The organism is Paenibacillus sp. FSL R7-277, from assembly GCF_000517965.1.
GTDB lineage: Bacteria > Bacillota > Bacilli > Paenibacillales > Paenibacillaceae > Paenibacillus_AQ > Paenibacillus_AQ silagei.
In genome coordinates this window covers 115,343-159,744 of the sequence record NZ_ASPX01000054.1, presented here as the reverse complement: position 1 = coordinate 159,744, position 44,402 = coordinate 115,343, and the positions used below count along the sequence as shown (strand labels likewise).

Annotated in this window: 45 protein-coding genes and 2 riboswitches (1 of these 47 cut by a window edge); of the genes, 8 read left to right on the top strand and 37 right to left on the bottom strand. The window is 53.4% G+C overall.

Annotated features, from left to right (window positions below):
• Window positions 1-181 precede the first annotated feature (181 nt).
• The 7 genes from C173_RS16950 to C173_RS16920 all read right to left on the bottom strand — a co-directional run bounded on the left by C173_RS16950 (window position 182) and on the right by C173_RS16920 (window position 9,063).
• Window positions 182-1,801, bottom strand: coding sequence for a response regulator (locus C173_RS16950; RefSeq protein WP_036726623.1), 1,620 nt, complete (start codon window positions 1,799-1,801; stop codon window positions 182-184).
• Window positions 1,798-3,612, bottom strand: coding sequence for a sensor histidine kinase (locus tag C173_RS16945; RefSeq protein WP_036726622.1), 1,815 nt, complete (start codon window positions 3,610-3,612; stop codon window positions 1,798-1,800). The genes C173_RS16950 and C173_RS16945 overlap by 4 nt, the downstream gene beginning before the upstream one ends.
• 30 nt (window positions 3,613-3,642) lie before the next feature.
• A complete protein-coding gene (locus C173_RS16940) occupies window positions 3,643-4,491 on the bottom strand; it encodes a carbohydrate ABC transporter permease (protein WP_051478112.1) in 849 nt (282 codons plus the stop codon).
• A gap of 3 nt (window positions 4,492-4,494) precedes the next feature.
• Window positions 4,495-5,403: a carbohydrate ABC transporter permease gene (locus C173_RS16935; RefSeq protein ID WP_036726648.1), complete on the bottom strand. Its 909-nt coding sequence runs from the start codon at window positions 5,401-5,403 to the stop codon at window positions 4,495-4,497.
• Between the two features lie 61 nt (window positions 5,404-5,464).
• A complete protein-coding gene (locus C173_RS16930) occupies window positions 5,465-6,808 on the bottom strand; it encodes an ABC transporter substrate-binding protein (RefSeq protein ID WP_036726621.1) in 1,344 nt (447 codons plus the stop codon).
• Between the two features lie 187 nt (window positions 6,809-6,995).
• Window positions 6,996-8,213: an MFS transporter gene (locus C173_RS16925; RefSeq protein ID WP_036726620.1), complete on the bottom strand. Its 1,218-nt coding sequence runs from the start codon at window positions 8,211-8,213 to the stop codon at window positions 6,996-6,998.
• A gap of 82 nt (window positions 8,214-8,295) precedes the next feature.
• Window positions 8,296-9,063 (bottom strand): DUF1836 domain-containing protein, encoded by a 768-nt coding sequence (locus C173_RS16920; RefSeq protein WP_036726613.1) that lies wholly within the window; start codon window positions 9,061-9,063, stop codon window positions 8,296-8,298.
• Between the two features lie 115 nt (window positions 9,064-9,178).
• Here C173_RS16920 and C173_RS16915 point away from each other — a divergent pair, with 115 nt between their 5' ends.
• Window positions 9,179-10,501, top strand: coding sequence for a hemolysin family protein (locus tag C173_RS16915; RefSeq protein ID WP_036726611.1), 1,323 nt, complete (start codon window positions 9,179-9,181; stop codon window positions 10,499-10,501).
• 641 nt (window positions 10,502-11,142) lie between these two features.
• Here the strand turns inward: C173_RS16915 and C173_RS16910 are convergent.
• The 3 genes from C173_RS16910 to C173_RS16900 are packed head-to-tail and all read right to left on the bottom strand — an operon-like array spanning window position 11,143 to window position 12,527.
• Window positions 11,143-11,649 carry a GNAT family N-acetyltransferase gene (locus tag C173_RS16910; RefSeq protein WP_036726610.1) on the bottom strand — a complete coding sequence of 169 codons (507 nt, stop codon included), beginning with the start codon at window positions 11,647-11,649 and terminating at the stop codon, window positions 11,143-11,145.
• Window positions 11,646-12,107 (bottom strand): GNAT family N-acetyltransferase, encoded by a 462-nt coding sequence (locus C173_RS16905; protein ID WP_036726608.1) that lies wholly within the window; start codon window positions 12,105-12,107, stop codon window positions 11,646-11,648. The genes C173_RS16910 and C173_RS16905 overlap by 4 nt, the downstream gene beginning before the upstream one ends.
• A gap of 60 nt (window positions 12,108-12,167) precedes the next feature.
• A complete protein-coding gene (locus tag C173_RS16900; RefSeq protein WP_036726607.1) occupies window positions 12,168-12,527 on the bottom strand; it encodes a VOC family protein in 360 nt (119 codons plus the stop codon).
• Between the two features lie 148 nt (window positions 12,528-12,675).
• On the opposite strand from C173_RS16900, the gene C173_RS16895 reads away from it, so the two are divergent.
• Window positions 12,676-14,028, top strand: coding sequence for a TrkH family potassium uptake protein (locus C173_RS16895; protein WP_036726605.1), 1,353 nt, complete (start codon window positions 12,676-12,678; stop codon window positions 14,026-14,028).
• A 212-nt stretch (window positions 14,029-14,240) separates the two neighbouring features.
• Here the strand turns inward: C173_RS16895 and C173_RS16890 are convergent, their stop codons facing one another.
• Window positions 14,241-14,522, bottom strand: coding sequence for a hypothetical protein (locus tag C173_RS16890; RefSeq protein WP_036726604.1), 282 nt, complete (start codon window positions 14,520-14,522; stop codon window positions 14,241-14,243).
• 162 nt (window positions 14,523-14,684) lie between these two features.
• On the opposite strand from C173_RS16890, the gene C173_RS16885 reads away from it, so the two are divergent.
• The 3 genes from C173_RS16885 to C173_RS34255 all read left to right on the top strand — a co-directional run bounded on the left by C173_RS16885 (window position 14,685) and on the right by C173_RS34255 (window position 17,627).
• Window positions 14,685-15,929: an aminopeptidase gene (locus tag C173_RS16885; RefSeq protein ID WP_200869557.1), complete on the top strand. Its 1,245-nt coding sequence runs from the start codon at window positions 14,685-14,687 to the stop codon at window positions 15,927-15,929.
• Between the two features lie 51 nt (window positions 15,930-15,980).
• Window positions 15,981-17,210, top strand: coding sequence for an aminopeptidase (locus C173_RS16880; RefSeq protein ID WP_036726600.1), 1,230 nt, complete (start codon window positions 15,981-15,983; stop codon window positions 17,208-17,210).
• Window positions 17,211-17,450: 240 nt separating this feature from the next.
• The gene (locus C173_RS34255) at window positions 17,451-17,627 is read left to right on the top strand and encodes a hypothetical protein (RefSeq protein WP_155991496.1); all 177 of its coding nucleotides are present in this window, start codon (window positions 17,451-17,453) and stop codon (window positions 17,625-17,627) included.
• Window positions 17,628-17,786: 159 nt separating this feature from the next.
• On the opposite strand, the gene C173_RS16875 is transcribed toward C173_RS34255, so the two are convergent.
• The 4 genes from C173_RS16875 to C173_RS16860 form a co-directional block, all read right to left on the bottom strand.
• The gene (locus C173_RS16875; protein ID WP_235191919.1) at window positions 17,787-18,479 is read right to left on the bottom strand and encodes an AlkZ-related protein; all 693 of its coding nucleotides are present in this window, start codon (window positions 18,477-18,479) and stop codon (window positions 17,787-17,789) included.
• 82 nt (window positions 18,480-18,561) lie between these two features.
• On the bottom strand, window positions 18,562-18,921 hold the full coding sequence (locus C173_RS16870; protein WP_200869556.1) for a HesB/IscA family protein: 360 nt from the start codon (window positions 18,919-18,921) through the stop codon (window positions 18,562-18,564).
• Window positions 18,922-18,947: 26 nt separating this feature from the next.
• The gene (locus tag C173_RS35665; protein WP_081751207.1) at window positions 18,948-19,280 is read right to left on the bottom strand and encodes a winged helix-turn-helix transcriptional regulator; all 333 of its coding nucleotides are present in this window, start codon (window positions 19,278-19,280) and stop codon (window positions 18,948-18,950) included.
• Complete coding sequence (locus tag C173_RS16860) at window positions 19,237-20,643, bottom strand: MFS transporter (RefSeq protein WP_036726595.1); 1,407 nt, start codon at window positions 20,641-20,643, stop codon at window positions 19,237-19,239. The genes C173_RS35665 and C173_RS16860 overlap by 44 nt, the downstream gene beginning before the upstream one ends.
• 168 nt (window positions 20,644-20,811) lie before the next feature.
• On the opposite strand from C173_RS16860, the gene C173_RS16855 reads away from it, so the two are divergent.
• Window positions 20,812-21,471: a helix-turn-helix transcriptional regulator gene (locus C173_RS16855; protein WP_036726593.1), complete on the top strand. Its 660-nt coding sequence runs from the start codon at window positions 20,812-20,814 to the stop codon at window positions 21,469-21,471.
• Window positions 21,472-21,509: 38 nt separating this feature from the next.
• On the opposite strand, the gene C173_RS16850 is transcribed toward C173_RS16855, so the two are convergent.
• The 6 genes from C173_RS16850 to C173_RS16825 all read right to left on the bottom strand — a co-directional run bounded on the left by C173_RS16850 (window position 21,510) and on the right by C173_RS16825 (window position 26,729).
• Window positions 21,510-22,094, bottom strand: coding sequence for a TetR/AcrR family transcriptional regulator (locus C173_RS16850; RefSeq protein WP_036726590.1), 585 nt, complete (start codon window positions 22,092-22,094; stop codon window positions 21,510-21,512).
• Window positions 22,087-22,815 carry an MBL fold metallo-hydrolase gene (locus C173_RS16845; protein WP_036726588.1) on the bottom strand — a complete coding sequence of 243 codons (729 nt, stop codon included), beginning with the start codon at window positions 22,813-22,815 and terminating at the stop codon, window positions 22,087-22,089. Before C173_RS16845 ends, C173_RS16850 begins: the two co-directional genes overlap by 8 nt.
• Window positions 22,816-23,010: 195 nt before the next feature.
• Window positions 23,011-23,787: a phosphate ABC transporter ATP-binding protein PstB gene (gene pstB, locus C173_RS16840; protein ID WP_036695365.1), complete on the bottom strand. Its 777-nt coding sequence runs from the start codon at window positions 23,785-23,787 to the stop codon at window positions 23,011-23,013.
• Window positions 23,788-23,883: 96 nt separating this feature from the next.
• Window positions 23,884-24,780: a phosphate ABC transporter permease PstA gene (gene pstA, locus C173_RS16835; RefSeq protein ID WP_036726586.1), complete on the bottom strand. Its 897-nt coding sequence runs from the start codon at window positions 24,778-24,780 to the stop codon at window positions 23,884-23,886.
• Entirely contained in the window at window positions 24,777-25,610 is an 834-nt protein-coding gene (pstC, locus tag C173_RS16830; protein ID WP_442792645.1) for a phosphate ABC transporter permease subunit PstC, read from the bottom strand. Before pstC ends, pstA begins: the two co-directional genes overlap by 4 nt.
• Before the next feature lie 165 nt (window positions 25,611-25,775).
• Complete coding sequence (locus tag C173_RS16825; RefSeq protein ID WP_036726583.1) at window positions 25,776-26,729, bottom strand: phosphate ABC transporter substrate-binding protein PstS family protein; 954 nt, start codon at window positions 26,727-26,729, stop codon at window positions 25,776-25,778.
• A gap of 260 nt (window positions 26,730-26,989) precedes the next feature.
• Between C173_RS16825 and C173_RS16820 the strand changes: the two genes are divergently transcribed.
• Entirely contained in the window at window positions 26,990-27,907 is a 918-nt protein-coding gene (locus tag C173_RS16820; protein ID WP_051478110.1) for a LysR family transcriptional regulator, read from the top strand.
• Between the two features lie 37 nt (window positions 27,908-27,944).
• Here the strand turns inward: C173_RS16820 and C173_RS16815 are convergent, their stop codons facing one another.
• From C173_RS16815 to C173_RS16775, 9 genes are all read right to left on the bottom strand, one after another.
• Window positions 27,945-28,781, bottom strand: coding sequence for a class I SAM-dependent methyltransferase (locus C173_RS16815; protein WP_036726582.1), 837 nt, complete (start codon window positions 28,779-28,781; stop codon window positions 27,945-27,947).
• Between the two features lie 73 nt (window positions 28,782-28,854).
• Window positions 28,855-29,769, bottom strand: coding sequence for a DMT family transporter (locus tag C173_RS16810; RefSeq protein ID WP_036726580.1), 915 nt, complete (start codon window positions 29,767-29,769; stop codon window positions 28,855-28,857).
• Window positions 29,770-29,935: 166 nt separating this feature from the next.
• Window positions 29,936-31,072, bottom strand: a complete 1,137-nt coding sequence (locus tag C173_RS16805; RefSeq protein ID WP_036726578.1) for a zinc-dependent alcohol dehydrogenase — start codon at window positions 31,070-31,072, stop codon at window positions 29,936-29,938.
• A 73-nt stretch (window positions 31,073-31,145) separates the two neighbouring features.
• Window positions 31,146-31,964 (bottom strand): VanW family protein, encoded by an 819-nt coding sequence (locus C173_RS16800; RefSeq protein WP_036726576.1) that lies wholly within the window; start codon window positions 31,962-31,964, stop codon window positions 31,146-31,148.
• 168 nt (window positions 31,965-32,132) lie between these two features.
• On the bottom strand, window positions 32,133-32,855 hold the full coding sequence (gene queE, locus C173_RS16795; RefSeq protein ID WP_036726574.1) for a 7-carboxy-7-deazaguanine synthase QueE: 723 nt from the start codon (window positions 32,853-32,855) through the stop codon (window positions 32,133-32,135).
• Window positions 32,848-33,330 carry a 6-pyruvoyl trahydropterin synthase family protein gene (locus C173_RS16790; protein WP_036726573.1) on the bottom strand — a complete coding sequence of 161 codons (483 nt, stop codon included), beginning with the start codon at window positions 33,328-33,330 and terminating at the stop codon, window positions 32,848-32,850. Before C173_RS16790 ends, queE begins: the two co-directional genes overlap by 8 nt.
• Complete coding sequence (queC, locus tag C173_RS16785) at window positions 33,330-33,995, bottom strand: 7-cyano-7-deazaguanine synthase QueC (protein ID WP_036726571.1); 666 nt, start codon at window positions 33,993-33,995, stop codon at window positions 33,330-33,332. Before queC ends, C173_RS16790 begins: the two co-directional genes overlap by 1 nt.
• A 45-nt stretch (window positions 33,996-34,040) precedes the next feature.
• Window positions 34,041-34,541, bottom strand: coding sequence for a preQ(1) synthase (queF, locus tag C173_RS16780; RefSeq protein WP_036726570.1), 501 nt, complete (start codon window positions 34,539-34,541; stop codon window positions 34,041-34,043).
• 83 nt (window positions 34,542-34,624) lie between these two features.
• A riboswitch (PreQ1 riboswitch) is annotated at window positions 34,625-34,668 on the bottom strand.
• A gap of 72 nt (window positions 34,669-34,740) precedes the next feature.
• Entirely contained in the window at window positions 34,741-35,481 is a 741-nt protein-coding gene (locus tag C173_RS16775) for a ZIP family metal transporter (RefSeq protein WP_036726568.1), read from the bottom strand.
• 175 nt (window positions 35,482-35,656) lie between these two features.
• Here C173_RS16775 and C173_RS16770 point away from each other — a divergent pair, with 175 nt between their 5' ends.
• Complete coding sequence (locus C173_RS16770) at window positions 35,657-35,992, top strand: hypothetical protein (RefSeq protein ID WP_036726567.1); 336 nt, start codon at window positions 35,657-35,659, stop codon at window positions 35,990-35,992.
• Window positions 35,993-36,188: 196 nt separating this feature from the next.
• Here C173_RS16770 and murB read toward each other — a convergent pair whose 3' ends face one another.
• The 7 genes from murB to C173_RS16735 all read right to left on the bottom strand — a co-directional run bounded on the left by murB (window position 36,189) and on the right by C173_RS16735 (window position 44,212).
• On the bottom strand, window positions 36,189-37,103 hold the full coding sequence (gene murB, locus C173_RS16765; RefSeq protein ID WP_036726565.1) for a UDP-N-acetylmuramate dehydrogenase: 915 nt from the start codon (window positions 37,101-37,103) through the stop codon (window positions 36,189-36,191).
• Between the two features lie 167 nt (window positions 37,104-37,270).
• A complete protein-coding gene (locus C173_RS16760; RefSeq protein ID WP_036726563.1) occupies window positions 37,271-38,080 on the bottom strand; it encodes a (2Fe-2S)-binding protein in 810 nt (269 codons plus the stop codon).
• 9 nt (window positions 38,081-38,089) lie between these two features.
• Entirely contained in the window at window positions 38,090-38,896 is an 807-nt protein-coding gene (locus tag C173_RS16755) for an ABC transporter ATP-binding protein (protein ID WP_036726562.1), read from the bottom strand.
• Between the two features lie 41 nt (window positions 38,897-38,937).
• On the bottom strand, window positions 38,938-39,972 hold the full coding sequence (locus C173_RS16750) for a FecCD family ABC transporter permease (protein ID WP_036726560.1): 1,035 nt from the start codon (window positions 39,970-39,972) through the stop codon (window positions 38,938-38,940).
• The gene (locus tag C173_RS16745) at window positions 39,969-41,030 is read right to left on the bottom strand and encodes a FecCD family ABC transporter permease (RefSeq protein WP_036726558.1); all 1,062 of its coding nucleotides are present in this window, start codon (window positions 41,028-41,030) and stop codon (window positions 39,969-39,971) included. Before C173_RS16745 ends, C173_RS16750 begins: the two co-directional genes overlap by 4 nt.
• 152 nt (window positions 41,031-41,182) lie before the next feature.
• Window positions 41,183-42,220: an ABC transporter substrate-binding protein gene (locus C173_RS16740; protein ID WP_051478109.1), complete on the bottom strand. Its 1,038-nt coding sequence runs from the start codon at window positions 42,218-42,220 to the stop codon at window positions 41,183-41,185.
• A 174-nt stretch (window positions 42,221-42,394) separates the two neighbouring features.
• Window positions 42,395-44,212 (bottom strand): APC family permease, encoded by a 1,818-nt coding sequence (locus C173_RS16735; RefSeq protein ID WP_036726556.1) that lies wholly within the window; start codon window positions 44,210-44,212, stop codon window positions 42,395-42,397.
• 128 nt (window positions 44,213-44,340) lie between these two features.
• Window positions 44,341-44,402, bottom strand: a riboswitch (cyclic di-AMP (ydaO/yuaA leader); it runs 98 nt beyond the window's last position.

Sequence of the window (44,402 nt, the reverse complement as noted above, 5' to 3'; positions counted from 1 at the left end):
CCCTCCAGCATCCCGCCATAAATCAATAAAAAGACCTTGAGAGACTGACTCCTCAAGATCTTGGATGAGAGCGTCTGTCACCGCACCGCAACTTGATGTTACCTGCCGGGCAATGAGAACGTTCGTTTGTGTCTCCATAAGAATATACTATACTCACCCTGCGGGCTGCAATAGCGGAGAGTTACCCCTTCAGATAATCACTCGGGCTGCGCCCGGTAATCATCTTGAACACCTGACTGAAATAGGCGGGGTTGTTGAAGCCGACCATTTCACTGATCTCATACACCATATGCTGGCCGGATTGCAGGAATTCGATGGCCCGGTCCACCCGGTACTGATTCAGGTAGCTGACGAAATTCTCACCGCTGATCCGTTTGAACAGCTGGCTTAGATATTTCGGATGCACATGCAGCTCCTGCGCGAGGCCCATGAAGCTGATCTCCTGGGTGTAGTGGGCTTCCACATAGCTTTTGACGCTCTCTACCAGACGGTTCTTCTTGACATTCATCTCGGTGAACGCTGCGTTCAGGAATGCCGGAATAATCTGCCCCATCCACTCCGTCAAGCTTCTCCAGGTATAGTATCCCGTCACCGCCTGCAGGAATTCGGACATGCTCATAGGGGGAGTGCGGCCCGGGCAGCAGGCATTCCAGTAATACATCAGCGTAGTGAACAGCCCGACACACACCGTCTGTATATCCTGAATATTATTCTGATCCTCCTGCCGGAGCCTGCCGAAGATGATCTCCCAGGTCTCCCATACTTTTGAGGAATCCCTGCACAGCAGCACCTCATTCCACTCCTGGAGCAGCCGGGAATAGTCCTCCAGCGTCCACGGGTTGGTGCTTTTGCACGGCTCATAGGCGTAGATGGGACTGGTCTCCTGAAACTCCGCGGAAGCAAGCGCCTCTCTGCTCTCAAGATAAGAATCGATCAGTTCATGGATGGCAGATTTGACCGAACCAATACCGGCATAGGTCTGAAGCTGAATGTAATTTCGGATCTTATCCATCGTCTCCTGCACTACTTCCTTCAGAACCGGGATTGGTTCTCCCGCCTCACGGTCCAGCAGCAGCACCACCAGCAGATCGTCGGAATAGTCCAGCACATGACCTTGCACAGAGGGATGTCCGGCAAGCTTGTGCTGGAGTGTCTCCCGGCAGATATTGCCCGCTCCGAAGCGCAGCAGCTGCCATTCGCGCTCCTTCAGCTTATGCAGCGGCGAAGGCCGGTTCAGCTGGATGCTGGCCGCCGCCAGCCGCTGCGGACGGGTAATCTGCAGATATCCGAGCCGCTCCTCAGAGCACTCCTCCGCGCTGTAGCGGGTGGTCAGCAGCTCCATAAGCAGGCGTTCCCGCAGAAAAGGAAGCGTGCGGCCGATTTCCTGCTGATAGCGCTCCTCCAGCCGCTTCTTCTGCTCTCCGGCATCCAGATCCAGCAGCACAGCGCGGAGCACCGCTTCGATCTCGTCTACCCTGGCCGGCTTCAGCAGGAAATGGCTGACGCCCCAGCGCATCGCCTGCCGGGCATTCTCGAATTCCTCGTAGCCGCTCAGGATAATAACCGGCAGCTCCGGTGCCAGCTCCCTCAGCGCCTCTGTAAGCTCCAGTCCGCCCATGCCCGGCATATAGACATCGGTCATCACCAGATCGGGGGAGAATCTGCGGAACAGCTCCAGCGCTTCATGGCCGTTGACCGCTGTTCCAGCCAGAGTGAGGCCCAGCTTCTCCCAGCCTACATGTCTCGTAAGGGCTTTCAGAATATGCGGGTCGTCATCCACCAGCAGTATAGAGCGGCTCATAGCTGATCGCGCAGCAGCCGCTCCAGCTGCTCCTCCGTCTCAATGACTGGCAGCGTAATCATAGCCGCAACCCCTCTCTCCGGCCGGTTGGCCAAGTATAGTCCGTACGGTTCCCCGCAGTACAACTGAATCCGGCTCATCACATTCCGGGTGCCGATGCCGCTCACCTGCTCCATCGACCAGCCTTCCACCAAGCCCCGGCCGTTATCCAGCAGCGTGATTTGCAGGTAAGGCTGGCTTCCCGGCTCCTTAACCTCCCTGACCTCCAGATGAATCTGCAAAGGGCCGGAGCCAGGCTCCCGGCTGCCATGAATAATTGAATTCTCGATCAGCGGCTGGAGAATGACCTTCGGAATGAAATAACTCCGGACCGCCGGGTCCGCAATCGACTCCGTATACTCAATGGCAATCGGCAGCCGTTCCTGCTGAATGCTGACATAACACCGCGCATGCTCCAGCTCATCGCGCAGACGAATGAGCATTCTGCCGCCGCTGAGGCCAATGCGCAGCATTTTGCCAAGCTGGGTAATCATGTAGCTGATATCCTGGGCGTCGTAATCCATCGCCTTCCAGTGAATCATATCCAGGGTGTTGTACAGGAAATGCGGCTTGATCTGAGCCTCCAGCAGCCCTGCCTGAGCCTCCCGCTTCGCGGCGCTTGCTTCCCGCTCGCTCTGCACCAGCTCCTGCAGCCGGTTCACCATGTGGTTGAAGCCGTAAGACATCTGCGTGTATTCCTCCGTCAGCGACTCACTCATACTAGCCCGAAAATCTCCGCGCTCCAGCTTCCGCATCTCCTGAATCAGCCTGCGTACCGGACGGATCATATTGCGGATGAAGAAGTACGCCAGCAGCGCCGACAGGAGCAGGCAAAGCAGTCCGATCCCGATCACCTGCCTGTCCGCCTTCCGAACCTCCTGCAGCAGCTCACGCGTCGGGATGACCTGGACTAACCGCCAGGAGATGGTGCTCGGTCTGGAGAACAGGACGAGATAGGACTGTCCGTCCTTGTTCAGCAGCTCATAGCCTTCATTGCCCTCATACGTATGCTGGTAGAGCCAATCCGCATCCAGTACAGTTTTGCCGGCAGAGCCTTCCTCCTTGTTCACCAGCAGCAGAAGATTACCGCTTGTATCCACCAGATGAATCTGGCCGTCCAGCACAGCCGGAATATCCTTGAACTGCTTCAGGATATCGTCTGCGGACAGCCGGATATAGAGGTAGCCGATCGTTTTGCCTTCATTTCCGAACAGATGCTGGATATGGCCGATCAGATAAGGCTCGTCTTCGCCGCCGCTGCCCTCCAGAGGAACCCAGAGCGAATCCGCCTGCTTCAGCTGGGGATACCAGCTCTCGTTCCTAATCGAAGAGACCGGAAAAACAAGGTCCGTGGAGCTTTGCGGCACCCCGCTGAACAAATCACTGTAAATCTCAATCGAGCTTACCCCTTCGTTCAGCACCAGCGAATGCTGGAGAATCTCCGTAATCTCCCGCCTCCTGGAGATCATCTGATACTTGGAGCCAGGCGTAGTCTCCAGCCCCTCAATAACGTTCTTGTTCGCGGCAATAGAGTAGGCGGTGCCTGATACATTGGTCATGAAGTCGAAGCCGCGCTTCGTGCTCTCATTCAGCAGGGCAAGCCTGGTGGTGCTGATCTCGCTGAAGGTTACGTCCGAGAAGGTCCGGTACGCCAGCAGGACTATGAACCCGAGAAAGATCAGATTGAACGTAATAATACTGGCCGCCATCAGCGTGGAGAGCTTGCTCCGCCTGATCCGCAGCAGCCAGGTGCCGAGCATTCTTTTTTGCATTTGCCCCATCCCTATGCTTTTCCCAAGATTCTATCCTTTCAGGCCGGATGTCGCAATTCCTTCCACGAAATACTTTTGCAGCGTGATAAAGAGTATGAAGCACGGCACCAGCGACAGCACCGACATGGCGAACATCGGGCCCCAATCCGACTGCGAGCTGGAGTCCAGGAACAGCCGCAGCCCGAGCGGTACGGTGTATTTCCCGATATCGCTAAGGAAGATGAGCTGGCTGAAGAAATCATCCCAGGTCCACATAAAGGTGAAAATCATCGTCGTGATCAGCGCAGGCAGCGCCAGCGGAATAATAATCCGGCTGAAGATTTGCACCGGGCCGCAGCCGTCAATCGTTGCCGCTTCGTCCAACTCCTTCGGCAAGCCGCGGATGAACTGTACCGTCAGGAAGATAAAGAAGCCGTCCGTCGCCATCCACTTGGGCAGAATAAGCGGCGCGAAGGTGTTCACCCAGCCCAGGCTGTTGAAAAGGATATAACGCGGGATAAGGGTCACATGCAGCGGGAGCATAATCGTCATCAGCATCAGCGCGAAGCCCAGTGCCTTGAACCGGAAATTCAGCCGCGCGAACGCATAAGCCGCCATGGAGCAGGTGATCACATTACCGAGCACGGCCCCCAGAGAGACCAGAGCCGAGTTCTGCAGGAACTGGGCGAAGGAGCTGCCCTGGAACCCGAACCAGCCGCTGACATAATTATGGAAATTCCACTGCCGGGGCCAGAACCAGATTTCCGAGAAAATCATATTCGCCGGCTTGAACGAGCTGCCTACTAGCCACAGCACCGGGTACAGCATGACAAAGGCGATCAGACAGATGATGAAGTGCTTGAACCATATGGCACTTTTCGATGCGCTGCCTGTATTCATAGCTTATTTCCCCCCATCTTCATAATGCACCCACAGCTTGCTGCTGCCGAATAGCAGGAGTGTGAATATCCCGATCAGCAGCACCAGCACCCAGGCCATCGCCGAGGCGTAGCCCATCTGGAAGAAGGAAAAGCCCTTCTTGTACAGGTACAGGGAATACATCAGGGTGGAATTCACCGGTCCCCCGCTGCCGTTACTGATAATGAACGCTTGGGTGAACGACTGGAAGGCGGTGATCGTCTGCATGATGACATTGAAAAAGATAACTGGAGACAGCACCGGCAGCGTAATATGCAGGAATTGCCCTACCTTGCCTGCACCGTCCACCGAAGAGGCGTCATAATATTCCGGCGGCACCTGCTTCAGCCCGGACAGGAAGATGATCATCGACGAGCCGAATTGCCATACCGACAGCAGGATCAGCGAATACAGCGAGTATTTGGGATTCGATACCCAGTCAGGCGCCTGTATCCCCACCATGGCCAACAGCTGATTCAGCAGCCCGTCGCCGCCGAGCATCTTGCGCCACAGCATCGCAATAGCGACACTGCCTCCAAGCAGCGTAGGGATGTAGTAGACCGTCCGATAGATGCCGAGGCCCCGTATTCCTTTGTTAAGAAGCAGGGCGACCGCCAGGGCAAACATCAGCTTCAGCGGCACCGATACGAATACGAAGATAAACGTCACCTTAAGCGATTGGATAAATAACGGATCTGCAGTGAGCATCGTTGTGAAATTATCCAGTCCGATCCATCTGGAGCTCTCCAGAATACTGTAATCTGTAAAAGAAAAATAGAGTGAGGCCGCCATCGGCCCCAGGGTCAGGCACACCAGCCCCAGCAGCCAGGGCGACAGGAACAGGAGGGCAATCCCGTTCTGATTGTAGCGCAGCTTTGTTTTACGCCGCTTCATGCCTGCTGGTCTATCTACTGTCATCAGATCTGCACTCAATGGCTCTCTCGCTCCTCTGTATTTATTTGGCCTTGTCCAGTATGGCGTTAGCACCGGAGATGAACTGCTCGCTTACCTGCGGAATGCCGGCCTGGCCGAAGGAGATCTGCTCGCTGGCGCTCTTGAAGTTCTTATCAATCTCCGAGAAGCCCTGCGGGTAAGGCGGGTCAATATCACTGGAATGCTTTGAGACCACATCGATAAAATCAAAGATTAACTGCTCCTCGGCAGTAAGCGACGGCTTCAGCTGCTCCCGCACTGCGGAATTGACCGGTACTCCCCGTTCAGCCCCCAGAATAGCGGTGCCTTCCGGGTCATTGACCATGAAGTCAATCAGCTTCGCTACCTCCTTGGGATACTTGGTCTTGGCATTCCCGGAGATGAACTGGCCGGGCTTCAGATATTCGCCGATCTTCTGCTCCCCTTCCATATGCGGAATCACCTGCATCTTCAGCTTCTGGCTCTGATCCTTCAGCACATTCTGATAGGTAATCAGCTGGTTGGACCAGGCAAAATCAAGGGCAGACTGGCCAACGGACAGCGGCCGGGTCTCCAGAGCATTCGTCATCGCGGCAGTTACCTCTGCCGTTGTAGCGCCGCCGCTGTCCCGCAGCCCCTGCCAGTAATTGAACCATTCATCGATGACCTCCCGGGAGACACCCAGCTTATTCCCTTCGAACAGGCCGCTCCCGTTCTGGCGCACGAATACCTCGAAGATGTTCGTAGTGCCCGAAATATCCGGCGTCCCATAGTAGCCGTCGCCCTTCTTCTTAGCAATTGCATTCGCCATCTCCGCAAAATCCTTCCACGTCCATGACTCCTGCGGCTCCGCAATTCCCAACTCCTGAAACACGGAAGCATTATAGACAACGCCGGGAGCGTTCACTCCAAGCGTAACGGCGTACAATTTGCCGTCAATGCTTCCTGCCGAGAGCATGCTGCTGTCATGGTCCTCCGTCCGCAGCGTTCCATCCTGGGTATAAGGCGTCAGGTCAAGCAAGGTGCCGCGCTTGGCGTAATCGGACAGGAACGCATAGTCCATCTGAATGATATCCGGAGCATTCGAGCCTGCTACCTGAGTAGACAGCTTATCGAAATAGCCGTCCCAGCCGGAATATTCCGGCTTAATCGTGATGCCCGGATTCTTCTCCTCGAAGCGCTTGATCATCTTGGTGGTCAGATCGTGGCGTGTCTGCGAGCCCCACCAGGTCATACGCAGCTCGATTGCAGGTGCCGAACCCTCTGTCTTGGAAGAAGCCTTGGCTCCGTCCGGTGCATTCGATCCGCCGGATGAGCATGCAGCCGTAGTCATCAGCAGTATTGAGCTTAGAAGAAGTACAAGTCCTTTGGTCCCCTTGATTGTCATCTGTTGCCTCCTCAAATTTGTGAAGTAAGCGGTTACATTAATGATTATACGGAACGCCCTGCATAGGGTAAATCCAGAAAAGTAAGGGGTTATATCAAATAAGTAAGACAAAAGCCAGCCGGAATCTTCCGGCTGGCCTGTTAGCCCTGGTTAGTTCTTTTAAGTATAAATCTGTTCCGTAAGCAGTCTACTCTAGCTCCAGTCCCTTCGTTTCCTTTCCCAGGAACAGCACCGCCAGAGCGCCGATTACAATCGTGACGAAGAAGATCATGAAGATGGAGCCGATCCCAACCGCCTTGCCAACCAACAGGCCGACCAGCGTTGGGGCAATAATGCCTCCAATCCGTCCAAAGGAGGTGGCGAGTCCGGCACCTGTAGAACGGATCTTAGTCGGATACAACTCAGGTGTGTAGGCGTACATCCCGCCCCACGCTCCCAGGTTGAAGAACGACAGGCAAATCCCGGCAGCCATCAGCATCCCCTCGGTCGTTGAATTGCCGAACCAGGCAGCGCTAACGGCTGTCAACAGCAGGTAGATGACCAGTACGAACTTGCGGCCGTATTTCTCGATGAAATAAGCGGCGGTGAAGTACCCCGGCAACTGGGCGAGTGTCATGATCAGCACATACTCGAAGCTTTTGACCAGACTGAAGCCCTTCAGCACCATCACCGTCGGCAGCCACAGAAACATTCCATAATAAGAGAACACCACGGTGAACCACAGAATCCACAGCATGATGGTCGAACGCCGGTGCTCTGCTGACCAGACTGCCGCTATACGCTTCTTCAAAGGCACTGGAGGTGCTTTCTTGATCTCCGCGAACTTCGGGGAGTCATCGATCGCCCTGCGCAGATAGAGCGCATATAGCGCCGGTACCGCACCAATGGCGAAGGCGATCCGCCAGCCGTAATCCGGAATGACGAAGTAAGCAATCAGCGCCGACAGAATCCAGCCCACCGCCCAGAAGCTCTCCAGCAGCACAACAGCACGGCCTCTTTCCTTAACCGGCATGCTCTCGGATACCAGCGTAGAAGCCACCGGCAGCTCTCCGCCCAGCCCGAAGCCGGCAATGAAGCGCAGCACACATAATACGGCATAACCTGCGGCGAAGGCCGACAGTCCGCTTGCAATCGAGAAGATCAGCAGCGTCCAGAGCAGCACCGATTTGCGGCCGAAGCGGTCCGCCATAATTCCGGCTGCGGCTGCACCGACCGCCATCCCTACCGAGTTAATACTGGTTAAATAGCCGATCTTTTCCGGCCCCAGCGACCATTCCTTGGCTAGTGCAGCCACGACGAACGAGATCATCCCTACATCCATCGCGTCGAACATCCAGCTTAGACCTGCACTGAAGAGCAGCTTCCGCTGCTTCGGATTCTGCAGCAGCGACATTTGATTCCACATGACTTAAGGCCCCTCTCCCCTGATTCCCGCTAATCCAATAGTTCCTGACTAGTATCACTTACACATTCTAGAAGCGGATGATTCAAAAATCAAGGAATAACACGGCATTGAAATATTGCCGGGCCATCGCCTGAAAATAACAGGTCTGCACCGAAATCGCAGCGATCAGCAGCATATTCTGCACCGCATCCCGCTGCCCTCTGCTCAGGTGGCTGAGCCGCTTCATCATTTTGTCCATGGCCGACTTGATTCCGCTGTCCGATTTCCACAGGTATTCCTTGGGATTTCCGGTCAGAGCCTGCCCCTCAGCCGGCACCGGGGAACGGGTCTTGATCTCCTCGAACAGCTCAGCATACCCGTGATACAGCTGTGCCGGCTCTACCAGATCATCGTCATCGCGCTCAGGCGCCAGGAACAGCATACGAAAGAGCTGCCTGATGCTCTCGAAATCAAGCGCCGCCTTCAGATCATCTATTATAAATAGAATGGCCGCCTGATTAATGGAGTACTTCTTCCCTTCACGCGGGGACCCGAGATATTCCTTGAAATCGCGCTTCACCCAATTCTGCATAGCAGAGACGGATAAAGTGGAATACTCAATCAGACCGCCAAGCGAAGCAATTTCACCCAGGGACAGCCCTTTGACGCCGCCGCCTTTGATCAGCTTTTGCAGAATCGGGGGGATATCCGTAGACAGAAAAGCGGGCAGGCTTGTCCCCTCCCGCACCTCGTCGCGGTGGAACTTGGTCCAGGCTTCCTGCAGAATATGGAGCGGCTTCCGCTCCGAGTTGGGCCCTAGAGACAGTAATAGTCCGGACATCTCTATCCGGCTAAGTGTAAAAGCTTCCATAGCTGGCAACCCTCCACCATTTGATATTTCACTGAAAAGTTCGTACAATAGGTTCATATGAACTCATAATATGAGTATAACCTATTTTAGGGACGAAAGGGATGGTAAAGATTATATGGGTATAGGACTTAGTTTGACGCTCGTGGCAATTTTGATTATTTTAACCGCATTTTTTGTAGCGACGGAGTTTGCAGTAGTGAGATTACGGGGCAGCCAGGTCAGCCAAATGGTGCTGGACGGCAAGAAGAACGCACTGGCAGTACAGCGGGTAGCCGCTAACCTGGACGGATATCTGTCCGCCTGTCAGCTCGGTATAACGATTACTGCACTCGGGATCGGGGCATTGGCAGAGCCTGCCTTTGAGCAGCTGCTCATTCCACTGTTTGATCTGGCTGGTGTGAGTCACAACGTTAGTAAGCCCATTGCTTTTGCTTTGGCCTTCATTATCGCCACCTTCCTCCACGTCGTGGTCGGAGAGCTTGCACCGAAGACCGCCGCTATTAATATTCCGGAGAAAATTGGTCAGATTACCGCACCGCTGATTATTTGGTTCTACAGAATATTGTACCCTTTGATTTGGTTCATGAACGGTTCCGCCAACCTGCTCGTCCGTATGTTCGGCATGAAGCCTGCCAGTGAACACGGCGACGCGCACAGTGAAGACGAGATTCGCCTGATCTTGTCCGAGAGCTATGAGAGCGGCAAAATCAACAAAGCGGAATATGGTTATGTTAACCGGATTTTCACCTTTGATGAGATGCTCGCCAAGGAAATTATGGTTCCCCGGACAGATATGGTATGCCTGTTCACCGATCATTCGCTGCAGGAGAATTTTGAAATTATCCGCAAGGAGCAGTATACCCGCTTCCCTGTAGCTGACGGCAGCAAAGACAATATCATTGGCATGATTAATACCAAGCAGCTCTACCTGCAATACGACAATAATCCTGATTTCGATTTCAAAAGCCTGATCCTGCCTCTGGTGACAGTATCGGAGGTTACGCCAGTAAAGACCCTCCTGACCCGTATGCAGAAGGAGCGCGTGCATATCGCCCTGCTGCTGGATGAATACGGCGGCACCTCCGGTCTGATTACGATTGAGGATATTCTGGAGGAGATCGTTGGTGAGATCCGCGATGAGTTCGACGAGGATGAGCGCAGAAATGTGGAGAAGCTGAGCGACACTCATTATCTGTTCGACGGCAATGTCTCCCTGCTGGAGGTCAAGGATCTTACCGGACTTGATTTCCATGATGAAGAAGTCACCACAATCGGCGGATGGCTGTACAGCCATATGGAAGAGCCGGCTGTCGGCAAAAGCCTCACCTACGAGCATGTCACCCTGACGGTCCGCGAGATGAACCGCCACCGTATCCGCAAGGTGGAGATCCTGATCGATCTTCCGGTCACCGAAGAATCAGATGCACACCACGAGTAAGTCTTATAGATATGCTGTAAAGGAAAAGGCGCTTCCCGTGAGTTATCGGGGAGCGCCTTTGCTCTTATTTAGGAAATCATAGTTTCTTTCTTTTGTGGATAAGGGAGGCACAGAGATCGGGGGCGCCACGTAGGCCAAATGTAATCGAAAAACCGATTACATTTGGACCGGGGGCGCCACGTAGGCCGAATGTAATCGAAAAACCGATTACATTTGGATCGGGGGCGCCGCGTAAGCCGAATGTAATCGAAAAACCGATTACATTTGGATCGGGGGCGCCACGTAGGCCGAATGTAATCGAAAAACCGATTACAATTGGACCGGGGGCGCCACGTAAGCCAAATGTAATCGAAAAACCAAACACAATTGGACTGGGAGCGCCGCGTGGACCAAATGTAATCGAAAAACCAAATACAATGTGCTAACGCAAAGGTGCTTGGAACGGGTACATCTCATAGTAAGCAAATGAGGGGTACTCCTGCCCCTGAATTCACCGGATGCCTCTTGAAGTTGGCGGATGGGGAAGGACGGTCTGACCAGATGAGTTGTGTGGACCGCATAACTTCTTACATCATTCACCCGCAATTCACCCACAGGGTGATTTTGTTCGTGTAGGCTATCTATCCATATAGTTAATGCAATTAATTATAGATCTTACCCATATAATATTCGTCCACCCATTGTCCATCCACCAGCAGCGACTTTCTCTTCAAGCCCTCAATCTCAAAGCCCTGCTTCTTATACAGCGCAACCGCCTGTTCATTATGCTGCATCACGGTAAGCTCCAGTCGCATGATGCCGCTGCGTTTGACCCACAATTCCATCTCACGGAATAATCCGCTGCCGATTCCCATGCCCTGATAAGCCTTAAGAATGCCTATAACAATATAGGCACTGTGTTTGTTGCGGCTGAAGGTTCCGCCTTCGACAGAGAGATATCCTGCAAGCTCACCGTCTGCTTCGGCACCGATCAAGAGTGAGGTTTCCGCCTTAGTGTAGTCTGCAATTCTCTCCTCCACCTGAGGAATACCCGTCCGTCTCTCCCCTGGAGCAAACATCATGTAGGAGGTCTCCTGATCCAGCCTGTGTTGCAGGCACAAGAGCGCAGCGGCATCTTTCGGGATGAGCTCCCTTAGGGTTACGTTCATTTCCGTTCAGTTCCTCCTGTAGGTTGAAGCGATATGTATTTTTTGAAAAGCTTGCTTCCCTCTCCGTCGTACCCCAGACGCTCATAGAACCGGTGAGCATCCTTACGGATGCTCTTGCTTGACAGCATCACCTTAAGTGCACCTCTGGCTGCGGCAGCCTCTTCTGCGAACCGCAGCATGGAGGCTCCTATTCCCTTGCCTCGCAGCTCCTCGATGATGACAAAACGCTCTATCACTGCGAACGGACGGTCACCGCTAAGCGCATCCATACACAGATGCAGATGAACCGTGCCGGCAACTTCCCCGCCCTCTACATAGACAAACAGCAGACTGTCCGGATTATCGGCAATTTGACTTATTCTTTGGGGGGACACATGAATATCGCTGGAATCCGGCAGCAGAATCCGGTATAAGCCCTCTATGCCGGCAGCGTCCTCCGCCCGTGCTTCTCTTATCATCTATAATCCTCCTCTTGTACAATAATTAATGAGATTAACCTTTATAATTAATCTCATTAATTAACTGATATAACGGCAGATCATTAACACGTTTCCGTCCGGGTCCTTGAAGTTAAACCAATGGTCATTCTCTATATCGGTAAGGATCTCAGCTCCGCTGGCTTTGACATAATCATAAGCGGCATCAATGTCGTCGGTAAGCAGATGGAAGGACGGCACCTTCAGCACGGCTTCGGCTGTGAATATTTTGCTGTCCAGTACAATCCCCGGCCCCTGCATCGGCACCTCATACAGATGCCCGAATAATACTTCGCCTTCAAGCGGCAGTCCGAGCAGACTGCAATACCAGTTCTTGGACCTTTCGATATCACTAACCGGGATGAAGACAGCACCAATCTGATTGCGTATCGGACTTGTCACAGCAGTATAGCCTCCTCATAGAGTGCAAGTTGTTGAATCCTACAGCCTTTAATGATTTCGATAAAATATGTCAATTTCCTGCCTGTTTAGGGATGAGAATATAAGTTATGCTATAATCTTGTCAGATCCTATCCCTATTGTCAGGAGAATGAACTTGGCTAACCTTTTCTTTGGGCATTTGAAGCTAACGCCGCCCAAAATACTGTCCCTCGGCTTCGTGATCCTGATCGCTGCCGGAACCCTGCTGTTATCGCTGCCCGCTGCTTCCACCGGCGGAAGAATCTCATTCATTGATGCGCTGTTCATGGCAACCTCGGCGACCTGCGTAACCGGTCTTGCCGTTGTCGATACGGGAACACAGCTCTCGACGTTCGGACAGATCGTACTGCTGGTGCTGTTCCAGTTCGGCGGTCTCGGCTTCGTAACGATGGCTACGCTGATTACGCTGGTCCTGAACAAACGAATCTCATTGAAGGAACGCCTCTTGCTGCAGGAATCCATGAACCAGAATTCCATGCAGGGGATCGTGAAGCTGATCCGCCGGGTTCTGATCTATTCTCTGGTGATTCAATTGACCGGTGCCATTCTGCTGGCTGCCCGATTTGTAGTAGATATGCCGATAGGCAAAGCAGCTTATTATGGACTATTCCATAGCATCTCCATCTTCAACAACGCGGGCTTCGATTTGTTCGGCGATATTCACGAGCCGTTCAGCGGCTTAACCCGGTATGTAGAAGATCCTGTTGTGAATATTACCTCCATGCTGCTGATCTTCCTTGGCGGAATTGGCTTCATCGTCTTATCCGATGTGATCGACTATCCCAAGCGCAAGCGGCTGATGCTGCACTCGAAGGTCGTGCTGGCGACTTCAGCCGTACTGATTCTGGTCGGAGCCATTGTCTTCTTCTGGCTGGAGCTGAACGCTACACTGAAGCCGCTGCATGCCGGAGGCAAGATTATGGCCTCCTTCCTGCAAGCTATTACGCCCCGCTCCGGCGGGGTGACCACCATTGAGATTCCGCTGCTGCGGGAATCTACCCAATTCCTGATGATTCTGCTGATGTTCATCGGGGCGGCTCCCGGCTCTACGGGCGGCGGAATCAAGATTACCACCTTTGCCATTCTGGCCAGTACCGCCTACGCCAAGCTGCGGGGCAAAGAGGATATCGTCATGTTCCGCCACCGGATCTCGAAGGAGAATGTCTACAGAGCCATAACCATGACATTACTATCACTAATGCTGGTGGTTATCTCCACCATGCTGCTGTCCGTAACGGAGAGCGCCGATTTCCTGAGTGTATTGTTCGAGGCGGTGTCCGCCTTCGGTACCTCAGGCATCACCATGGGACTTACCACAGAGCTGACCACGATCGGCAAGGTGCTGGTGATCATTCTTATGTTCGTCGGCCGGACCGGACCGCTTACCCTGGCCTATGCCCTCAAGCCTAAGAACAGCAAGGAGTTATACCGTTACCCGGAAGGCAATATCACCATCGGTTAAGGGCCGGCGACTATTAAGAACAAACGGGTGAATGAGATTACCTGCGCGCCAGCAAATGTATGCTGTTTTCCGCATACATTCGAGCCACACGCCTGCACGCCACTTATACGTAACAGAAGAAAATCATAATCTCCTCTACAATTAAAAATGCGACCCTGCTCGTCCAAGGCAATCAGACGGGACGGGGTCGCATTGTTATATCCGGAATAAGCTTAAGCTTCCTCTTCCGGGATCTCCTGGGTATCCAGTGCTGCATCCAACAGCTGATTGTACAGATCATCGTCATTCTCCAGCAGCGCATCCACTTCCAGGAACTGCTCCTCACTCCCCGGTTCACCGGCGAAGCTCAGACTGTAATCCCATTCGGTTCCACGAGAGCTGAAGAATGTAATCTCATAAGGGGAACGGTGATTCTCTAATGTAAATACCGTTCTCCCCACAAAACTTCTATCCTCTACGCGTTTCATTTCTGCTTTGGTGATTTCCAGGTTCATCCTCTTTCCTTCCTTTCATCTGATCATGCCCACAATATTCAGTATAACATTGATATGTCAGCATTTCTCTTTCCTTTTGCGCTGTAATTGACTTTTTTCATCCGGCGGTTAATAATTTAGTACAATGCTTATACAGAGCTAAAAATTATGGTAATGGAGGAAATGTCAATGACTGAAACAGAGCTTCAGGACAAGCTAAGTAAATACGCTGATTTAGCAGTACAAATCGGTGTGAATGTTCAGCCGGGACAAATCCTGGTTGTGAACGCTCCGATCACTGCGGCTGAGTTCGTCCGCCTGATTACGGCCAAGGCTTATGCCATTGGCGCCAGCCAGGTGAAGGTGAACTGGAGTGACGAGTTCATTACCCGCCAGCAGTTCGAGCATGCCGCACCCGAAGTATTCACCAAGGCCCCAACCTGGTTTGCCGGTGAAATGACTGAGCTTGCAGAGAACGGTGCCGCCTTCCTGTCGGTCATTGCCGAGAACCCGGATGCCCTCAAAGGCATTGATCCTGAGCGGATTGCGAGCTTCCAGAAGACACGGGGCGCAGCGCTTACGAAATACCGTGAATTGCAGATGTCCGACAAAGTCAGCTGGAGCATTGTAGCGATCCCGTCCCAGCCTTGGGCAGACAAGGTGTTCCCTGAGGTCCCTGCTGACCAGCGCGTAGACAAGCTGTGGGAGGCCATCTTCCATACCGTCCGTCTGGACCGTGAGGACCCTGTTGCCGCCTGGCAGGAGCATCTGGACACGCTGGAGTCGAAGGCCAATGTTCTTAACGCGAAGAAGTACGCGAGTCTGCACTACATAGCACCCGGAACTGACCTTAGCATTGAGCTGCCTGAAGGCCATTTATGGGCGCAAGGGGACAGCATCAATGCCAAAGGTCATTCTTTTGTCGCCAACATGCCAACGGAAGAAGTGTTCACAGCTCCGCTGAAAACAGGCGTGAACGGTACGGTCCGCAGCACGAAGCCGCTCAGCTACGGCGGAAATGTAATTGACGGCTTCTCGATCACTTTTGAACAGGGCCGGATTACCAGTGTGAGCGCTGAGCAGGGCCAGGAAGCCCTCGAATATCTGATCAGCCTGGATGAAGGCGCCAAGTATCTCGGGGAAGTTGCACTTGTGCCGCATCAGTCGCCGATCTCGGAATCAGGGATTCTCTACTTCAATACCTTGTTCGACGAGAATGCCTCCAACCATCTGGCTATTGGCACTGCCTATGCCTTCTGTCTGGAAGGCGGCAAAGAAATGAACCAGGATGAACTGACCGACCGCGGCCTCAATAACAGTGTGACTCACGTTGACTTCATGATCGGCTCGGCCGAGATGGATATCTACGGAATTACCGCTGACGGTACGCGCGAGCCGGTCTTCCAGAAGGGCAACTGGGCCTTCTAACCCCTTTATAAGCTATTGCATTTCATTAGATAATGAATGGAGCTGAAGCTATTGCTGGATTTCAACCAAAAGCTGGAGAATTACGCACTGCTCGCTGTAAAGATCGGCGTTAATATTCAACCCGGCCAGACCCTTGTCGTGAATGCGGATATCGTATCGGCTGAGCTGGTCCGCCTGATTGTACGCCAGGCCTATGAAGCAGGTGCGAAGCTCGTCAAGGTTAACTATTCCGATGAATTCGTCACCCGCACCCGATATGATCTCGCACCGTCCGAGAGCTTCCTGGAACCGCCGAAGTGGCAGGCCGATGAGCTGGAGGATCTGGCAAGGGGCGGAGCGGCATTCCTGACAATCATCTCCGCGAATCCGGACTTGCTGAACGGAGTAGATGCAAGCCGCATTGCGGACCATCAGAAGACCGCCGGTCAAGCTATGGCTCCTTACCGCGAGATGCTGATGGCTAACCAGGTCAGCTGGACCGGCCTCGCCTTCCCATCTGCTTCTTGGGCCGCGAAGGTGTTCCCGGACGCTGCACCTGAGCAGCAGATTGAATTGCTCTGGGACGCCATCTTCAAGGCCGTGCGCGCAGACCAGGAGAATCCGGTGCAGGCCTGGAGTGTCCATCTGGCCGGCTTGAAGCAGCGCTGTGAGCTGCTGAACGCGAAGAAATACCGCAAGCTGCACTACACGGCTCCGGGCACCGATCTGACGATCGAATTGCCTGAAGGACATATCTGGTGTCAGGCGGGTGCGGTGAACAGCCGCGGCATGTCCTTCCTGGCGAACATTCCGACCGAGGAAGTATTCACCGCTCCGCTGAAGACGGGTGCGAACGGCACGGTCCGCAGCACGAAGCCGCTCAGCTATGGGGGCAACATCATCGATCGCTTCAGTCTGACCCTGGAGAATGGTAAAGTTACAGACTTTACCGCTGAAGTGGGCCAGGAAGCCCTCGCTTCCCTGCTGGCCATGGATGAAGGTGCCGCCTACTTCGGCGAAGTGGCGCTTGTGCCTTTCCACTCCCCGATCTCGGAGAGCGGCATTCTCTACTACACTACCCTGTATGACGAGAATGCTTCCTGCCATCTGGCACTTGGCGCTTCCTACGCCTTCACCCTGCAGGACGGCATTAATATGAGCAAGGAACAGCTTGTAGACAAGGGCATGAACCAAAGTCTCACTCATGTAGACTTCATGATGGGCTCCCCGGAGATGAATATCGACGGAATTGCCGATGACGGCTCCACCGACCCGATCTTCCGTAATGGAGATTGGGCCTAAGCTTAATCTTTGTACTATGAATGAGACCCCGCTATCTCCTCTTGAGGAATATGGCGGGGTCTTTGTGTTGAACTGAGGTCAAAGCAACCCAAACAGCCCAAATGTGAACATTCAGTCAAAGAATTTTCACAATATTGTTGAAATTAGTTCACAAATATGTCACAATACAATTATAGATAGTGTTTACAGTTCCAAAAGAGGAATGTTTTAGTCCATGAATAATCTAAGGAGGGAATTCAGATGAAAGAAACTTTCACTCATGACAACACGGATTCTATGGAAACAGAACGTCTGGAAGTCCAGGCTCCCAAAGACTTAAGTATCGTTGCCTCCGACGCCATCAAGTACACCGCCTACATCATGCTGCTGTTCGGATTCCTGTACTTCCTGGTTGCCTACCTTGGCCCCATGCTGTAAGGCTGCTTCAATATACACAAGATACGCAGTACAATCACATATTCGTAAGCGCTTACGGCCAGTCTCCTGCGGGAATGAGATTAGCCGTTTTTATTTGTATCCCATGTCAAAACGCCAAAAACGGCAGCCCTCTTCATATGAAGGACTACCGTTCTTTGTCTACTTCCAGCCCAGCGCCTTGTTGATCCAGGCAACCGCCTCCGGTGCCCACGCCGCTTCCATACGTGAACGCAACCAGGCTATCGCCTCTTCTCTCGATCCCTCAAAGGGCAGAATGCCCGCTTCATGCATCCAGTGCCCCGAGGTTTCAAAAGAGGTGCTGTTCCAGCCATTCGGCTCTCCGTCCGCATTCACCCGTTGCTTCACGCCGGAGATTACGATATCCAGAGACCCTTGCAGCTCCGTTACTGCATTGTCAAAAGCCGTTTTCTTCTCCTTGGCCTTCATATCCGCCATAGAGCGCAGCTGGCGTGTCTCTATTCCCTCATTCGCCCGGATAATCTCCAGCAGAGTCAGTGCTTCTCTCGTGGCCAGGCCGCTCTGATACCGCTCTTCCAGAGACTTCCGAGGCCCGGACGCTGCCAAGTAAGCCGGAAGCCACTCGCGGGATACGAGCACGGCTTTTTTCTTGATGAATTTTCCGTAGCCGGCTAAGCCTTCTCCAGGAAATCTGACCCGCCAGCGCCAGGGGTCCAGCTCTGTATCCGTATGCCAATTCTCCGCCAGCGTCAGCCCGTTCACAGACGGATGCTCCGGGATCAGGGGTGCCAGCGGCACAATCCCCAGTCGGGCGACTACCTCAGCCATCTCTTCAAAGGTGGTTACATTCTCTTGCTTACCTGCTTCGCCCACGTCATTCAGCCTCCTAAATCAATCTGGCTTGTACACCAAATTAAGCTTATCACTATAAACGGGAAAATTCACTTCCTGCAGGTTAATCACATTTTTTAACTTCCCCCCGATAGTTAGCCATTCGAAAACTGGCCCCGCATCCACATGAGGCTTTGGCATTAGGGTTATTCATGGTGAAGCCGCCTATCATTCCGCTTTGTTCATAGTCAATTTCGAGACCATCGATATATGGAATACTCTTCGTGTGAACTAATAGACGAAATTTATCTTTATTGAACACCACATCCTCCTCTGTTTGCTGCTCATCCAAGACAAGGGTATAAGACAATCCGCTGCATCCCCCTTCTTCAACACCTACTCTAAGAAAAGAGTGCCTTGTATCAGCGGTTAATAAGATTTCGGCGATTTTCTCTGCTGCGATCTCACTGACATCAATGTTCATTTTCATTCCTCCTATACAAGCTTAATTTAGTTTTGGGTCCCCCAGTCCATTAGACAAGGTATGAACGTAGCGAGAGCTACTCCTTTTGGTGTAAGTTCATACATGGTTCGTGTAGGACGCTGGGGACTGGTTCTCTTGACCAGATTATGATGTTGAAGCTCCTTTAAACGCTGGGAAAGGATTCTTTGCGTAATGGAAGGAATACTCCGGGTCATTTCGCTAAACTTCTTCGGACCGTAAGAAAGAGTGAATAAGATATGGATCGTCCATTTGGACCCGATGATGTCATAGGCTATAAGAAGTTTCTCCCTATCCTCATTGGACAATGACCGGTACACCCTCTTTCTTAGGATCAGCATTCTTGATGGATTGCGGTGAGATCCGGGTGCTGGCAATGATACTTATGACGATCAACAAGAGATGGAAGCCCATGGCTACAATTAAGCCGGATTGCAATGACATTCCAGCAGCCTGACACACGACAAGGATAGAACCCCCAATCCCGATAACTACACCGGGTGTAAAAGAATCCGCAAATTGCAGATTTGCCGAGGTTTGGCCCGCGCCGCCTTCCCCTGTTTGGGAAAAGGCTACAACACCGCTAACCGGATGCGCCAATCCAATGCCGACCCCGGCGATGATCTGCCCCATAACTGCAACGGCAACAGAAACAACCGGTATCCAAAAGACGATGGCAATCCCGATGGCAAGCAGAAATACCCCCAGAATAATTCTCATATGACGTCCACGGCCCTGATCTGCCGCATCCCAACGTCCTTGCACATACGCAATGATACACCAGCTTAGTGCAGCACTCGCTACGATTAAACCCGCCTGAGAAGGTGTAATTCCCTTCACATCAATTAGAGCCAATACCAGGAAATTCTGTGTGCTGGCATAGGCAGCGAAGAACAACCCGCGTGTTGCGAGAATCGCCGGCATCCCTCTTCGCAGCGTAAGCGTTCCCTTCGGCAGCAATCGACGGAGCGGTAATATCATACCGACGAGGCCAATCAGGGCGAAGACAAATCCCATCATACTCGGAAGCATACTAAGACCAATCAGGAAAAGACCAGTCCCCGTCGTTAAGAGTAACGCCATCCAAGTAGATGAAGAGCCGCTAGCCCCTCCCGTCTGCTGCACTTTCAATTTCCTGAAAGCCGGTAAACTAAGCACTGCTGAAACGACCAGCACAGGTAAGATCCCCCAGAAAACAAACCGCCAGGACCACTGATCTGCTATAAGGCCTGCTACATATGGACCGAGCATGGACGGAAGAACATAGGCTGTACCAAAGGCTCCAAGTATTTTGGCACGTAATTCATCCGGGTATCTTAAGGAAATGGCCGTATACACACAAGTCATCATAGCTCCGGCACCCAAACCTTGCAGGGCTCGTGATCCAATCATGATATACATATCGCCTGCTGTTGCAGCAGCGACCAGTCCTGCGATAAACAACAGCAGCGCATAAGTGAAGGGTGCAGCAGGGCCTCTTTTATCTATGATCCGACCGACGACCAGCGTTCCGATAATCTGTGCAAGCAGATACGTACTGAATATCCACCCGAACAAGCTAAGACCGTTCAAGTCTCCGGCAATTGAAGGAGCGATGGTGGTTACGGACAGACCTTCGAATCCAACGGCCATCACTGACAGGATAATTCCTATGGATAGTGCAAAGTAACGCGGACTGAAAATACTTTGATGATTAGACGACATGAATGGTGACCTCCAAGAAAGTTTGGTATGTATACATCGTATCCGGATACTTAGTAAACATTTTTGTTTATAATGTCTAAGCTACAGTCCGGCTTTGACTTTGTCAACATATTTGTTTAAAATGTAGGGAGCGATGCAGATTCAGTTGCTTCAAACAGGAGGTGCACCATGAGCCGGAATCAAATCAAAAAGGATGTCTCCACCAGTACCCGCAGAGCGATCATTGATCTGTTAAAGGAGCGTGGGGGCATGGATGTTATGTCCCTCTCCTCTCAATTTTCGCTGTCTGGAATGGCTATTCGCCAACATTTGAATGCACTGAAGGAAGAAGGATTGGTTACGAATGTGGAAGAGGCACGTCCCATGGGCCGCCCCACCAAGCTGTGGATATTAACTCCCGCGGCTAATCGTTTTTTTCCAACCGGATATTCGGATTTATCCATCAGTCTCATTAATTCGATGAAAGAGGCTTTTGGCAATGAAGGGCTGGACAAGCTGCTGGATGTTCGAAATAAAAACATGCAGGCACAATATCTCGAGCATCTTGGTGCGGCGTCGGATGTTAGAGAGAAATTGGAGAAGCTGGCCGAGATTCGAACGAATGAAGGTTATATGGCCGAGGTTAAGGAGCAGGAGGATGGCAGTCTCTTATTCATCGAGAAACATTGCCCGATCTGTGAAGCGGCGGCTGTATGTACCGGGTTATGCAAGAATGAGTTGCATTTATTCAGAACGGTTCTAGGAGATGATGTTCATATTGAACGGGGGGAGTACATTTTACAGGGAGGCAGAAACTGTATCTACACCGTTAGGCAACATAAGTCGTGACAACAAGAGCAACCTCACTTGGAGATTGCTCTTTGTTGTTATTTCAGGCTGTCTGCGTCCGATCCCATACAGCGGATTCCCGCAATATAGGTGTTAATCAGCCGGGTGAGAGTGACATTCAGGTCCAGCGGCATTCCAAATCCGCCCTGGTGCTCCAAGGTGGAGAATCCGTGCAGTATACTCCGCAGTCCACGAACAGCATGCAGATTGCCTTCCTCATCCAAGCCGAATGCAGATATCACCTGGATGATGAGCGACAGGATCTTCCCTCCCGTTGCTTCCAGAGCGCTCTCTCCTTGTTCGGGTGCTTTTAGCGTCGTCTGATACAGCCCCGGGTGCGCTCTGGTGAATCCGATGTATGCCTGACTCATGGCATGTACTGCAGCCTCTCCGCTTAGCCCCTCCGTTGCCTCCGATATGACCTCATACAGCTGCTCCAGACCATATACCGCCATCAGTGTACGCAGCCCCGCAAGCCCGTTGATGTGATTATAGAGTGACGGAGAACGGACACCCAGCTTCGCGGCAAGTGCAGCCAGCGTCACTGCTTCCATCCCGTATTCATCCGCCAGCTCTGCGGCAGCCAGTACCAGCGTGTGCGTGTCCAGACCTGCTCTAGCCATGTACCCTCTCTCCTCCCTTTACTTGCCCTTCGGCCTCCGCAGCCGCCCGCTTCATCGCCTCTACCGGAGCTATAAGCAGATCACCATGTCCTACCGCCAGTACAGAAGGGGCAAGATCAATCAGCCTGTAGGCACTGACTAAGGCCTGTTCGGGGCTCCAAGTCGCCATAGCCGGAAAAGGAAACCAGGCGACCTTCTTGCCGGACACCGCCGTTGCCCGGAAGGTCTGGAACGCATCACCAACGATCAGCGCTCCACTGCGCCGGTCCTGGAAAGACATCGATCCCGGCGTATGTCCGGGAGTGCTGAACGCTGTCAGCGAGCCGATGCTGTCTCCGTCATGCAGCAGAATGTCGGGCCGGGTCACTATTTTGGCGGGTACACTGCCCTTAATAGGAGTCTGCAGCTCATCGGCTCTGAGCGAGCGGTCACCAGCCAACAATGCAGCATCCCGCTCCGAGATATAGACCTTAGCCTCCGGCACCTCCTTCTTCAAGGCATCAAGCGCCCCGACATGATCCATGTGACCATGAGTCAGGATGATGCGGGTCAGCGGCTTACCTAACTTGGCGGCCTGGCTTAGAATGCCTTTCAAACTGTAGGACATTCCCGTGTCAATAAGTGTAAGCTCCTGTTCTTCCTCGATCAAATAGCAATTCACTGGAAAAATACGCGGCAGCCACGTAAGCTGATGCAAATGGCCTTCTCTTGTTACTCTCATCGTAAAACCCTCCCAAAAACTAATCTCATTAGTTAAAATATAAACTAAGATGATTAGTTTTGCAATAGCTAACTAAAAAATACCCGCTCCACCTGGGCAAAATCAAAAACACCACCCGCAATGGATGGTGTCCTAAAAGATCCGTGTTACCAGTGGTATCGATTTTGTCTATGCCCGTCTGTACCTGTCTCCCGATCAGCCAAACCGGCCCATAATGTATTCCTGCGTCATCTGGTTCTCGGGGTTCGTGAAGACCTTCTCGGTTTTGTCGTATTCCACCAGAGAGCCAAGATAGAAGTAGGCGGTGTAATCCGAGATCCGTGCGGCCTGCTGCATGTTGTGGGTGACGATCACGATACGCAGCTCCTCCTTCAGCTCCTTGATCAGCTCCTCTACCTTACCGGTTGATACCGGGTCAAGGGCCGAAGCCGGCTCATCAAGCAGAAGGATCTGCGGGTTGACCGACAGCGCCCGGGCGATACACAGACGCTGCTGCTGTCCGCCGGACAACGCCAGAGCGGAATCCTTCAAGCGGTCCTTGACCTCGTCCCACAGGGCGGCGCGGCGCAGGCTGCTCTCGACGATTTCATCCAGCGCCTGCTTGCCCTTGATGCCATGATATTTCGGGCCGAAGGCGATATTGTCGTAGATCGATTTATAGAACGGATTGGGCTTCTGCCAGACCATGCCGATCTTTTGCCGCAGCTTGATTACATCCGTGCCTGTAGCATTGATATCCACACCGTCAATCCAGATGCTGCCCTTGGTCGTAGAGCCGGAGATATCGTCATTCATCCGGTTCAGTGAACGGAGAAAGGTTGATTTCCCGCAGCCCGACGGGCCGATCAATGCGGTTACCGTATTCTGGGCAAAAGGAAGGCTAATCCCCTTCACTGCCTCATACGTCCCATAATAAATACTCAGATCCTCCGTTTGAAATGATTCGCGTACGACTGGCTCTGCTATTCCCATCCCTTACTCCTCCTAAAGTTCTGATAGCTTACACGTTCTGACTCTTCTGCGCAAAACTCGCTTCGGAAGCCTGTGCCCTCCCTGTGTGTAACAAGCCTAGCTCATTCTCTTGGATGCAGTAAGCTTGCGGTAGATGAATCTGCCGAAGTAACGGGCAGCCAGATTGAAGATTAATACGGTCAGCACCAGGACGGCTGAAGCGCCCGCTGCAATCTGAAGTGCATCCGGTGCCAGGCCCTCACTGTTGACCTTCCAGATATGCACCGCCAGCGTCTCCGCCGGACGGAACGGATTGAGCGGTGAGGATGGGCTAAGCGGATTCCAGTTGCTGAAGTCCAGGCGCGGGCTGCTCATCCCTGCCGTGAACATCAGCGCGGCTGCTTCACCGAACACACGGCCGGCCGACAAAATCGTGCCGGTAATAATAGTCGGCAACGCTACCGGCAGCAAGACCGAGGTAACGATCTTCCACTTGGACAATCCGAGCGCGAAGCCTGCCTCCTTCTGCTGCTTGGGCACCGTGCGGAAGGCTTGCTCCGTAATACGCACCATCAGCGGAAGGTTGAAGAAGGTTAACGCGAGCGCACCCGAGATCAGGGAGAACCCGAGATTGAAGGTGTTGACGATCAGCAAGAGACCGAACAGACCCACGATAATCGACGGGAAGGACGACAATACCTCCACGACCAGACGGATGAAGTTGGTCAGCTTGCCGGGGCGGGCATACTCTGCCATGAAGATTCCGGCACCCAGCCCCAGCGGCACGGTGATGATCAAGGTCAGCACCAGCAGGAACAATGAGTTGAACAGCTGCGGCCCGACGCCTCCGCCTGCGCGGATCTTTTGCGGCGCGGAGGTCAGGAAGTCCCAGCTAATATGATTGAAACCGCGGATCAGGATATATCCGAGTAAGCTAACCAGGATGGCTACGATCAGTAATGCAAAGGTTACGATAACGACAGTGGCTATTTTATTCGCAGTTCTCGGCTTCAAATTTTATTTCTCCTTTCGAGCATTCTCACCAGCAGGACGAATACGAAGGTCATCAGCATCAGCACCAGCGCCATACTCCACAGCGCATTGTTCTGCGGTGAACCCATCGTCGTATTCCCCATGCCCAGCGTAATTACACTGGTAAGGGTGGACGCGGACTCGAACAGGGAGTGAGGCACGAACGGCGCGTTACCGATAACCATCTGCACAGCAAGAGCCTCGCCGAAGGCGCGGGCCATGCCAAGCACTACCCCCGTCATAATCGCCGGGAAGGTCGTCGGGAGAATAACCCGGGAGATCGTCTGCCAGCGTGTGGCACCGAGCGCAAAGGATGATTCTTTCAAGTTTTGCGGCAATGATGCAAGCGCGTCTGCAGCCACGCTGGTAATCGTCGGCAGAATCATGACCGACAGCACTAGCGCGCCTGCAGCCACCCCGATGCCCTGTCCGGGCAGCGTATCCCGCAGAAATGGAACAATGACGCTTAAGCCTACGAAGCCGTAGACAACGGATGGAATGCCTGACAGCAGCTCGATGACCGGCTGCAGCAGCTTTTTACCCCAGCCCGGCACAATCTCCGTCATGAAGAGCGCAGCGCAGATACTGAGCGGACTTGCGATAAGCGCAGCCAGCAGCGTGACCAGGAAGGAACCCGAGATGAACGGGAAGGCTCCGTAGGAAGGTGTGTCTGCTTCAGGCGACCACTTCGTGCCGAACAGGAATTCAGAGACCTTGACCTCACCGCTCACGAAGTTGGCCACGCCTTTGGAGGCTACGAAATAGACCATGGATATAATGATGACAATGAGCAGCAGCACACAAAAGGACATATAAATACGTCCGATTAAATTTTCTATATGATGTTTTTCCAGCCGCTTGTTTGTTGGTTGTCCCCTCAAGATGCTCCCTCTTTCTAAAGTGAAAAGAGAGGCAGAGTTTATCCGCCTCTAATCACATTAAAGTTGAAATCAATTAACCTTGCGAACCGGTGAAGCTTATTTAGGTGTTACAGTACCTGCAACATCACGCGATACCTGCATTTTGGAAGCCGGAATGTAGCCAAGCTCTACCACATCGCCAGTCTGTACTTCATCCGTCAGGAAGTAATCCAGGAAGGCTTTTACAGTCTCATTGGGTTCACCGTTAGTGTACATGTGCTCGTAAGCCCATACCGGATATTTACCGGCCACTACGTTGTCTACCGAAGGCTCAACGCCGTCATAGTTTAATGTTTTCACGGAATCATCCAGGTAGGACAGGGCCAGATAACCGATAGCTCCCGGTGTTTCGCCGATCATTTTCTTAACCGTACCAGAGGAATCCTCCTGGATCGAGCCCTTCAGATCCTCGGTTTTGGTGCCAAGAGCGAAGCTCTCGAAGGTAGCACGGGTACCTGAGCTTGCCGGACGGTTGATGATCTGGATGGCCTGGTCTGCACCGCCGACCTCTTTCCAGTTCGTGATTTTACCAGTGAAAATGTCCACCAGCTGCTGCTTGGTCAAGCTGTCTACGCCTGCTGCCGGGTTGCTTACTGCCGCAATCGCTACAACCGCCACCTGATGATCCACCAGCTCAGCCGCCTTCGCAGCATCCTTCAGCTTCTCTTCAGCGAATACATCCGAGTTCCCGATATCCACTTGCTTCTCAGAGACCTGAGTCAAGCCTGTTCCGCTGCCGCCGCCTTGAACCTGAATGTCCACGCCTGCATTCGCATCCATGAATTTCTCAGCGACCTGCTCTACGAGCGGCTGAAGTGCTGTGGAGCCTGACGCCAGGACCGAACCGCTCAGCTTCGCACCGCTGCTGGATTCTGTGTTTGTAGCAGCCGGTGTATTCCCTCCGTTATTGGTTGTTGCCTTATTTCCCCCGTTGTTTCCGTTGCCGCATGCTGAAAGTGCCAGTACGCTGGTAAGAGTCAAAGCCATGATCCACGATTTTTTGAATTGCATTGTTTTTTTTCCTCCTAAAGGTTTTGTGAGTGTCTGCTGCGTTCCATCTGCTTCGTACAAAACTCACTTGGGAAGCATTATTGTGTGTCTATCAGCGTCTCTTCTGACTCTTCTTATTCTAGGGCCCGTTCGTTAGATAAAAGTACTGAGTTTGTAAACCGGAGGATAAAAGTTATAATATTAATTGAGTAGTTGAATAGATAAAATCTATACCGAAACAACAATAGGGGTCTTTCTGCCCCATCCCCGGAGGAATCTTCATGAACCTTGTAAAGCTGCAAATCTTAGTTCTCATCGAAAAATATAAAAAAGTAACGGATGTAGCCGCCGAGATGAACCTTAAGCAGCCTACCGTCTCCTTCCATATGAAAAGTCTGGAGAGTGAGCTTGGCGCTTCCCTCTTCCAATACCGGAGCGGCCGGGTCCTGCTGACGGATGCCGGACGCGCCTTGTATCAATATGCAGTCCGCATTGTCTCGCTGAGTGCTGAGGCCGAGCGGACGGTCAAACAGTTCACCTCGCTCGCCTCGGGGAATCTGGAGCTTACCGCAAGCGATATCCCTGCCAGTTATCTTGTGCCCAAACTGCTGTCGCAATTCACACAGCAATATGACGGGATCGATGTCTATCTATCCGTACTGCCGGATGACGCCATCCGGGAACGTCTGCGCAGCCGGGATATCCAGCTCGCCGTGCTGCATAGTGCAGAGGGCCAGGATGATACCTTCCATACGCAGGTGATTGCGGAAGAGGAGACCGTGCTGGTCTTTGCGCCGGAGCATCCCTTTGCCGGGGAGCAGGAGCTGACCGCCCAAGCCGTAGCCCGCGAGCCTTGGGTGCAGCATGAAGCCGCCTCCTTCCTGCGCGGAATCTCCGACCAGTGGGCACAGCTTAATAACGTAAGGGTCTGGAACCATGCGGTACTGGGCTCGCCGGAGGCCGTCAAGGGGATGCTCTACACCGGCAGAATGGTGGGCGTGTTCTCCCGCTCCGGGATTGAGGGTGAAGTAGCGGCGGGCCGACTGGCCTATGCGAAGCTGCCCGGAATTCTTCCGGCTGACGGATCTTTTGTGCTGGCCTGGCGCAAGGACTATACGCTTTCCCCGCTCCAGCAGGCTTTTGCCGGGATGGCAGCGGGTTCTGCACAAATAAACGGTATCCCCGGAGCGCCTGTGTAACTGCGCTAACGGGGATACCGTGTGGTGGTGAACCTTATTATCTTTTGACAGCAACCAGGGTGAAGGTCTTGGGAATTCCCTTATCGTACACATCTGACGACAGGTTGGGCTCCTCCACCAGCTCTCTTATAATCAGTCCGCTGGCTGCGGCAGCAGTAACCAGCTCGCCCAGCGTCCAGCGCCGCCAGTAGACGACATTCGGCTTGTCCGCCTCCGGCGCTCCTCCTGAAGAAGGCATGTATTTGGAATAGGATACCTGCTTCTCTTCAAGCGCCGTATCAAAATAATCCCCGCTCACCTTATGCTTGCGCACCTTGGCCGTCGACCCCTTGGAGGAGATCAGCTTGGTCGTTACCGGATGGAAATCCCGCAGAACGAACGTCCCGCCCTGTGCCAGCAAGCGGTAGGCCGTAGCCATGAACGGAGCCAAATCCGTAAAATAGTGAACAATCCCCATTTCGGCAAAAACTGTATCATACGAGCCGTTAAGATGCGCTTCCGGCAGCTCCAGGACATCCGACACGATATAGTCAAGCTGCACTCCGGCCGCCTGCGCGAGTTCACCGGCATAACGGGCATTGGCCTCCGAGAAATCCGCGACAGTCACCTCAGCCCCCAGCAGCCCCAGTGCCACCGCCTTCATGCCGTTGGAGCCCATCAGATTCATGATCCTCCGGCCCTTCACTTCACCGAGATAGGTATTCAGCGGATACAGCTTCCCCGCAGGGTCCTTCGACAGCTTCTCCGCAGCCTCTGCAGGGGTTCCGAACCGGCTGGTCCAGGCCGCATAGGTATCCTCATTCCACAGCTCCTCGCTTGTAGGTGCCGCCTCCTTATTGAGGCCATCCGGTTCATTCTGATTAGGTTCATTCATTGCTTTCGTTACCCCTTTATCTATGTTCTATAAAATGTAATCAAGTTTGCCTCACGGGTCTGTCCGCGTATAGCTAGGAAGCGTTCGGCAGAGACTGCCGGAGCTTCCTAGCTTTCCTGCGTCCGGCATACAGATAGACGCCCAGCCCGGCCATGACCAGCACGCCACCCGCCCACTGAAGGCCGCTAAGCTGCTCACCCAACAACAGGAACGCTAGAATGCTCGCGCCGACAGGCTCGCCCAGGATATTCATGGAGACGGTAGTCGCCGATGTATATTGCAGCAGCCAATTGAACAGGATATGGCCGAAGACGGTGGGCACCACCGCCAGCAGGACAAAGATGCCCCATTCCCGGGCCGGATAATCGAAGAACGGTGTGCCGGTCACGAGATTGTAGACGGCAAATACAGCGGCCGCAGCGATAAATACAATCAGGCTGTACAGATAGGACGGCATACGCGCCACCAGCTTTTGTCCAAGCAGCATATGTGCGGCTACCGCTACGGTTCCGCCAACCGACAGCATGTCGCCCTTCAGATTCTCAGCAGACAAGCCAATGTCTCCCCAGCCGATAAAAGTAACGCCGAAGATGGCAATCGCCATCCCCAGGATAGCAAAGATCGAGTTACGCTCTTTATACAGTATGTACGCACCGAGCATAATGAATAACGGCTCCAGCGCCATAATCATCGTCGAGCTGGCCACCGAGGTATAATTCAGCGAACCCATCCACAGCAGAAAATGCAGGGCAAGCATGACACCGGACACGCCCAGCAGTAGCCAGTCCTTCCGCCGCAGCTGAAAGAGTGCCCCGCTATAGGGACGGGCGAACGGCAGCATCAGCAGGGAGGTGAACAGCAGGCGGTACATCCCTTGGACCGATACGGGCGCGGAGGACCATTTGATGAAGATAGAAGAAAACGAGATGGCCACAATTCCGATTACCATCAGGAGAGGCACGGGAACGGGCGGTTTATTGGTACGCATGACAGAACGCCCCTTCATAGGATGTAAGACTCATTATGTTAATTTAACGTAAATCGGCGAAAAAAGCAGCATTTTTTCATATTCAACGCAAAACAAAGGCACAGAACCGCCTCTGAGGGGTTCCATGCCTTATAGAAGCTCAGCTGACAGAGGCTACTCTCCCCTGTTACGGCTTAAGCACTACCTTGATACAGTCCTCTTCCTTCTCCTGAAATACCTTGTAGCCATGTTCTGCGCGGCTGATCGGCAGCCGGTGGGTGATAATATCTGTGGGATCGAACTTGTTCTCCTTAATCATCTTGTAGAGCTCAGGCATATAATGGATCACAGGAGCTTGGCCCATCTTCAGCGTGATATTGCGTTCGAACAGATGGCCCAGCGGGAACATATTGTAATTTAGGCCATAGACACCGATTAACTGAATGGTGCCGAACTTGCGGACCACCTCGGAGGCGATACGGAAAGCCCCCAGCGAACCGCCTTGCAGCATCAAGGCTGTCTCCACCTTCTCTACAACCGTCTTCTTGGCATCCAATCCCACGCAGTCAATCACCACATCCGCTCCGCCGCGTGTAATCTCCTTGAGATTCAGCTCTACATCCTTGGTCTGCTCAAAATTCACCGTCTCCACTTGATTCGTCAGCTTCGCATGCTGGAGCCGGTAATCGATATAGTCCACCGCGATGACACGGGATGCGCCTTTCATCCAGGCGAACTTCTGTGTCAGCAGGCCTACCGGGCCACAGCCAAGCACAATGACGGTATCACCGGGCTTCACACCGGCATTCTCGACGCCCCACCAGGCGGTCGGGACGATATCCGAGAGGAACAGCAGCTTCTCGTCTTCCATCTCAGCGTCCTCCGGGACGACAAACGGCCCGAAGTTGCCGTAAGGCACCCGCAGCAGCTCCGCCTGCCCTCCGGCGAATCCGCCGTATGAATCCGAATAGCCCAGGTAGCCGCCGGTATCCTTCGCTTCATTCGCATGGTCACATTGGCTCTCCATCTCATGCTGGCAGAAGAAGCATTGCCCGCATGCTACATTGAACGGGACAATGACCCGGTCGCCCTTCTTGACCCTGGTAACCTCCGGGCCCACCTCTTCCACAATCCCCATCGGCTCATGTCCGATAATGTAGTCATCATGCATTCCCGGTATTTCTCCGTTATAGATATGCAGGTCAGATCCGCAAATAGCGGTTGTGGTTATGCGGACGAGGATGTCATCCTTCTTCTCCAGCCGCGCATCGGCGACCTCCTTCACTTCAACTTTCTTCTTTCCCTGATAAGTCACTGCCTTCATGGTATAGGTCACTCCTTCTGAAATGGGGCTGCTTGTTACACTATCTTATGTTATAGCCCCAAATCGTCCGGATTTATCCGTGCAGCAGCGGAGAATACATCATCAGCGCGTGATTCTCGGCCACCGCTTCGTCACCGGCCAGCTCTCCGCTATGCGTCAGCACTCTGCGGCGGATCGCATTGCGCCGGATATACCCGCCCCACGGCTCCAGGCTGATGCGGTGGCCATCTTCATAGACTTCGTAATGGTAGAGCTGCTGTCCTGCACAGCGCCATTCCCCGTGCAGATGAGTCTCATCCAGGTGCAGCTTAAGCTGATAAGCATGCTCTGTATCATTGCGCAGCTGGAGATCCAGATAATTATAGGCACAGGTAGCCCCGCTGCCAAAGGGCTGGGTCCGCTGCTCATCGGGGAAGACATCATAGCTGTGCCGGTGCCGCTCGGTAACCGTAAGCGGCGTATGCAGCGTCATCCAGTAGATCAGATTGGACAATTGGCAGAGCCCGCCGCCTGTGCCGGAACGGAACCCGCCATAATGGAGCACCATTCCGTCCAGGTAGCCTTTTCTCCGTGTGGGTTTGCCGATCCTGCGCCAATAGGAGAAGCTCTCGCCCGGTTGAATGACAAGCCCGTCCAGCTTCGCCACCGCGAGCCTCAGGTTTACAATTTTGTTGTGCTGAAGCTGCATATCCACATTGCGCAATTTGCGCAGCAGCGGGGTAGCATGGCTGGCCGCTTCGTACGGCAGAGCTTCACTGCGCTGTTCTGCAGCCAGACGTCCACTGGCTGTGATCCATTTCCAGTATCTTTTCCAGGTGAAATACCGCTTCCCTGCAAATAGTCGCAGCTTGGAACGCCGGATGGGCTTCATGTTGCTGATTACCGAATTCATGGAATGATTGCCTCCCTCTCCCACATTATTGTTCAATTATATTACAATTGAACCAGCCGGAAGCTACAATTCTGTCCCATTTCTATTACAGCAAAAGACCGGAACTCCCCTGTAACGGAAGTCCGGCCTTCAGTAACTCTATTCAGCTTCATCCTGGCAGCGGGCGCACTATTTCCCACGCTTATTATGCCATATTAATGCATGTAATTGCGGCAGCACCCGTGCACGGTTCATCTGCGGATCGGCAATGACCAGACCGAACAGCCACTCCAGTCTGCCCAGCAGGCGGGATGAAATATCCCCTTCCTCGGTGACGTTATCGTTACCCGGCTGCAGGAACAGAGGGACCTCCGGATACCTGAAATGGACCTTGCGGGCATATTCATAATCCTCCTGGTTAAAAACAACCACCTTCAGGCTATGCGCAGCCTTGCCGTTATCAGCGACTCTATGCATAATCTCATCCAGCTTATCCCAGTCTGTCTGCATCCCGGAGCTGGGCGGCTTCGGGCTGATCGTCAGCACATCCACCTCATGGAACCAGTCCTGCCAGCGGCTGCCCTGCGTCTCAATCGCCGCCTGGATGCCCCGCTCGTGGAGGAGGGAGATGAATTCTCCCATCGCCTCCCCGATCAGAGCCGGGTTACCCCCGGAGATGGTGACACAATTGAAATTCTCCCCGGCCAGCTCCAGCAGCCCGGCGAGAATCTCCTGCGGCGTAAGCATTGTTACTTTATCCTTGGCCGAGCCGTCCCAGGTGAAGGCGGAATCGCACCAGCCGCAGCGGTAGTCGCAGCCGTAGGTGCGGACGAACATCGTTTTGACCCCGATGACCGCCCCTTCCCCCTGGATTGTCGGGCCGAACATTTCAATAACCGGGATTCTACTCATCATCGCAGCCTCCATACAGCCGGTAAGCCGGTCCCTCCTCGGGGATATCTGCTGCCAGCACCTCAGCCCAGGAGGTCGGAGTTTCCCATAGCTTGACCGAATACACCGGCAACGCCGCTTGCTTCAGCTCATAGGCAATGTAGGCAGACAGATTCTCTGCTGTGGTGCGGAAGGAGAGCATCGCTACCTTGGAGCCGGTCGCCTTCAGCGTCTCCAGCACAGGCTCATTGCCCATCGCCAGAAAAGCATGATCCAGACGCCCAACCACCGCCCCCTGCACAGCCGCCTTAATATCGCTGAAATCGATGACGAACCCTTCATCCGACTGCCCTTCCAGCGCGGCCGGCACACCCTTCAGCACTACCTCCAGCCTGTAGGTATGCCCGTGCAGATTACTGCATTTTCCCTTGTGTCCGATGAGCTGATGGGCAGCGTCGAAGGTGAAAATTTTGCAGACGGCTACTTCGCCCCGCATTATACTCCCGCCTCCTGACGCTCTGCCTCATATTGCTCCAGACCCCGCTTACGCAGGAGACATGCCGGACAGGTGCCGCAGCCGCTGCCGATGATTCCGTTATAGCAGGTCAGGGTCTGCTCCCGCACATAATCGAACTGGCCCAGCTCGTCTGCCAGCTTCCAGGTTTGCTTTTTGTCCAGCCACATCAGCGGGGTATGAATGACGAACTCCACATCCATCGACAGATTAAGCGTGACATTCAGCGACTTCACGAACACATCGCGGCAGTCCGGGTATCCGCTGAAGTCCGTCTGGCAGACCCCAGTGATAATGTTGGAGTAGCCGAGCTGCTTGGCCAGAATGGCCGCGAAGGACAGGAACAGCAAATTACGTCCATCCACGAACGTGCTGGGCAGCTCTTCACCTTCGCCTGCGGTAATGTCAATATCCTCCCGCGTCAAGGCGTTCGGAGCAAGCTGGTTCAGCAGCGCGAGGTCCAGAATATGCTGCTTCACGCCGAACCTTGCGGCTATCGTCTTAGCGACTTCAATCTCGGCCGCATGGCGCTGATTATAATTGAACGTGACCACCTGAACCTCCTGGAATTCCTGCAATGCCCACGCCAGGCAGGTAGTGCTGTCTTGGCCGCCGCTGAAGACGACTAATGCTTTTCTATTTACCATAATGATCTCTCCTCCTGATTGCTCTGTGAAGCTGGCTTCTGCGGATTAACGGTTGTCCACTTTCTCGGGATACAGATCATGATTCATCAGCCGGTGCTCGGCCATCGCCTCATATTTGGTTCCCGGACGCCCCCAGTTGCAGTAAGGATCGATGGAAATGCCGCCGCGCGGCGTGAATTTGCCCCACACTTCGATATAACGCGGCTCCATCAGCGAGATCAGATCATTCATAATAATGTTGACACAGTCCTCATGGAAATCCCCATGATTGCGGAAGCTGAACAGATAGAGCTTCAGTGATTTTGATTCCACCATTCGGATATCAGGAATGTACGAGATATACATCACCCCGAAATCCGGCTGACCGGTCACGGGACACAGGCTGGTGAACTCGGGACAGTTGAATTTGACGAAATAATCGCGGCCGGGATGCTTGTTATCGAACGCCTCCAGAATCCCCGGATCATAGCCGAACTTGTACTGCGTGCCTTGGTTGCCCAGCAGGGTAACCTCCTGCATTTCCTCTTGCATTCTGCCTTCTGACATGACAAAAAACCCCTCTCTTTTCCCTAGGCCCCTGGCCTGAACTGGAAAGAAGAACGAGATTTCGAAAACCTGGCTCTACTAAAAATAGCTTAGTTTTTTATAGAGGGAGTTCGCGAACCTCTCCTGCGCGCGGCGCAGATTCCTTCTTTATCTTGGTGCGTCTTGAACTATACCATGATTGCAGCGGGCTTGACAACCCTCACAGCTGATCCAGAATCAGCGAGCACAGCAGTCCCATCGCAGCGATGAACCCCGTGAGCGGCCCCCCTTCTTCGTAGGCTTCGGGCATCATGCTGGAGGACACCATAGCAATAATCCCTCCCCCGGCAAAAGAAGCAATCAGCGCTTCCGTATACCCGCTTGCGTGATCCATGAACTCATATCCCGCCCCTGAGGCCAGTGTGGAGATAGCGAGTACGCCGAGCCACAGCAGCATAATCTTGCCTTTGCCATAGCCGTCCTGCTTCAGTCCAGCCGTGCTGGACAAGCCTTCGGGAATATTGCTGATGAAGATGGCAATGACCAGCAGTACGCTGACCCTTTGACCCGCAATGAGACTTGCGCCGATCATGATCGATTCAGGAATCGCATCCAGTACCGTTCCGGCAAAAATAGCCAGCCCTCCGCCCTTGGCATCGCTCTTCCCTGAAGAGGCTCTGGCTGAGCGCTTGCGTCCGGCTCCGCCTTTACGCGAGATCAGCCAGTCGAACACCGTGAACACCAGTGCTCCAGCGGTGAACCCGATAATCGTCGGGGCCAGTCCGCCGTCACTGGCCGAATCCTCTAGCAATTCATATGCCGCCGCGCCGATCAGGACACCGGTCCCGAACGCCATGATGAAGCCGATCAGCTTATTCGGAATCCGCAGGAATAAGGCCAAGAGTGCGCCAATCAAGACCGCCGAGCCGGAGACTGCGCCCCATAACAATGCGTTTCCCATCCGCTTCACCTTCTTATAAGATATTGGCATTATTACAATGCATAAGAATAGTTTACACACGAATGAAGAACGGCAAACACCTTGCATAGTTCAACTAATTTGCACGGATTCATTTGCATGGAAAGGGGTAACTTAGAATTAACAATCTCTATTAACCGAAGGATGGGATCATACAATGGAAGCAAACGTACAGAAGCTTATAGATTGGCTGGAAGCCCGCAAGGGTACAACACTGGTCATCGAAAAACGGGAGCTGGATGACCTGGACACCGTCCATTTCAAGCTGGAGACCGTTGACTACCGGAACGCTGACGATGTCATCGATGATTATCTGGACAGTGCGGTCATTCTGCGCGGGACAGGTAGTACCTTGAATGCGGATGGTGAGCTTGTGCCTCTGCCGCAGCCGGGATATGAGCTGGCAGTGAGCGGACTAGAGCTTCATGAGGTATCCGAGGCTAAGGTGGATCTGCAAACGAGCCGGGCGAAATATTCACTGGCTGTAAGCTGATTATCCGGCAGCTCCGGCCATAAGAAGCTAAAGAAGGTGCAGATCTAAGCCAACATTCCGGCTTAGGACTGCACCCTCTTTTCAAATATAAGAATATATGTTTTTCACGCTATAAATTATCCTTCTATTTCTCGCCGAAACGGCACCGTCCTTTAAAAGGACGGTAAAGTCGTTTCCGCTTGGCAAAAACTATCGTCTATAGTTCTTCCCCTATAATTTCCACTTCCGTCTCCAGCTCCACATCGAACTTGTGCTTCACCGCTGAGCGTACATGCTGGATCAATCCGATATAATCGCTGGCCGTTGCATTGTCGGCGTTGATAATGAAGCCCGCATGCTTGCGTGAGACCTCTGCGCCTCCGATGCGCGTCCCCTGGAGTCCGCTCTCCTGAATCAGCTGCCCCGCGAACCGGCCCGGCGGCCGCTTGAATACACTGCCGCAGGACGGATACTCCAGCGGTTGCTTCGATTCCCGCAGATAGGTTAACTCATCCATGGACGCCTTAATCGCGGCAGGATCGCCTGGCAGAAGCTTGAATCTCGCCTCCAGCACAATATATTGTCCAGTAGCGAAGATGCTGCTGCGGTATCCCCATTGCAGCTGATCGCTGTGCAGGGTAAGGAGTTGCCCGTTCTGATCGATCACGAGCGCACTGTGCAGCACATCCTTCACTTCCCCGCCGTAGGCTCCGGCGTTCATGTAGAGTGCCCCGCCTACCGTGCCGGGGATGCCGCAGGCGAATTCAAGACCAGTCAGCTTCTGCTCCAGCGCATAGCTTGAGACATCGATAATCTTCGCCCCGCACTGCGCATAGAGCAGCCCGTCACGGATGCCCATCCCGGACAGATCCGAGGTCTGGAGCACGATGCCGCGGATGCCTCCGTCCCGGATAATCACATTGGAGCCGTTGCCGAGAATCGTAAGCGGGATCTGATGATCCTGGGCATAAGCATAGATGCTCTGGATCTCTTCATATGTAACAGGAGCAGCCAAAATATCTGCTTCGCCGCCCATGCGGGTATAGACCAGATTCTTAAGGCTCTCCCGGCGTTTCAGTGAGCCTGCTGTAACAAGCGGCTGCAAATCCTCATATATGTTGTCAATATTCATTCTTCATGCTCCTAACTCTATGAACAAGATAATGGTGGGGCTCATCGCCGGCCAATCACGCCTCAGCAACCACAACTTTAACAACGAACAGGCTCCCTTGTCAATGACAGGAGCCTGTTAAGAAGCTGCATACAGCATTATTATGTTTCGAAATTCCCAATTATACCCTATTCTCCAGCCGCTGCGCGCTCGGCACGGAATTCCTCCCGCCGTGCGGACCGCTCCTCTTCCTTCATCCGGGGGCAGGTATAACACAGCCGTCCGCCCTCAGTCCGGTAATACATACAGCAGCGGTTACGCAGCTGAACCGTCTGCTGCGGGTCCGTGAGCGATTCAGTTCTCCGTATCTTCACCTGGAACGGATTCCGCGGCATCCCGAATACGGCAGCGGGCAGCTCATCCTTCAGATACGCATAATCCTCCTCCAGCCGGCGAAGCAGGAGCGGATCTGTCAGTTCAGCAGCAAAGGCTTCCGCATAATAGTTGAATTTGGTCGGCAGCTGTCCCCAGATCTCCCCGGGCGAAAGTCCGCTCACCTGTGAAGCCATCCGGATCAGCGGCCCGGCTGTGTTCTGGTAGAAGCTGGTTAACACCTCATTGCGCCAAGCCTTCCGGCCCGGCTCATCTGCCGGAGCTTGTACCATCCCCCATTCACGAAGCGAGAAGGCAATTCTGCAGTAGCCATCTGCCGGAACAAGATGCAGGTGAAGGTTCCGTAAGCTGAAGTCCGGTACGCACAAGAAGCCGGTCACGGAATACTGGACCGCGAGTGCCATAATGCTCAGATAACCGCCGAAGTACGCACCGGCCGCTTTATGGTCAAGCGCCTTCATCAGCGGCCGGTAAGCCTCCATGAAGGTCCTCATCCCCGCCTCTTCTGCCAGCTCAGCAGCAGCGAAGGAATACACGGCTCCCTCCGGCACCTCAAGATGGAGGTCAAATTTAGACTTATATTCTTGCCTCAGAAATTCATTCATGTTCCTCTCCTACAGCCCGGCAACTTTGTACGCAGCCAGCTCGTAAGGCAGACAGAGCGGCACACCTGTACGCGGATCAGGTACAATATCCGCCTCAATGCCGAATACCTCGCGCAGCACCGCCGGTGTCATTACCTCATTCGGAGCGCCTTCGCTGATCACATTACCGGATTTGATCGCTACCATATGCTGCGCGTAACGCGAAGCATGGTTCAAATCATGGACAACCATAATAATCGTCCGGCCTTCCTGCTCATTGAGCTTCTGCAGCAGCTGAAGCACCTCCAGCTGATGGGCCATATCCAGGAAGGTCGTCGGCTCGTCAAGGAACAGAATATCCGTCTGCTGGGCCAGCGCCATGGCGATCCAGGCCCGCTGCCGCTGTCCGCCGGAGAGACGGTCAATCGGCCGGTCACGGAATTCATTCATGCCGGTCAATTCAATCGCCTCGGCAATAATGCTGCGGTCTTCAGGCGTCAGGCTGCCGAAGCCCTTCTGATGCGGATACCGTCCATACCCTACCAGCTCAGATACCGTTAAGCCGTCCGGGGCAGTAGGATTCTGCGGCAGAATCGCCAGCTGGCGGGCCACCTCTTTGGTGGAGAGATTGTGAATAGACTTCCCGTCAAGCATTACATTGCCGCTCTTCGGCTTCATGATCCGGGCCATTGTCTTCAGAATCGTGGACTTCCCCGAGCCGTTCGCCCCGACAAGCGCTGTAATCTTCCCTGTCGGAAGCGACAGATTCAGCCCCTTTACAATCATAGTCTCCGCATATCCGATGCTCAGCTGCTCTGTATTTAAACGTTCCGACATGATAAACACTCCTTAGATTTTTTAATATATACATCCCTGTACTACGCTTTCGATGTGGCTAAAAGATATAAAAAGTACGGTGCTCCAATAATCGCTACTACGATACCAGTAGGTACCTCCGCAGGCTGCAGGATCCAGCGACCGATCGTATCTGCCGTAAGCAGCAGCAGGGCTCCGGTCAGGGCAGCCGCAGGCAGCAGGATCTGATGGCGCGGGCCGACCAGCCTGCGGGCCAGGTGCGGCGCAATTAGCCCGACAAAACCAATGCTGCCGCTTACCGATACACAGGCTCCTGCCAGCGCAACAGCCGCAGCCAGCAGCCACCGCCGTTCCCGTTCGAGCGGCAGGCCCAGTCCCTTGGAGAGCTCATCGCCCAGATTCAGTACGTTGAGCACCCGGGCTTTGTAGAATGCGAAGGGCAGCAGGATCAATATCCAGGGCAGCAGGGCCAGCACAAACCGCCAGTCTCCGCCCCAGATTTTGCCGGCCAGCCAGATGGCTACGAACTGATAATTCTGCGGGTCGAGTCTTAATGACAAAATAAGCTGAAAAGCGTATATCCCGGCACCCACAGCAATCCCGATCAGGATCAGCCGTGTCGGCGAGAGCCCATCCTCCCTCCTGTAAGACAGGAAGTAGATCAGTGTTGCAGTAAGCGAGGCCCCTGCAAGCGCCAGTAGCGGAAGCACGAGGATCGGAGCTGCTGTAGTAGCCGGTACAAAGGAGATAAAGATCAGTACAGCGAATCCGGCTCCGGCATTGATCCCCAGGGTGGAAGGCTCAGCGAGAGCATTACGCGACAAGCCTTGCAGAATCACTCCGGCGACCGCGAAGCCTGCACCAATCAGCAAGGAGATCACGATGCGCGGCAGCCGGAAATCAAACAAAATCAGCTGCTGCTGCTTGGTGCCGTTGCCGGATAGGGTATGTAGAACTTCGAGCGGTGACAGACGCATTAAGCCGGTATTCATACTGACCAGAAACAGAATGACGATAAGCACAGCAAGCAGTGTCAGAATACCAGCCTCTCTGGAACGGCGCGGCTTGGCCGGGGGGAATGAGGTGGAACGGTTCATTTCAGCTCCCCCTTGCGTTTGCTGGCCAGATAGATGAAGAACGGTACGCCGAATACTGCAATTAAGGCACCTATTGGTGTTTCGTATGGCGCATTAATCATCCTGGCCGCAATATCGGCCACCAGGACCAGAATGCTTCCAAGGACTGCGGAGCAGGGAATAATCCAGCGGTAGTCAACCCCAACGAGGAAACGCGTAATATGCGGAATCATTAATCCGACAAAAGCGATCGGCCCCACCGTGGAGACTGCCGCTCCGGCGAGGATGACGACAATAATCATCCCTGCAGTCTGTACCAGACCGGTGCGCTGTCCGAGACCTGCTGCAACATCCCTGCCCAGGCTCAGTAGGGTAATCGAACGCGACAACATCAGTGCACCGATCAGGGCCGCCGCGACCCAAGGAGATATTACCTGCAGCTGCTTCCAGCTCGCTCCGCCAATCCCCCCGGCCATCCAAAAGGCGATATCCTGGGAGAGGCTGAACAGGATAGCAATGCCCTGACTGACCGCCAGCAGCATGGCGCTTACTGCCGCACCGGCGAGGGTCAGCCGAAGCGGGGTCAGTCCGCTATGGGAGAGCGAACCGATCCCGAATACCAGCAGTGAGGCCACAGCCGCTCCAAGGAAGCAGTACAGCATGATGTAAGCGAAGGATAATGTTGGCGCGAAGGCAAAAGCCAGGGCCAGTCCAACGCCCGCACCTGCATTAAGACCAAGCAGTCCGGAATCCGCCAGCGGGTTGCGGGTCATCCCCTGCATAATCGCACCGGCAACGGCAAAACATGCGCCGACCAGCGCTCCTGCGGCAGCCCGGGGAATCCGCAGCTCCCGGATGACCTGATGCTGGGGCAGCTCCGGATTGAACCGGAACACCGCCTCCCATACGGTAGCCAGCCTGATATCCGCCGCACCGACCGATACGGATACCATCAGGCCGAAGATAATCGCTGCTATTCCCAGCACCAGAATAACAGCAGCGGCAAGCGGCCGCGACCGGACAGATGTGTTCCCTTCAACAGAAGGAGCTTGTAGAGCAGAATCTGTGGATGAAGCCATATGCCGTCTCCTTATCAGGATTATTAGGGAAATATAGATGATTATGATTCTCATTATCGCAAAGATATGAATATTGTTCAACTTAAAAAAGAGGCAGGCTTCTATATCCCGAGGATATAAAAGCCTGCACAATTCTCCGGCCGGTAAAGAACCTATTTCACAAAACTGCTCAGAATATCATCGATGGTCTTGGAATTGGCTATAGGACCGCTGTACAGCCAACTGGTATCTTTGCCGAATTCATGAACATTCCCTGCCTTAACGGCCGGAATTCCCTTCCAGACTGCACCTTCTGTAATCTCAGCTCCGCTTGCCTTGTCACTATTCACCAGAATGATATGCTCTGCAGTCAGCTCAGATAATTTCTCCAGTGAAATCGGGTTCCACGGTGCTCTGGATTCTGCAGGAATGTCGGTCACGAGATTCGGGAGCTTCACTCCAAGATCCCCATACAATACCGCACCGCTGCTGCGGGTCTCATCTACAATGAAGAAATTCTTTGATACCAGCCACAGAACCGCTACTGAATCATCGCCGATTGCCGCAGATACAGCCGCTTTGGCCGAAGCCGCTTTCTGGTCATAGTCTGCAATAGCCTTCTCCGCTTCCGGTGTCTTATTGAGCAGCTCACCGATCTTGAGCAAGGCTGCGCGCCAGTCACTGCTGACCTCATCGCCGAGTACATAGGTTGGTGCAATCTTATTCAGCTGGTCATAAAGACCGTTCTGAACCGAGCCCTCCGACTGGACGATGTGGAAATCCGGCGTGAAGCTGGTGACCGCTTCAAGCGGCAGGTCATAGCTGATCGGCGGAACATCCTTAAGCTCAGCAGCGAGGTAAGCCTGAGTACCGTTCTTCGTAGACCACTGGGCAACCGGAGTCACACCGAGTGCTACCAGATAATCCTCCAGATAAGAAGCAATTACACGCTGCGGATTAGCGGGAACGGTCACCTTATGTCCCATTGCATCCGTTACGGTCTTCTCCACAGCGGGTGCAGCAGTTGCTGTAGGTACCGCAGTGGCCTCCGCAGTCGCTTCTGCAGTTGCCGCAGGTGTGGTGCCTGCTCCACCGTTACTGCCTGCGTTGCTATTATTATTTCCGCAAGCGGACAGCAGCAGTGTTGTAGTCATAAGTCCGGCCACCGCCAGCTTCCCGCTTCTTGATCCTTGCAGGTTGAACGAAAACATTGAATACCCCTCCTGTATGTTACCCTCATGATTGGCAAAAGCTCTGTTACCTTTATCTTGTCTATACTGATGATATTGATTCTCATTCTCTATGTCAACCAATAACTTATAATAACGTAAAAACGGCCGTCTCCGCATTAAGCAGAAACAGCCGTCTTCCAATAATCTTCTATATTATTTATGCAGATGGAAAGGAACCGTGGCGATGACAATGTCCTTCTGATTCATCAGATAAGAGCGGATGAACAAGCTGGTCTGATTATGCAGCACCGCCTGCCACCAGTGCTTGGTCACGAATTGCGGAATCAGGACGGTAATATGATCCGTTGAAGAGGTCTTCCACTCTACTGTATCGATGAACTTCACCAGCGGGCGGATAATGCTGCGGTAGCGGGAGCGCAGGACGATCAGGCGTACGCCGGGGTTCCACTCCTCCCACTTCTGCTCCATCTTGTGAATCTCTTCTTCATCGAAGCCTACATATACAGCGACCACATTATCTGTCAATGACTTCGCATAGCTGATCGAATGCAGTACAGCGCGAGTCACACCGGCGACCGGAACGACTACGGTGCTTCCTTTGATACAAGGCTTATCGGTAGCCGGACAGATCCGCAGCTGATCGGCAATATTCATATAATGGCGGTGAATCCGGTGGAACACGATGATAACAGCCGGCAGGAAGATGAAGGCCATCCACACGCTGGAGAATTTAGTGATTATGAAAATCAGGGTGATCGTTAATGTAGTGAGCATCCCCACCGTATTGACGGCGAACTTGCTCTGCCAGCCTTTCGGCTTCGTTCTGTACCATTGGACCATCATGCCCAGCTGCGACAGCGTGAACGGAATGAATACCCCTACTGCATATAATGGAATGAGTCCTTCCGTATTCCCGTGAAACGCCGCCACCAGCACAGCCGACATGATACCGAGGAAAATAATACCGTTGGAGAAGCCCAGCCGGTCGCCGCGCACCATGAAGGCATGGGGCAGATATTTATCTTTGGCGAACATGAACGCCAGCAGCGGGAAGGCCGAGTAAGCCGTATTGGCTGCCAGGAACAGGATAACCGCCGTAATCCCCTGAATGAAGAAGTACAGTCCGCCACGGCCGAAGGTAGACTCGGTAATCTGTGAGACCACGGTAGCCTTCTCATCAGGCATGATACCGTACCAGTAAGCGAGCAGCGTAATACCTGTGAACATTACCCCGAGAATGAGGCCCATGAGCATCAGCGTTTTGGCTGCATTTTTCTCCGCGGGCGCTTTGAAGTTAGGAATAGCATTGGAGACCGCTTCTACCCCGGTCAGAGCCGAACAGCCGGAGCTGAAGGCCTTCAGCAGCAGGAACATACTCACGTTCGATACCGCCGAGCCAATCTCAGGAACATGGGCATGGGCGCCGCCGGTCATATATTTGAAGACCCCCGAGATGATGAGCACGAAGATGGAAACAACGAACAGATAGACCGGGATAGCGATGAAGGAGGCCGATTCGGTCACTCCCCGCAGGTTAACAATTGTTAAGAGCACGATAACAGATACCGCTATGAGGACAGTATGATTATGGAGATTTGGAAAAGCTGAAGTGATCGCATCCGTCCCCGCCGAGGCGCTTACCGCCACCGTCAGAATGTAATCCACCAGAAGAGAGCCGCCGGCCAGTAAGCCGGTATGAACCCCGAGGTTGGTTTTGGCTACAATATAAGCACCACCGCCCTGCGGATAAGCAAATATCGTCTGCCGGTAGGATAGAATCAGAATGGCCAGCAGGCCCAATACGGCTAATGCAATTGGCAAAGAGTACCAGATAGCGGTGAACCCGGCGGCCACCAGTACAATCAGAATTTGTTCTGTTCCGTAGGCTACAGACGAGAGCGCATCAGAAGACAGGACAGCCAGTGCTTTCACCTTGGATAACTTTTCATGATCGAGTTCGTTCGACTTCATCGGACGCCCGATCAATAGTCGTTTTACCTTGCTTACCATTGTAGTAACAGTTCCTCTCTTGGTTAAGTTGAAACGGGTTTCCCTGCGCTGTTTTCATAAGTGGATTTCATAAATGCAGGCACCAAAATAAGCATACGGAAATGATCCGCATGCCTTAGTGTGCATGGTCATTATCCCACTTGTGGCTTACGAGGTTAGCTGGCGGATTCGGACTGTGGTAGCCCTACGG

What these genes read in the sequence shown, in the direction of transcription:
- C173_RS16950 (WP_036726623.1), bottom strand. Translation starts at nt 1,801, where the DNA reads ATGAGCCGCTCTATACTGCTGGTGGATGACGACCCGCATATTCTGAAA.
- C173_RS16945 (WP_036726622.1), bottom strand. Translation starts at nt 3,612, where the DNA reads ATGCAAAAAAGAATGCTCGGCACCTGGCTGCTGCGGATCAGGCGGAGC.
- C173_RS16940 (WP_051478112.1), bottom strand. Translation starts at nt 4,491, where the DNA reads ATGAATACAGGCAGCGCATCGAAAAGTGCCATATGGTTCAAGCACTTC.
- C173_RS16935 (WP_036726648.1), bottom strand. Translation starts at nt 5,403, where the DNA reads ATGAAGCGGCGTAAAACAAAGCTGCGCTACAATCAGAACGGGATTGCC.
- C173_RS16930 (WP_036726621.1), bottom strand. Translation starts at nt 6,808, where the DNA reads ATGACAATCAAGGGGACCAAAGGACTTGTACTTCTTCTAAGCTCAATA.
- C173_RS16925 (WP_036726620.1), bottom strand. Translation starts at nt 8,213, where the DNA reads ATGTGGAATCAAATGTCGCTGCTGCAGAATCCGAAGCAGCGGAAGCTG.
- C173_RS16920 (WP_036726613.1), bottom strand. Translation starts at nt 9,063, where the DNA reads ATGGAAGCTTTTACACTTAGCCGGATAGAGATGTCCGGACTATTACTG.
- C173_RS16915 (WP_036726611.1), top strand. Translation starts at nt 9,179, where the DNA reads ATGGGTATAGGACTTAGTTTGACGCTCGTGGCAATTTTGATTATTTTA.
- C173_RS16910 (WP_036726610.1), bottom strand. Translation starts at nt 11,649, where the DNA reads ATGAACGTAACCCTAAGGGAGCTCATCCCGAAAGATGCCGCTGCGCTC.
- C173_RS16905 (WP_036726608.1), bottom strand. Translation starts at nt 12,107, where the DNA reads ATGATAAGAGAAGCACGGGCGGAGGACGCTGCCGGCATAGAGGGCTTA.
- C173_RS16895 (WP_036726605.1), top strand. Translation starts at nt 12,676, where the DNA reads ATGAACTTGGCTAACCTTTTCTTTGGGCATTTGAAGCTAACGCCGCCC.
- C173_RS16890 (WP_036726604.1), bottom strand. Translation starts at nt 14,522, where the DNA reads ATGAACCTGGAAATCACCAAAGCAGAAATGAAACGCGTAGAGGATAGA.
- C173_RS16885 (WP_200869557.1), top strand. Translation starts at nt 14,685, where the DNA reads ATGTCAATGACTGAAACAGAGCTTCAGGACAAGCTAAGTAAATACGCT.
- C173_RS34255 (WP_155991496.1), top strand. Translation starts at nt 17,451, where the DNA reads ATGAAAGAAACTTTCACTCATGACAACACGGATTCTATGGAAACAGAA.
- C173_RS16870 (WP_200869556.1), bottom strand. Translation starts at nt 18,921, where the DNA reads ATGAACATTGATGTCAGTGAGATCGCAGCAGAGAAAATCGCCGAAATC.
- C173_RS35665 (WP_081751207.1), bottom strand. Translation starts at nt 19,280, where the DNA reads ATGCTGATCCTAAGAAAGAGGGTGTACCGGTCATTGTCCAATGAGGAT.
- C173_RS16860 (WP_036726595.1), bottom strand. Translation starts at nt 20,643, where the DNA reads ATGTCGTCTAATCATCAAAGTATTTTCAGTCCGCGTTACTTTGCACTA.
- C173_RS16855 (WP_036726593.1), top strand. Translation starts at nt 20,812, where the DNA reads ATGAGCCGGAATCAAATCAAAAAGGATGTCTCCACCAGTACCCGCAGA.
- C173_RS16850 (WP_036726590.1), bottom strand. Translation starts at nt 22,094, where the DNA reads ATGGCTAGAGCAGGTCTGGACACGCACACGCTGGTACTGGCTGCCGCA.
- C173_RS16845 (WP_036726588.1), bottom strand. Translation starts at nt 22,815, where the DNA reads ATGAGAGTAACAAGAGAAGGCCATTTGCATCAGCTTACGTGGCTGCCG.
- pstB (WP_036695365.1), bottom strand. Translation starts at nt 23,787, where the DNA reads ATGGGAATAGCAGAGCCAGTCGTACGCGAATCATTTCAAACGGAGGAT.
- pstC (WP_442792645.1), bottom strand. Translation starts at nt 25,610, where the DNA reads ATGTCCTTTTGTGTGCTGCTGCTCATTGTCATCATTATATCCATGGTC.
- C173_RS16825 (WP_036726583.1), bottom strand. Translation starts at nt 26,729, where the DNA reads ATGCAATTCAAAAAATCGTGGATCATGGCTTTGACTCTTACCAGCGTA.
- C173_RS16820 (WP_051478110.1), top strand. Translation starts at nt 26,990, where the DNA reads ATGAACCTTGTAAAGCTGCAAATCTTAGTTCTCATCGAAAAATATAAA.
- C173_RS16815 (WP_036726582.1), bottom strand. Translation starts at nt 28,781, where the DNA reads ATGAATGAACCTAATCAGAATGAACCGGATGGCCTCAATAAGGAGGCG.
- C173_RS16810 (WP_036726580.1), bottom strand. Translation starts at nt 29,769, where the DNA reads ATGCGTACCAATAAACCGCCCGTTCCCGTGCCTCTCCTGATGGTAATC.
- C173_RS16805 (WP_036726578.1), bottom strand. Translation starts at nt 31,072, where the DNA reads ATGAAGGCAGTGACTTATCAGGGAAAGAAGAAAGTTGAAGTGAAGGAG.
- C173_RS16800 (WP_036726576.1), bottom strand. Translation starts at nt 31,964, where the DNA reads ATGAATTCGGTAATCAGCAACATGAAGCCCATCCGGCGTTCCAAGCTG.
- queE (WP_036726574.1), bottom strand. Translation starts at nt 32,855, where the DNA reads ATGAGTAGAATCCCGGTTATTGAAATGTTCGGCCCGACAATCCAGGGG.
- C173_RS16790 (WP_036726573.1), bottom strand. Translation starts at nt 33,330, where the DNA reads ATGCGGGGCGAAGTAGCCGTCTGCAAAATTTTCACCTTCGACGCTGCC.
- queC (WP_036726571.1), bottom strand. Translation starts at nt 33,995, where the DNA reads ATGGTAAATAGAAAAGCATTAGTCGTCTTCAGCGGCGGCCAAGACAGC.
- queF (WP_036726570.1), bottom strand. Translation starts at nt 34,541, where the DNA reads ATGTCAGAAGGCAGAATGCAAGAGGAAATGCAGGAGGTTACCCTGCTG.
- C173_RS16775 (WP_036726568.1), bottom strand. Translation starts at nt 35,481, where the DNA reads ATGGGAAACGCATTGTTATGGGGCGCAGTCTCCGGCTCGGCGGTCTTG.
- C173_RS16770 (WP_036726567.1), top strand. Translation starts at nt 35,657, where the DNA reads ATGGAAGCAAACGTACAGAAGCTTATAGATTGGCTGGAAGCCCGCAAG.
- murB (WP_036726565.1), bottom strand. Translation starts at nt 37,103, where the DNA reads ATGAATATTGACAACATATATGAGGATTTGCAGCCGCTTGTTACAGCA.
- C173_RS16760 (WP_036726563.1), bottom strand. Translation starts at nt 38,080, where the DNA reads ATGAATGAATTTCTGAGGCAAGAATATAAGTCTAAATTTGACCTCCAT.
- C173_RS16755 (WP_036726562.1), bottom strand. Translation starts at nt 38,896, where the DNA reads ATGTCGGAACGTTTAAATACAGAGCAGCTGAGCATCGGATATGCGGAG.
- C173_RS16750 (WP_036726560.1), bottom strand. Translation starts at nt 39,972, where the DNA reads ATGAACCGTTCCACCTCATTCCCCCCGGCCAAGCCGCGCCGTTCCAGA.
- C173_RS16745 (WP_036726558.1), bottom strand. Translation starts at nt 41,030, where the DNA reads ATGGCTTCATCCACAGATTCTGCTCTACAAGCTCCTTCTGTTGAAGGG.
- C173_RS16740 (WP_051478109.1), bottom strand. Translation starts at nt 42,220, where the DNA reads ATGTTTTCGTTCAACCTGCAAGGATCAAGAAGCGGGAAGCTGGCGGTG.
- C173_RS16735 (WP_036726556.1), bottom strand. Translation starts at nt 44,212, where the DNA reads ATGGTAAGCAAGGTAAAACGACTATTGATCGGGCGTCCGATGAAGTCG.